Annotated in this window: 50 protein-coding genes and 2 pseudogenes (2 of these 52 only partly in view); 26 read left to right on the forward strand and 26 right to left on the reverse strand. The window is 71.0% G+C overall.

Features of this window, described 5'->3' with window-relative positions; all coding sequences use genetic code 11:
- The 3 genes from H9L41_RS06155 to H9L41_RS06165 form a co-directional block, all read right to left on the reverse strand.
- Positions 1-302, reverse strand: the 5' portion of a protein-coding gene (locus tag H9L41_RS06155) for an RES family NAD+ phosphorylase (protein ID WP_308419605.1). The gene continues 58 nt to the left of window position 1, outside the view; the window shows 302 of its 360 coding nt (coding positions 1-302); its start codon is at positions 300-302; its stop codon lies beyond the left edge, outside the window.
- Between the two features lie 109 nt (positions 303-411).
- Positions 412-954, reverse strand: a complete 543-nt coding sequence (locus H9L41_RS06160) for an Xre family toxin-antitoxin system antitoxin (RefSeq protein ID WP_084300573.1) — start codon at positions 952-954, stop codon at positions 412-414.
- Positions 955-1,231: 277 nt separating this feature from the next.
- On the reverse strand, positions 1,232-1,711 hold the full coding sequence (locus H9L41_RS06165; protein ID WP_028447832.1) for a VOC family protein: 480 nt from the start codon (positions 1,709-1,711) through the stop codon (positions 1,232-1,234).
- 305 nt (positions 1,712-2,016) lie between these two features.
- On the opposite strand from H9L41_RS06165, the gene H9L41_RS06170 reads away from it, so the two are divergent.
- From H9L41_RS06170 to H9L41_RS06195, 6 genes are all read left to right on the forward strand, one after another.
- Positions 2,017-2,532 carry a GbsR/MarR family transcriptional regulator gene (locus tag H9L41_RS06170; protein ID WP_187523725.1) on the forward strand — a complete coding sequence of 172 codons (516 nt, stop codon included), beginning with the start codon at positions 2,017-2,019 and terminating at the stop codon, positions 2,530-2,532.
- Between the two features lie 10 nt (positions 2,533-2,542).
- Positions 2,543-3,001: a cytochrome oxidase putative small subunit CydP gene (gene cydP, locus H9L41_RS06175; RefSeq protein ID WP_034608071.1), complete on the forward strand. Its 459-nt coding sequence runs from the start codon at positions 2,543-2,545 to the stop codon at positions 2,999-3,001.
- The gene (locus H9L41_RS06180) at positions 2,998-4,566 is read left to right on the forward strand and encodes a cytochrome ubiquinol oxidase subunit I (RefSeq protein WP_028447830.1); all 1,569 of its coding nucleotides are present in this window, start codon (positions 2,998-3,000) and stop codon (positions 4,564-4,566) included. The genes cydP and H9L41_RS06180 overlap by 4 nt, the downstream gene beginning before the upstream one ends.
- 227 nt (positions 4,567-4,793) lie before the next feature.
- A complete protein-coding gene (cydB, locus tag H9L41_RS06185) occupies positions 4,794-5,930 on the forward strand; it encodes a cytochrome d ubiquinol oxidase subunit II (RefSeq protein WP_028447829.1) in 1,137 nt (378 codons plus the stop codon).
- A gap of 83 nt (positions 5,931-6,013) precedes the next feature.
- On the forward strand, positions 6,014-6,163 hold the full coding sequence (gene cydX / locus H9L41_RS06190) for a cytochrome bd-I oxidase subunit CydX (RefSeq protein ID WP_028447828.1): 150 nt from the start codon (positions 6,014-6,016) through the stop codon (positions 6,161-6,163).
- Positions 6,164-6,245: 82 nt separating this feature from the next.
- Entirely contained in the window at positions 6,246-6,785 is a 540-nt protein-coding gene (locus tag H9L41_RS06195) for a hypothetical protein (protein ID WP_028447827.1), read from the forward strand.
- A gap of 9 nt (positions 6,786-6,794) precedes the next feature.
- On the opposite strand, the gene H9L41_RS06200 is transcribed toward H9L41_RS06195, so the two are convergent.
- From H9L41_RS06200 to blaOXA, 4 genes are all read right to left on the reverse strand, one after another.
- Positions 6,795-7,505, reverse strand: coding sequence for a DUF6901 family protein (locus H9L41_RS06200; RefSeq protein WP_051319372.1), 711 nt, complete (start codon positions 7,503-7,505; stop codon positions 6,795-6,797).
- Between the two features lie 504 nt (positions 7,506-8,009).
- Positions 8,010-9,626, reverse strand: a complete 1,617-nt coding sequence (locus tag H9L41_RS06205; protein ID WP_051319371.1) for a methyl-accepting chemotaxis protein — start codon at positions 9,624-9,626, stop codon at positions 8,010-8,012.
- 368 nt (positions 9,627-9,994) lie between these two features.
- On the reverse strand, positions 9,995-11,890 hold the full coding sequence (gene htpG, locus H9L41_RS06210) for a molecular chaperone HtpG (protein WP_034608070.1): 1,896 nt from the start codon (positions 11,888-11,890) through the stop codon (positions 9,995-9,997).
- Between the two features lie 325 nt (positions 11,891-12,215).
- On the reverse strand, positions 12,216-12,989 hold the full coding sequence (gene blaOXA, locus H9L41_RS06215) for a class D beta-lactamase (RefSeq protein WP_028447825.1): 774 nt from the start codon (positions 12,987-12,989) through the stop codon (positions 12,216-12,218).
- 345 nt (positions 12,990-13,334) lie between these two features.
- Here blaOXA and H9L41_RS06220 point away from each other — a divergent pair, with 345 nt between their 5' ends.
- The 4 genes from H9L41_RS06220 to H9L41_RS06235 all read left to right on the forward strand — a co-directional run bounded on the left by H9L41_RS06220 (position 13,335) and on the right by H9L41_RS06235 (position 20,621).
- Entirely contained in the window at positions 13,335-14,915 is a 1,581-nt protein-coding gene (locus tag H9L41_RS06220; RefSeq protein ID WP_051319370.1) for a hypothetical protein, read from the forward strand.
- Positions 14,916-15,313: 398 nt separating this feature from the next.
- Entirely contained in the window at positions 15,314-16,084 is a 771-nt protein-coding gene (locus H9L41_RS06225; protein ID WP_028446136.1) for a ParA family protein, read from the forward strand.
- A 52-nt stretch (positions 16,085-16,136) separates the two neighbouring features.
- Positions 16,137-19,370, forward strand: a complete 3,234-nt coding sequence (locus tag H9L41_RS06230) for a PAS domain S-box protein (RefSeq protein WP_169730177.1) — start codon at positions 16,137-16,139, stop codon at positions 19,368-19,370.
- Between the two features lie 342 nt (positions 19,371-19,712).
- On the forward strand, positions 19,713-20,621 hold the full coding sequence (locus H9L41_RS06235; RefSeq protein ID WP_028446135.1) for an ATP-binding response regulator: 909 nt from the start codon (positions 19,713-19,715) through the stop codon (positions 20,619-20,621).
- 206 nt (positions 20,622-20,827) lie between these two features.
- Here the strand turns inward: H9L41_RS06235 and H9L41_RS06240 are convergent, their stop codons facing one another.
- On the reverse strand, positions 20,828-23,260 hold the full coding sequence (locus tag H9L41_RS06240; protein ID WP_051318981.1) for a DNA internalization-related competence protein ComEC/Rec2: 2,433 nt from the start codon (positions 23,258-23,260) through the stop codon (positions 20,828-20,830).
- Positions 23,261-23,520: 260 nt separating this feature from the next.
- Between H9L41_RS06240 and H9L41_RS06245 the strand changes: the two genes are divergently transcribed.
- The 4 genes from H9L41_RS06245 to dtd all read left to right on the forward strand — a co-directional run bounded on the left by H9L41_RS06245 (position 23,521) and on the right by dtd (position 27,047).
- Positions 23,521-24,108, forward strand: a complete 588-nt coding sequence (locus H9L41_RS06245) for a class I SAM-dependent methyltransferase (protein WP_265583952.1) — start codon at positions 23,521-23,523, stop codon at positions 24,106-24,108.
- A 278-nt stretch (positions 24,109-24,386) separates the two neighbouring features.
- Positions 24,387-25,787 carry an L-serine ammonia-lyase gene (locus H9L41_RS06250; protein WP_028446133.1) on the forward strand — a complete coding sequence of 467 codons (1,401 nt, stop codon included), beginning with the start codon at positions 24,387-24,389 and terminating at the stop codon, positions 25,785-25,787.
- 356 nt (positions 25,788-26,143) lie between these two features.
- Positions 26,144-26,503, forward strand: coding sequence for a DUF4870 family protein (locus H9L41_RS06255; RefSeq protein WP_028446132.1), 360 nt, complete (start codon positions 26,144-26,146; stop codon positions 26,501-26,503).
- Between the two features lie 91 nt (positions 26,504-26,594).
- The gene (dtd, locus tag H9L41_RS06260) at positions 26,595-27,047 is read left to right on the forward strand and encodes a D-aminoacyl-tRNA deacylase (protein WP_028446131.1); all 453 of its coding nucleotides are present in this window, start codon (positions 26,595-26,597) and stop codon (positions 27,045-27,047) included.
- Positions 27,048-27,177: 130 nt separating this feature from the next.
- Here dtd and H9L41_RS25560 read toward each other — a convergent pair whose 3' ends face one another.
- From H9L41_RS25560 to H9L41_RS06280, 6 genes and pseudogenes are all read right to left on the reverse strand, one after another.
- Positions 27,178-28,044 carry a hypothetical protein gene (locus tag H9L41_RS25560; RefSeq protein WP_308419680.1) on the reverse strand — a complete coding sequence of 289 codons (867 nt, stop codon included), beginning with the start codon at positions 28,042-28,044 and terminating at the stop codon, positions 27,178-27,180.
- A 12-nt stretch (positions 28,045-28,056) separates the two neighbouring features.
- A pseudogene (locus tag H9L41_RS25565) lies at positions 28,057-28,407 on the reverse strand (hypothetical protein); the annotation flags it as partial.
- Positions 28,314-28,589: pseudogene (locus H9L41_RS26075) on the reverse strand (hypothetical protein); the annotation flags it as partial. The pseudogenes H9L41_RS26075 and H9L41_RS25565, both read right to left, overlap by 94 nt.
- A gap of 15 nt (positions 28,590-28,604) precedes the next feature.
- Positions 28,605-29,444, reverse strand: coding sequence for an FTR1 family iron permease (locus tag H9L41_RS06270; RefSeq protein WP_028446129.1), 840 nt, complete (start codon positions 29,442-29,444; stop codon positions 28,605-28,607).
- A gap of 13 nt (positions 29,445-29,457) precedes the next feature.
- The gene (locus H9L41_RS06275; RefSeq protein ID WP_084300202.1) at positions 29,458-29,787 is read right to left on the reverse strand and encodes a cupredoxin domain-containing protein; all 330 of its coding nucleotides are present in this window, start codon (positions 29,785-29,787) and stop codon (positions 29,458-29,460) included.
- 253 nt (positions 29,788-30,040) lie between these two features.
- Positions 30,041-30,571: an iron transporter gene (locus H9L41_RS06280; protein ID WP_028446127.1), complete on the reverse strand. Its 531-nt coding sequence runs from the start codon at positions 30,569-30,571 to the stop codon at positions 30,041-30,043.
- A 750-nt stretch (positions 30,572-31,321) separates the two neighbouring features.
- Between H9L41_RS06280 and H9L41_RS06285 the strand changes: the two genes are divergently transcribed.
- A complete protein-coding gene (locus H9L41_RS06285; RefSeq protein ID WP_187523726.1) occupies positions 31,322-31,561 on the forward strand; it encodes a hypothetical protein in 240 nt (79 codons plus the stop codon).
- 213 nt (positions 31,562-31,774) lie between these two features.
- The gene (locus H9L41_RS06290) at positions 31,775-33,202 is read left to right on the forward strand and encodes an MATE family efflux transporter (protein ID WP_051318980.1); all 1,428 of its coding nucleotides are present in this window, start codon (positions 31,775-31,777) and stop codon (positions 33,200-33,202) included.
- On the opposite strand, the gene H9L41_RS06295 is transcribed toward H9L41_RS06290, so the two are convergent.
- Complete coding sequence (locus tag H9L41_RS06295; protein ID WP_245589203.1) at positions 33,172-34,338, reverse strand: CmpA/NrtA family ABC transporter substrate-binding protein; 1,167 nt, start codon at positions 34,336-34,338, stop codon at positions 33,172-33,174. The two genes, H9L41_RS06290 and H9L41_RS06295, sit on opposite strands and share 31 nt — an antisense overlap.
- A gap of 724 nt (positions 34,339-35,062) precedes the next feature.
- Here H9L41_RS06295 and ilvM point away from each other — a divergent pair.
- Positions 35,063-35,314, forward strand: a complete 252-nt coding sequence (gene ilvM / locus H9L41_RS06300) for an acetolactate synthase 2 small subunit (protein WP_028446124.1) — start codon at positions 35,063-35,065, stop codon at positions 35,312-35,314.
- A 140-nt stretch (positions 35,315-35,454) separates the two neighbouring features.
- Here ilvM and H9L41_RS06305 read toward each other — a convergent pair whose 3' ends face one another.
- The 4 genes from H9L41_RS06305 to H9L41_RS06320 all read right to left on the reverse strand — a co-directional run bounded on the left by H9L41_RS06305 (position 35,455) and on the right by H9L41_RS06320 (position 38,587).
- Positions 35,455-35,625 carry a hypothetical protein gene (locus H9L41_RS06305; RefSeq protein ID WP_157461961.1) on the reverse strand — a complete coding sequence of 57 codons (171 nt, stop codon included), beginning with the start codon at positions 35,623-35,625 and terminating at the stop codon, positions 35,455-35,457.
- 115 nt (positions 35,626-35,740) lie between these two features.
- Positions 35,741-36,325 (reverse strand): ANTAR domain-containing response regulator, encoded by a 585-nt coding sequence (locus H9L41_RS06310; RefSeq protein ID WP_034606835.1) that lies wholly within the window; start codon positions 36,323-36,325, stop codon positions 35,741-35,743.
- On the reverse strand, positions 36,295-37,887 hold the full coding sequence (locus tag H9L41_RS06315) for a sensor histidine kinase (RefSeq protein WP_187523727.1): 1,593 nt from the start codon (positions 37,885-37,887) through the stop codon (positions 36,295-36,297). Before H9L41_RS06315 ends, H9L41_RS06310 begins: the two co-directional genes overlap by 31 nt.
- 25 nt (positions 37,888-37,912) lie before the next feature.
- Entirely contained in the window at positions 37,913-38,587 is a 675-nt protein-coding gene (locus H9L41_RS06320; RefSeq protein WP_028446122.1) for a response regulator, read from the reverse strand.
- Positions 38,588-38,777: 190 nt separating this feature from the next.
- On the opposite strand from H9L41_RS06320, the gene H9L41_RS06325 reads away from it, so the two are divergent.
- The 8 genes from H9L41_RS06325 to arcC all read left to right on the forward strand — a co-directional run bounded on the left by H9L41_RS06325 (position 38,778) and on the right by arcC (position 49,364).
- Complete coding sequence (locus H9L41_RS06325) at positions 38,778-39,959, forward strand: porin (RefSeq protein ID WP_187523728.1); 1,182 nt, start codon at positions 38,778-38,780, stop codon at positions 39,957-39,959.
- A 258-nt stretch (positions 39,960-40,217) separates the two neighbouring features.
- On the forward strand, positions 40,218-41,312 hold the full coding sequence (locus H9L41_RS06330) for an ABC transporter substrate-binding protein (RefSeq protein ID WP_034606859.1): 1,095 nt from the start codon (positions 40,218-40,220) through the stop codon (positions 41,310-41,312).
- 457 nt (positions 41,313-41,769) lie between these two features.
- Positions 41,770-43,512 (forward strand): ABC transporter permease, encoded by a 1,743-nt coding sequence (locus H9L41_RS06335; RefSeq protein WP_028446119.1) that lies wholly within the window; start codon positions 41,770-41,772, stop codon positions 43,510-43,512.
- Complete coding sequence (locus H9L41_RS06340) at positions 43,505-44,572, forward strand: ABC transporter ATP-binding protein (RefSeq protein ID WP_028446118.1); 1,068 nt, start codon at positions 43,505-43,507, stop codon at positions 44,570-44,572. The genes H9L41_RS06335 and H9L41_RS06340 overlap by 8 nt, the downstream gene beginning before the upstream one ends.
- Positions 44,573-44,715: 143 nt before the next feature.
- A complete protein-coding gene (arcD, locus tag H9L41_RS06345) occupies positions 44,716-46,137 on the forward strand; it encodes an arginine-ornithine antiporter (protein ID WP_051318978.1) in 1,422 nt (473 codons plus the stop codon).
- A gap of 12 nt (positions 46,138-46,149) precedes the next feature.
- Positions 46,150-47,367: an arginine deiminase gene (locus tag H9L41_RS06350; RefSeq protein WP_028446116.1), complete on the forward strand. Its 1,218-nt coding sequence runs from the start codon at positions 46,150-46,152 to the stop codon at positions 47,365-47,367.
- 28 nt (positions 47,368-47,395) lie between these two features.
- Positions 47,396-48,394 carry an ornithine carbamoyltransferase gene (gene argF, locus H9L41_RS06355; RefSeq protein ID WP_028446115.1) on the forward strand — a complete coding sequence of 333 codons (999 nt, stop codon included), beginning with the start codon at positions 47,396-47,398 and terminating at the stop codon, positions 48,392-48,394.
- 7 nt (positions 48,395-48,401) lie between these two features.
- Entirely contained in the window at positions 48,402-49,364 is a 963-nt protein-coding gene (gene arcC, locus H9L41_RS06360) for a carbamate kinase (RefSeq protein ID WP_051318977.1), read from the forward strand.
- A gap of 54 nt (positions 49,365-49,418) precedes the next feature.
- Here the strand turns inward: arcC and H9L41_RS06365 are convergent, their stop codons facing one another.
- The 6 genes from H9L41_RS06365 to H9L41_RS06380 form a co-directional block, all read right to left on the reverse strand.
- Positions 49,419-50,708: an NAD(P)/FAD-dependent oxidoreductase gene (locus H9L41_RS06365; protein ID WP_028446114.1), complete on the reverse strand. Its 1,290-nt coding sequence runs from the start codon at positions 50,706-50,708 to the stop codon at positions 49,419-49,421.
- A gap of 64 nt (positions 50,709-50,772) precedes the next feature.
- On the reverse strand, positions 50,773-50,982 hold the full coding sequence (locus H9L41_RS06370) for a YgaP family membrane protein (RefSeq protein WP_028446113.1): 210 nt from the start codon (positions 50,980-50,982) through the stop codon (positions 50,773-50,775).
- Positions 50,979-52,553 (reverse strand): efflux RND transporter permease subunit, encoded by a 1,575-nt coding sequence (locus H9L41_RS25570; protein ID WP_308419607.1) that lies wholly within the window; start codon positions 52,551-52,553, stop codon positions 50,979-50,981. Before H9L41_RS25570 ends, H9L41_RS06370 begins: the two co-directional genes overlap by 4 nt.
- Before the next feature lie 211 nt (positions 52,554-52,764).
- Entirely contained in the window at positions 52,765-53,994 is a 1,230-nt protein-coding gene (locus tag H9L41_RS25575) for an efflux RND transporter permease subunit (protein WP_308419608.1), read from the reverse strand.
- A complete protein-coding gene (locus H9L41_RS25580) occupies positions 53,991-54,206 on the reverse strand; it encodes a hypothetical protein (protein WP_308419609.1) in 216 nt (71 codons plus the stop codon). The genes H9L41_RS25575 and H9L41_RS25580 overlap by 4 nt, the downstream gene beginning before the upstream one ends.
- A 228-nt stretch (positions 54,207-54,434) precedes the next feature.
- Entirely contained in the window at positions 54,435-55,478 is a 1,044-nt protein-coding gene (locus H9L41_RS06380; protein WP_028446112.1) for an efflux RND transporter periplasmic adaptor subunit, read from the reverse strand.
- 123 nt (positions 55,479-55,601) lie between these two features.
- Between H9L41_RS06380 and H9L41_RS06385 the strand changes: the two genes are divergently transcribed.
- Positions 55,602-55,955: an ArsR/SmtB family transcription factor gene (locus tag H9L41_RS06385; protein WP_308417313.1), complete on the forward strand. Its 354-nt coding sequence runs from the start codon at positions 55,602-55,604 to the stop codon at positions 55,953-55,955.
- 34 nt (positions 55,956-55,989) lie between these two features.
- Here the strand turns inward: H9L41_RS06385 and H9L41_RS06390 are convergent, their stop codons facing one another.
- On the reverse strand, positions 55,990-56,065 hold the end of the coding sequence (locus H9L41_RS06390) for a Clp protease ClpP (RefSeq protein WP_211236872.1). 557 nt of this gene lie beyond the right edge of the window; only the last 76 of its 633 coding nucleotides appear in the window; its start codon lies off the right edge, out of view; its stop codon occupies positions 55,990-55,992.

Genomic DNA, 56,065 nt, shown 5'->3' on the forward strand with positions numbered 1-56,065 from the left:
ACCCCCGGATGCCGCGGATTCACCAGCACATTGCATTCCTCCGGTACCACGATGGACGGCACCAACATTACTGCCGACCGCATGCCGCGGACCCAGGCCTCGCCATGGTCCAGGCTGGTCTTCCCCGCCGGCAACGCATCCCACCCCACCAGCGCCGCTGCATCGACCCGTTCGGCCGCGTCCCACAGCGCATCCGGAATCTCGATCCGTACCAGGTAGCGGTTCAGCGGCAGTCCGCCGCCGCGCAGGTGCACCAGCGTCTCCAGGCAGGCCAGTGCGATGCTGTCGGCGCAGTAGAGCATCGGCGTGCCGGCGCGGTTCCAGCGGCCGCCGCTCAGTTCCGCCCCTTGCCGCTCAGGTCGTCCGCGGCGAAGGACGGCGCCTCGGTGGCGATGCGCCAGGCGCTCAGGCTCACAGGTAGCTGCCGCCCTGCATGGCCGCCAGCACGCGGGCGACCAGGCCGAAGCCTTCGGCGGTGTCCATGTAGTCGGCCGGGCGCTGGTTGCCGAGCGCCGGGTTCGGTTCCTCGAGCCAGTGCGCCAGCCAGCGGGCGGCGTCGAAGCCGGCGGCGTCGCCGGACTGGGCGACCATCGCCTCGACCTGGCCGATCAGCATCGACATGCCGATGGCGCGCTCGCTTTCCTCGAGCGACAGCGTTTCGTCGCGCGATGCCTTGCGGTTCACCGTGGCCACCGGCAGGCGGATCACCTTCAGCATCGCGTCCTGCGGCGCGCCCATGCGGCGCACCATCTCCTTCACGTCGCGTGCCGGCACGCCGCGGCGAATCAGCGCGATGCGCTCGGTGACGGGCAACTGGTAGATGCCGGCGAAGTCGACCAGCGTGACCTTGCCGTCGCCGGCGGGCTCGACCTGGGCGGCGCTGCGCGACTTGGCGCGCGGGTTGATCACGTAGGCGGGCGCAGCGGGCTCTTGCGTCTTGCCGCTTGTCTTCATGGCTTGCTCCTTTGAGCTGGAATTGTAGCTCAAGTGAGTTGAGCCGGCTGGCCCTGGGGCAGGACGCGAGCACCAGGGCTCGGGCCGGATGCTTGGAGCCGCCTGGTCGCCTTTGGCGCACCGGAATGGTGAAGGCTTGTGGCCGCCCGCTACTGCGGCCGGGCGCGACGCTGGATCTAATGCCTCGCGGCTCCCGCCGGTGGCTGCGGCCTGGCCGGTCGGTGCCCGTAGCGGGATCGTCCGGGCCGAGAATGCATCCAGCCCGGCATCGCGCGTCTCAACCTCGCACCGCCGCCTCGATCGCCGCGATATCGATCTTCCCCATCTCCATCATCGCCGCGAACGCCCGCTTGGCCGCCGCGCGATCAGGACTGGCGATCGCCTCCGTCAGCACGCGCGGCGTGATCTGCCACGACAGGCCCCACTTGTCCTTGCACCAGCCGCAGGCGCTTTCCTGGCCGCCGTTGCCGACGATCGCGTGCCACAGCCGGTCGGTCTCGGCCTGGTCGTCGGTCGCGACCTGGAACGAGAACGCCTCGTCGTGCTTGAACGCCGGGCCGCCGTTGAGGCCGAGGCAGGGGATGCCCATCACGGTGAACTCGACGGTCAGGACGTCGCCCTCCTTGCCCGAGGGATAGTCGCCCGGCGCGCGGTGGACCGCGCCGACCGCGCTGTCCGGAAAGGTCCTGGCGTAGAACTCCGCGGCTTCCAGCGCGGCGTTGTCGTACCAGAGGCAGATCGTGTTCTTGCTGGCCATCTTGGTGCTCCTGTGTGTCGAGTCGAAGGGGAGGGCGGACGTGGTTGCGCGTCGCTGCCGGCATGCCGCCGATGCGATCGTCGCGGCGGGAGGTGTATGACCGTCGAAGCGGCCGTGGGTGTCGGGATAGCTCAAATCCCCGCATTCCGCCGCGATCTTTCGGGCCGTGGCCGCGGCTGGAACCGATCCGCCCCGTTCCTGCCTTGACTTGGATCACAGAATTTCTTAAATTTCCAAAAAATTCTGGAAATTAAAGAAATGAACCTCACCCCCTGGCAGAACGCTTCGTCCTCCACTTCGGCGAGATGGGCTCGCGCTGGGGGGTGAACCGCACCGTCGGCCAGATCTACGCGCTGCTCTACATCAGCGGCAAGCCGCTGTGCGCCGACGAGATCGGCGAGACGCTTGGCTTCTCGCGTTCCAACGTCGGCATCGGCATCAAGGAGCTGCAGAGCTGGCGGCTGGTGAAGCTGATGCACGTGCCGGGCGACCGGCGCGATTTCTTCGAGCCGCCCAAGGACGTGTGGGACATCTTCCGCGTGCTGGTCGAGGAGCGGCGCCGGCGCGAGATCGAGCCGACGCTGTCCATGCTGCGCGAGGCGCTGCTGGAAAAGCCCGACAACGAGGCCGACCGCATCGCCCAGGCGCGCATGCGCGAGATGCACCAGCTGATCGACCTGACCACCGGCTGGCTCGACGAGGTGCAACGCCTGTCGCCCGACACGGTCATCAATCTGATGCGGCTCGGCGCCAAGGTGCAGAAGCTGCTGGAGTTCGCCGACAAGCTCAAGCTCGGCGGGCGCGACGAATCGTCACGCTGAGGCCCCGACCATGGACGACGACCCCGGGCGCGGACGCCCGCCTTACCCTACCGCCAATACGCCGCCGGCCCGTCAGGCCACGGCGCCGCGGCCTACCTTCTGGTCGCGCTACCGGATCGAGATCACCGCGGTGGTGATCCTCAAGATCGCGCTGATCTTCCTCGCCAGGCAGCTGTGGTTCAGCGAGCCGGTGGCGCGCCATATGCGGGTCGAGCCGCAGCGGATCGAACGGCAGCTGCTCGGCAGCCCGATGGCCGGCACGGCGCCCACCGCCACCGGGCAGGCGCCCGCCGCCGTACAGAAGGCCGATGCGACCGCTGCCGATGCCGCGCCGGGCCGCCCCGTTGCGCCGCCTGGCGATGCCGGCGCCGCGGCCGTGCCCCGCGCCGAAGCCGCCGATCCCGCCTCGCGCGGCGATGCCGCCGGCCCCGACCGAATCCCTCTTTCCACTCCCCGGAGCCCGTCATGATCTCCCCCGACGACGTGGTCACGCTGTCGCGCCTGCAGTTCGCGCTGACCGCGATGTTCCACTTCCTGTTCGTCCCGCTCACGCTCGGCCTGTCGTGGATTCTGGTGATCTGCGAGGCGGTCTACGTGATGACCGGCCAGCAGGTCTACAAGGACATGACCCGCTTCTGGGGCAAGCTGTTCGGCATCAATTTCGCCATGGGCGTGGCCACCGGGCTGACGCTGGAATTCCAGTTCGGCACCAACTGGGCCTACTACTCGCACTACGTCGGCGACATCTTCGGCGTGCCGCTGGCGATCGAGGGGATGATGGCCTTCTTCCTCGAATCGACCTTCATCGGCCTGTTCTTCTTCGGCTGGGAGCGGCTGAGCCGGGTGAAGCACCTGATGGTGACCGCGCTGCTGGCGCTCGGCACCAACCTGTCGGCGCTGTGGATCCTGATCGCCAACGCCTGGATGCAGAACCCGGTCGGCGCGGTGTTCAACTACCACACCATGCGGATGGAGCTGTCCAGCCTGTCGGCGGTGTTCTTCAACCCGGTGGCGCAGGCCAAGTTCGTCCACACCGTGGCGGCCGGCTACGTCTGCGGCTCGATGTTCGTGCTCGGCATTTCGGCCTACTACCTGCTCAAGGCGCGCGACACCGCCTTCGCGCTGCGCTCGTTCGCGGTGGCGGCGGGCTTCGGCCTCGCCTCGGCGCTGTCGGTGATCGTGCTCGGCGACGAGTCGGGCTACACCACCGGCGAGGTGCAGAAGGTGAAGCTCGCCGCCATCGAGGCCGAGTGGGAGACCCATCCGGCGCCGGCCGGCATCACGGTGTTCGGCCTGCCCAACCAGGAGGCCGAGCGCACCGACTACGCGGTCAAGATCCCCTACCTGCTGGGCCTGATCGCCACCCGCTCGGTCGACGAGAAGGTGACCGGCATCAAGGAGCTCAAGCGCGAGCACGCCCAGCGCATCCGCAACGGCATCGAGGCCTATGCGGCGCTGACCCGGCTCAAGGCCGGCGACGAATCGGAACAGACCAAGCGGCGCTTCGCCCAGTACCAGGGCGACCTCGGCTACGGCCTCTTGCTGAAGAAGTACACGCCCGACGTGGTCGATGCGACCGAGGCGCAGATCGCCCAGGCGGTCGAGGACACCATTCCGCGCGTGGCGCCGCTGTTCTGGGCGTTCCGCGGCATGGTCGGGCTCGGCATGCTGTTCCTGTTCGTGTTCGGCGCTAGTTTCTGGTTCCTGGTGCGCAAGCGGCTGGCGCCGCAGCGCTGGCTGCTCAGGCTGTGCGTGTTCTCGATCCCGCTGCCTTGGGTGGCGATCGAACTCGGCTGGTTCGTCGCCGAGTACGGCCGCCAGCCGTGGAGCATCAGCGGCGTGCTGCCGACCCACCTGTCGGTGTCCAGCGTCGACGCCAGTCAGGTGTGGACCAGCCTGGTCGGCATCGGCGCGATCTACCTCGGCCTGTTCGTGGTCGAGATGTACCTGATGCTCAAGTACATCCGGCTGGGGCCGGCGAGCCTCGGGACCGGGCGCTATCACGGCGAGAACGAGGCGGAGGCGGCGGCATGAACTTGCATGCATCCATCCCGTGGCCGCGGCGGCGCATTCCTGTAGGAGCGGCTTCAGCCGCGAACAGCGCCGGTGAGAGGCACGCCGATTCGCGGCTGAAGCCGCTCCTACGGTGCATCGGCGTAGGTCGGGCTTTACGCCCGACAGCGCCGCCAATCGAGGCCGCAGTCGGGCGTAGAGCCCGACCTACCGCGCACTCCCACTCATTCGTCCACGAGGATTGAGCCATGCTCGACTACGAAACCTTGAAGCTCGTCTGGTGGGGCCTCCTGGTGGTGCTGCTGATCGGCTTCGCCCTGATGGACGGCTTCGACATGGGCGTCGGCATGCTGCTGCCCTTCGTCGGCCGCAGCGACGGGGAACGCCGCGTCGCCATCAACGTGGTCGGCCCGACCTGGGAGGGCAACCAGGTCTGGCTGGTGCTGGCCGGCGGCGCGGTGTTCGCGGCCTGGCCGCTGGTCTACGCGGCCGGCTTCTCGACCTTCTACTTCGCCCTGGTGCTGATGTTGTGCGCGCTGTTCCTGCGCCCGGTCGGCTTCGACTATCGCAGCAAGCTGGCCGATCCGCGCTGGCGCGGCGCCTGGGACTGGGGTCTGTTCGTCGGCGGACTGGTGCCGGCGGTGGTGTTCGGCATCGCCATCGGCAACCTGTTCGTCGGCCTGTCGTTCCGCTTCGACGACAGCATGCGGGTGACTTATGGCGGAGGCCTGCTGCAGCAGCTCAATGCCTTCGGCCTGTTCTGCGGCCTGGTGTCGGCCACCATGCTGGCGCTGCACGGCGCGACCATGCTGGTGCTGCGCACCGAGGGCGCGGTGTTCGAGCGGGCGCGGCGCTTCGGTGGCGTGCTGGGCCTGGCGCTGGCCGCGCTGTTCGCGCTCGGCGGGCTGTGGCTGGCGCGGATGGACGGCTTCGCCGTGCTGGCGCAGGGCGACGCGGGCCTGGCGCTGTCGCCGTTCGACAAGACGGTGGTGCTGGCCCAGGGCGCCTGGCTCGGCAACTACGCGCGCTGGCCGTGGCTGTGGACCATGCCGGCGCTGGGCCTGGCCGGCGCGCTGCTGGCTGCGGTGGCGGCCTGGCGCGGCTGGCGCTGGCCGGCCTTCCTCGCCAGCGGCGCGGCCGTCGTCGGCATCCTGCTGACGGCCGGGCTGTCGCTGTTCCCCTTCGTGCTGCCGTCGCGGCTCGATCCGCGCAGCAGCCTCACGCTGTGGGACGCCAGCTCCAGCCACGCCACGCTGTGGGCCATGCTGCTGGTGACGGTGGCGCTGCTGCCGGTGGTGATCGCCTACACCGGCTGGGTTTACCGCGTGCTGCGCGGGCCGGTGACGGTGGAGCGGATCCGCCGCGAGGACCATACGGCGTATTGATCGGGCCTTGGGCCGGCAACCTTGGCCCGGCCCCGCGGACAGCAGCAACGATCGGCGCGCAGGCGCCGGAGAGGAAAACGGAGATGTGGTACTTCACCTGGATACTGGGCCTGGGCCTCGCGCTGGCCTTCGGCATCATCAACGTGATGTGGCTCGAATCGAACTACGCCTTCGGCCAGCGCGACGAGGAGGAGACGCGGAAGCGCTTCGAGCGCTTCCGCGAGCCGGACTGAGCGCCTGGGCGGGCCGCGGCCGCCCGTCGATGCGCGCGGCGCGCTCCGCTACAATGCAGTGCGATTTCCCAATTCCCACACTATGCCGATCTCCGCTCCGTTCGCCGCCTGCCTGGCCTGGTTCCGTGCCCACGAGTCGTGGGCGCTGGGCCTGGTCGCCGCTGCCGGCTTCGTCATCGCGCTGGCCGCGATGAACCAGCGGCCGGGCCAGGCCCAGGCCCTGATCGACCATGCCATCGGCCTGCCGCATCCGCAGGCGCAGCGCGACGGCACGGTGGCCTGGCCGCTGTTCACCGCGGTGACGCTGCGCCTGCACGACGGCGTGTTCCAGCCGGTGTTCGGCGCCGGGCCGAGCGCGCTCGAGGGCCGCGTCATCAACGTCCAGGGTTATTTCGAACCGCTCGAGGCCGGCAGCCGGCACAGCCATTTCCTGCTGGCCAAGGACTCGCCCACCTGCCCGTACTGCCTGGCCGACGGGCCGGACCAGATGATGGAGGTCTATGCCGCCGAGCCGATCGCGCCGAGCCAGGACGCCATGGTGCTGAGCGGCCGGCTGACGCTGCTGCGCGAGGCCGGTTCGGGGCTGTACTACCGCCTCGACCAGGCGCGGCGGGTGGACTGAACGGCCGCTTCAGGACGAGTCGTCGCCGGGCGGGTCGAGCAGCTCGGGAAAGTCGGCGAACATCGGCCGGATCTCCTCGAGCGCGTCGTCGATCGAGCCCGGCAGCGTCTTGGCCAGCACGTCGAGGATCACCAGCGCATTGACCGCGCCGTCGAGCTCGCAGGCGCTGCGCAGCCGGTTCGCCATGCTGCGGTTGACCATCTGCAATTCGCGGTAGGCCGCCTTCAGCGCGTCGAGGCTCCAGTCCTGCGGCCGGCCGGCCTGCTGGCCGAAGTAGCGCGCCAGGAGGAAGGTGGCCGTGGCGCGGTAGATGGTCTCCTCGATGCTGGCGAAGGGCAGGTGGAAATGCGCCATCGGCCGCAGGAAGCGCGTGCGCGGGCAGTCGCTGGTGGCGGCCAGCAGGCCCATCAGCGAGCTGAACGCGCGCTGCACCGAGGTCTCCTTGCTCACCGTGCGCTGCGCCGTCTCCACTTCGACCTGCAGCGCGGCGAACGAGGGCAGGGCGTGCGACAGCCGCACCAGCTCGACGAACTGCAGCGCCATCGGGCAGTGCGGCGCCTCGCCGGGCGTGAGCGGGCAGTTGGGGCACTGGTGCTGTTCGAGCCGGGTCCAGCCGGGCAGATCGTCCGAAGGCCCGGCCGGCTGGGCGAATGCCGCCTCGACGCGGATCGACTCGGCCCGGCCGTCCGGCAGATGGAAGTGATAGACGATGGCATCCATGGCGGTGGCCGGCTGTCGCGCTGACTTCGTGATAGCCGGCGGGTGGGCCGGCTGCAATACCGGCGGGCACAAGCACGCCGGCGCAGGGATCACGGCGAATGGGTAGACCGGGCTTCATGCCCGGCTGCGCTGCCGATCGAGGTCGCTGTCGGGCATAAAGCCCGACCTACGAGGGTCGCGACCGGCAGTGAGCGGATGGCGATCGGTGGATGGGCGCTGCAACCGACGGCGCAAGCCACGGGCGATTGCTGCGCCGTGGGTAGAAGCACGGTCGAGTCTGCGCCGATGCACGAGCGTCTTGCTGACGAGCCTCAGCGAGGCCCCTCTGGACCACCCGCGAAGTCTTCGACTTTCGCGGCGACCCCGGTGGCGGCGAGGGGGGGGGAGCAGGAATGAATCAAGGACCGCCGCTGCCCGAGCCCGCTCCAAACGCAAACGCCCGGCTGTGCCGGGCGCTGCGCTACCGCTTCGAATCTCTGCGTACGAGTTCCAACCCCATGGCGGTCACAGGCGGAAGCGCGAAATCGCCTGTTCGAGTTCGCCCGACAGCCGCTCCAGTTCGTCCACCGTGCCGCTGCTGCGGCCGATCGCGGCATTGGTCGCCTCGGTCATGTGGGCGATCTGCTCCAGGTGCTGGGCGATCGACTGGCTGGCGCTGGTCTGCTCGCGGTAGACGCCGGCCAGTTCGCCCAGCTCGCTGCTGGTCACCTCGGAGCCGGCCTTGAGTTCGGCCAGTGCCGGCAGCAGCGCGCGCACCGTATCGGCGCCGTTGGCGACCTGGGCGCTGCTCTGCCGCATGTCGCCGGCGGCCTGGCTGGTTTCGCGCTGCACCAGGTCCAGCGCGGCCATGATGTCGGTGGTGGCGGACGAGGTCTTCTCGGCCAGCTTGCGCACCTCGTCGGCCACCACGGCGAAGCCGCGGCCCTGCTCGCCGGCGCGCGCCGCCTCGATCGCGGCGTTGAGCGCCAGCAGGTTGGTCTGGTCGGCGATCTCGCGGATGGTGCCGGCGATGCCGCCGATGCTCTGGGCGTGGTCCTCGAGCCGGTCGATGGTGGCCTGGCTCGCGCGCACCGCCTCGGCGGCGCGGCCGATCTCGGCGCTGGCGGCGTCGGCCTGGCTGGCGCCGGCCTCGGCCAGGTGCCAGCCGCGCTCGGCCTGGCTGCGCACGTCGCCGCTGCGCTGCGAGACGTGGTCGAAACTGACCGTCATCTGCTCGACCGCCGCGGCGATCGAGGAGCTGGCCTCGCTCTGGCGCGACGAGCCGTCGCTGATCTCGGCATAGGCCGCGCGCAGTTCCTGCGCCGCGCCGTCGAGCTGGCGGCTCGATTCGCCGATCGCGGCCATCATGGCGCGCAACTGGGTGCGCATCGCTTCGAGCGCCTTGCCCAGCCGGCCCATCTCGCCCTTGTCGTTCAGGGCCACCGGCTTGTCGAGCTCGCCGTCGGCGATGCGGCCGGCCAGCCGCACCGCGGCGTCGATCGGCGCCAGCACCGAGCGGATGATGGCGACCGACAGCGCTACCGCCACCAGGACGCCGACCAGCACCACCGATCCCAGCACGCCCTGCAGCTTGGTGCCGGCCGCGCTGGCCGATTCGTAGGCCTGCTTCGATGCCTCGCGCTGCAGCGCGATCCACTCGCCGAGCGCCTTGTTGGTGGCCTCGAACGGCGCCTTCACCGATTCGCGGTAGGCCTGGCCGGCGGCCGTCATGTCGCCGGTCATCACGACCGCCTGCAGCGCCTTGCGGTTGTCGTCGTACTGCTTGTAGGCCGCCGCGAAGGCATCGCGCGCACGCGCCTCGGCCGGGTCGAGCGCGGTCTTCTCGGCCAGCGCGGCGCGCACCGGCGCCTCGAGCTTCTCGATCTCGGCGAAGTGCTGCTTGGCGACGTCGGGGAAGGGCGCATCGAGCGCCATCAGGAGGAATGCACGGCCTTGGTGCAGCCGGTCCATGCGATCGGCCAGCTCGACCACCGGCGCGGTGCGCTTGCGGTAGATCGATTCGAGTTCGGCGTTGCCGTTGCGGATGCCGGCCATGCCCAGGAGGCTGGTGCAGATCAGCAGGGCCAGCAGGACGGTACTGAGCAGCGCCAGGCGGCTGCGGATCGAGAGCGAGGCAAGCATGGGCGGGGGGACCTTCCGGAGCGAAGCTGGGATTCAAGCATAGACTGCGCCGGCTTGTCCCGGACGGGGCGACATCGGCTTGCGGCGTTGCGCCATGGTGAGTGGTGTCGTTCACACAGAGGGGGAAGGGAGAGAGTGAAGGGGAAGGGGAAGGGGGAAGGGGGAAGGGTAACCCATCCCCCTCCCAACCTCCCCTTGAAGGGGGAGGAGCGGGGCAGCGATGGTTCCATCGCCTGCGATCGTTCAAGCACGCGCGCCGTACTCCCTCCCTTCAAGGGAGGGCCGGGGTGGGGATGGGGTTACCCTTCCCCTTCACTCTTCCCCCTTCCCATGAAAAAAGCCCGTTCAAGGAACGGGCTTTTTTCACATCAGTTCGACAGCGCCAGCATCAGCCCATTGAGCCGCTTGACGAACCCCGCCGGGTCCTCGAGCGTGCCGCCCTCGGCCAGCAGCGCCTGGTCGAACAGGATGTGGGCCCAGTCGCCGAAGCGCTCGCCGCCGAGCTCGGACCGCAGCTTGGCCACCAGCACATGGTCGGGGTTGATCTCGAGGATCGGCTTGCTGCCGGCCACGTCCTGGCCGGCCGACTTGAGGATGCGCTCGAGGTTGCCGCTCATGGCGTGGGCCTCGGCCACCAGGCAGGCCGGGCTGTCGGTCAGGCGGTGGGTGACGCGCACTTCCTTCACCCGCTCGCCCAGCGCGCCCTGCACCGCGCCGACCAGGTCCTTGAACGCGTCGGCCTTGGCTTCCTGTTCCTTCTTCTCGGCCTCGTCCTCGAGGCTGCCCAGGTCCAGGCCGCCCTTGGCCACCGAGACCAGCGCCTTGCCGTCGAACTCGGTCAGCGAGGAGGCGAACCACTCGTCCACGCGGTCGCTCAGCAGCAGCACCTCGATGCCCTTCTTGCGGAAGATTTCGAGATGCGGGCTGTTCTTGGCCGCGGCGAAGGCGTCGGCGGTCACGTAGTAGATCTTGTCCTGGCCTTCCTTCATGCGGCCGATGTAGTCCTTCAGCGAGACGGTCTGCTCCTCGCTGTCGGTCAGCGTGCTGGCGAAGCGGCACAGGCTGGCCACGCGCTCGCGGTTGGCGTGGTCTTCGCCGACGCCTTCCTTCACCACCCGGCCGAATTCCTTCCAGAACGCGGCGTAGTCCTCGGCGCGGTTCTCGGCGATGTCCTCCAGGAGGCCCAGCACCTTCTTCACGCAACCGGCCTTGATCGCATCGATGTCCTTGCTGTGCTGCAGGATCTCGCGGCTGACGTTGAGCGGCAGGTCGTTGCTGTCGATCACCCCGCGCACGAAGCGCAGGTACTGCGGCAGCAGCTTCTCGGCGTCTTCCAGGATGAAGACGCGGCGCACGAACAGCTTCACGCCGTGGCGGCGCTCGCGGTCGTACAGGTCGAACGGCGCGCGGCGCGGCACGTAGAGCAGCTCGGTGTATTCCTGCCGGCCCTCGACGCGGGCGTGGCTCCAGGCCAGCGGCTCGTCCCAGTCGTGCGAGACATGCTTGTAGAAGGCCTTGTACTCGTCTTCGCTGATGTCGTTCTTGCTGCGCGCCCACAGCGCCGAGGCCTTGTTCACGGTCTCGAGCTCGTCGGAGACGATCACCTCGCCGTTCTCGCCGTAGCTGTTGCTCTTGCGCATGCGGATCGGCAGCGTGATGTGGTCGGAGTACTTGCGGACGATGGACTTGAGCCGCCAGTCGTCGAGGAACTCGTCCTCGCCGTCCTTCAGGTGCAGCACGATCTCGGTGCCGCGGCCGTCCTTGGCGACTTCTTCCAGCGTGAAGTCGCCGGCGCCTTCGCTCTCCCAGCGGGTGCCGCCGGTCTCGCCGGCGCGGCGGGTGGTCAGCGTGACGCGGTCGGCCACGATGAAGGCCGAGTAGAAGCCGACGCCGAACTGGCCGATCAGGTGGGCGTCCTTCTGGGCGTCGCCCGACAGCTTGCCGAAGAATTCCTTGGTGCCCGAGCGGGCGATGGTGCCGATGTTCTGCACCACCTCGTCGCGCGTCATGCCGATGCCGTTGTCGCGGACGGTGATGGTGCGCGCGTCCTTGTCGAAGGCGATGTCGATATGCAGCGAGCCGTCGCCCTCGTACAGCGCATCGTTGTCGAGCGCCTCGAACTTGAGCTTGTCGCAGGCATCGCTGGCATTGCTGACCAGCTCGCGCAGGAAGATCTCCTTGTTCGAGTACAGCGAATGGATCATCAACTGCAGCAGTTGTTTGACTTCGGTCTGGAAGCCGAGTGTTTGCTTGCTCATGGGCATCACCTTGTTCTGAACAGGGTTTTGGATGGATGAGCGAGCAGATGGGGGCGGGATGGTGGGTTTCAAGCGGGGCTTGGAGAGGGAAGGGAGAAGGGAGAAGGGAAACCCCATCCCCTGCCTACGCCGGCCGCCCCAGCCTCCCCTTGAAGGGGGCGGGGCAGGATCGCGATGCCTCCAAAGTCTGTGATCGTCATGATGTCGCTGCACGAACTCCCTCCCCTTCAAGGGGAGGGCTGGGGTGGGGATGGGGTTACCCTTCCCCTTCCCCTTCCCCTTTCTCTCTTCTCATCTTCTCTCTTCTCATCTTCTCTCTTCCCCCTTCCCTCTACAGAATTCCCAACGCCACCAGGCACCGCCTCCCCAGCGCCACCCGCTTGTCGCCGCTGCCCTCGGGCAGGTCGACGTTGAGCGCGAACGCGTACGTCTTGCCGCTGCGCTCGACCCAGCCGACCCACCAGCCGATGTCGGGGTCGGTGTTGGCGGCCCAGCCGGTCTTGGCGAACAGCGCGTACTCGGGCGTGCGCTCGATCTGCATGATCTCGCGCGTCAGCGCCATCGCCCGCGGCGAGAACGGCAGCCGGCGTTCGGCCAGCCGGGCCAGGAAGCGCACCTGCTCGGCCGGCGAGATCGCCAGCGGGCCGTCGAGCCAGAAGCGGTCGACCACCTGGCCGATGTCGCCGTTGCCGTAGCCGACCGCGCCGATATAGCCGCGCATCCGCTCGAGCCCGACCCGGCGCGCCACTTCCTGGTAGATCGGCACGCTGGAGATGCGCATCGCCTCGCGCAGATTGGTGTCGTGCTCCCACTCGGCCCGCCACTGCGGCTTGCCGCCGTAGGGCAGCACCTCGTCGGCGTCGCGCACCGCGCCGCTGTCGAAGCCGGCCAGGCTGTTGAACACCTTGAAGGTCGAGGCCGGCGTGAAGCGCGTCTCGGCGCGCTTGCGGTCGTACACGGTCATCCGGTCGGCGCCGGCGTCGTACAGCACGAAGGTGCCGGCCAGGCCGGCTGCCTGGAACTGGCGGCCCAGCTCGGGCTTCTCGATCCACTCGGTGGCGTGGGCGGCGGCGGCCAGCAGCAGGCTGGCCAGCAGGGGGACGATGCGTCGCATCGGGTTCTCCTCGGGTTTGCGGGTGATGAAAATGCCGTGGCGGTCGAGTGCGGTCATGTCGTGCGGGTCTGCCCCGCTTGAACGGGCATTCCGGCAGCGAGGCTTGCCATGGGCCTTGCCGGAATGAATTCCGGCCGACCTGGGGAATTCCGGCCTGCATGGAATGGCAGCCGACCCGCCGGCATCGGCGTTCAGGCACCGCCATGCTAGGCCGCCCGCAACCGCCCGCCGAGCGCGCCGGCCGCCACGGCGGCCACCGCTGTAACGGCTGTAACCGGCCGCGCCCGCGGCGATGAATCGCGGCACAATGCGGCGCCCCGATCCCGCCTCCACGCCATGTCCGAACCGCTCCGCATCGAACTCGCCGCGCCGCAGACCGTCGCCGGCCGCCGCGCGTCCTACCAGTCGCTGTGGCTGCTGGTGCGGCTGTGCCATGCGCGGCGTAGCGGCGGCGACGGCCTGGTGCGGCTGGCCGAGCTGCGCCAGCAGTTCCCCGACGCGCGCAGCCTGCGCATGCTGGTCAGCCGTGCCTACCGCGATTTCGCCGGCTGGGGCGTGCGTGCCGGCTGGGGGGCCGATCCGACCCGCGATCCGCGCTTCCTCAACCCGGACGGCCGCAGCCAGGGCCCGTTCTGGCTGCCGGCCGACGAAACCGCGCGGGTGGCGATCGAAGTCGAAGGCCGGCCGGCGAGCGCGACCGAGCTGGCCGACTTCCTCGGCTTCGGCCGCCCCCTGCCGACGGCCGGCGGATCGCCGCCCGATGGATCGCCGCCCGACGGATCGCCGCTCGGCCCGATCGATTTCTGGGCGACGCTGGCCTCGGCCCAGCAGGACCTGCGCCAGGGCCGCCTGCTGGCGCTGCTCGACGCCGGCGGCGGCGCCCTGCAGCGCGGCGCGCTGGCCGGCTTCAAGGCGGCCGCCGAACTGGCCGACGACGGCCTGCAGCAGGCGCTGGCGGCGCTCGGCGAGGCCAGCGTCTGGCGCCGGCTCGACGACCTCGGCGCGGCGCGGCAGACGCTGGCGCAGCTGCGCCGCGCGCTCAAGGACGGCGGCGCCGGCGAGAGCGGCTACCTCGACGCGATGGAGCAGATCCTGTCGGCCTGGGTGGCCTGGGGCCAGCGCGAGGCCGGCCAGGCCGAGGCGATCCTGGCCGGCATGCGCTCGGCCGAGCCGCGCGCCTCGGTGGTGCGCCACCATCCGCGCATCCGCTTCGAGTGGTACAACCTGTCGGCGCTGATCGCCCGCGCCCGCGCGCTCGGCGGCCACGGCCCCGACGTCGCGTTGCGGCGCTGCCACGCCGTCGGCGCGCTCGAGCACTTCGCCCGGGCGCTGGAGGCGGCGTTCGAGTTCGGCTCCTTCGACGCCGCCCAGCAGGTGGCGGCCAATACCGGCATGGCGATCTGGCTGTTCGCCGGCGAGGGCCTGTGCGGCGAGCCGGCCGAGGCCGGGCCGGAGGCGCTGCGCTGGCTGCTGCTGTCGGAACGGTTGTGCCGCTGCGCCGGCGGCGGCGGGCAGTCGGCCTGGAACGCGATCTACCTGATGCGCATCGCGCGCGGCGACTGCCCGCGCCAGGTGCAGCCCACGCTGGCCGAATTCCGCGCCTACCGGCCGATCCAGCCGGCCGAGCTGAAGGCGCGCGCGGGCGACTGGCCGGGGCTGGACGGCGCGATGCTGCTGCCGCCGAGCTGGCTGGCGCTGGCCGACTCGCTGCTGGCGGCCCAGCGCGAGGGCCGCGCGCGCTACAGCCTGCTGCAGCGCTGCGGGCTGTGGCTGGAGCATGCGTGGTATGCGCTGCACGACGGCCAGCGCGCGGCCGCGGCCGAATCGCTGGCGCGGCTGGAGGCGGAGGCGGCGGGACTGCCGGCGAGCGACCGGGCGTTCTTTGCGGAGGCGCGGGGGATGTTGCCCGAGGTGTGAGGGGCTAGGTGTGAGGTGTGAGGTGTGAGGTGTGAGGTGTGAGGTGTGAGGTGTGAGGGGTGAGGGGTGAGGGGTGAGGGGTGAGGGGTGAGGGGTGAGGGGTGAGGGGTGAGGGGTGAGGGGTAACCCCATCCCCCTCCCAGCCTCCCCTTGAAGGGGGAGGAGCAGGGCAGCGACGGCTCCACCGCCTGCGATCGTTCAGGCTTGTACGGCCCACTCCCTCCCCTTCAAGGGGAGGGGCGGGGTGGGGATGGGGTTACCCCTCACACCTGACACCTCACCCCTCACTCAAAAAAGCCACATCCCCGCCCATCCCCCCGCCACACCGCCACCGCGCCCCCTGCTGCGTCGCAGCACGCTGCTAGAATCGCCCCGACCAATATTCCGGGGGCATGGCCATGAAGCGCGTCATCTTCAATCAGAAGGGCGGGGTCGGTAAGTCGACCATCGCCGTCAATCTCGCGGCCATCGCCGCCTACGAGGGCAAGAAGACGCTGCTGATCGACATCGATCCGCAATGCAATTCCAGCCGCTACCTGCTGGGCGATGCCGCCAAGACCGCCAGCCCGACGCTGGCCGAATACTTCGAGCAGACCCTCAACTTCAGCCTGTTCGCCAAGCCGGCCGCTTCCTTCGTCCACGCCTCGCCGTTCGAGAACCTGGCGGTGATCCCGTCCCACCCCGCGATCGGCGAGCTGCAGTCCAAGCTCGAGTCGCGCCACAAGATCTACAAGCTGCGCGATACCCTCAACGAGCTGGCGCGCGACTACGACGAGATCATCCTCGACACGCCGCCGGCCTATAACTTCTTCACGCAGTCCGCGCTGATCGCGGCGGACCGCTGCCTGATCCCGTTCGACTGCGACGATTTCTCGCGCCAGGCGCTGTACACGCTGATGGAGAACGTCGGCGAGATCCGCGCCGACCACAATCCGGCGCTCGAGATCGAGGGCATCGTGGTGAACCAGTACCAGTCGCGCGCCAGCCTGCCGGTGCGGCTGGTGGCCGAATTGAAGGACGAGGGTCTGCCGGTGCTGGACAGCAAGCTGTCCAGCTCGGTCAAGATCCGCGAATCGCACGACCGCGGCCTGCCGATGATCCATCTCGACGCCCGCCACAAGCTCAGCCAGGAATTCCTGGCGCTGTACCGGGAATTGCACGGCGATTGAGCGGCAGAGGGGAAGGGCGCCAGGCCGGAAAGGGGACGAGATGAATCGGCGCGTGCCTTGGGCGCTCGCAATCGTGCTGGTCGGCCTCGCGCTCACCGCCGCGCTCGACCAGTGGCGCGCCTGGCGCATCGAGTCGGCCGCGCTCGAGCATTACCGCCAGCTGGCCGAGGCGCGCGTCGGCGCCGGCGCGGCCGATCTCAACCGCGCGCTGCAGGCGCTCGAGGCGTTGCAGGCGCTGTTCGACAGCAACGACGAGCCGGCCGCGGCCGATTTCGCCCGCCTGTCCGAGTCCTTCGGCCAGGTGCCGGGCGTCTCCTCGCTGCTGGCCGCCCGGCCGGTCGGCGCGCTGCAGCGGCCCGAATTCGAGGCGCACTGGCGCACGCGCTATCCGGGCTTCGTGATCCGTTTCCGCAATCCCACCGGCCAGCAGATGCGCTCGCCGAGCCGGATGGCCTACCTGCCGGTGATCTACGGCGAAGCGCGCAGTCCTTCGCGCTTCGCGATCGGGCTCGACCTCGGCGCCGACAAGCTCCTGCGCGGCCTGCTCGAGACGCGGCGGCCGGGCGTGATGCTGTCCGCCCCCTACCGCGACGACGGCGGCCAGGTCAGCGTGCTGGCGCTCGGCTGGCAGCGCGGCGGCGAGCACCTGTTCGGCCTGGTGCTGTCGCCGACCGAGCTGTTGCACAGCCTGCCCGGTGGCGGGCCGCTGCGCGACTACTGGTTCGACGTCACCGACGCCGGCCGCGCCGAACCGCTCTACCCGAGCGATTTCGACAATGCCGAGCTGCCGCTGCGCCGGCTGGCCAGCCGCGAGGTCGGCGTGGCCGGCCGGGTCTGGCGGCTCGAGGCGCGGCTGCCCGAGGCCGGCATCGCCGACGCCTCGATGCTGGGGCGGCTGGAGACCTGGCTGGTCGGCATCCTGGCCACGCTGGCGCTGGCCGGCTGGTCGCTGCGGCCGAGCAGCCGGGCCGAGGCGCTGGTCGGCTACCTGCAGGCCGAGTCGGGCCGGCTCAACGCCGAGCTCGAGGCGGTGCGCGTCGACCTGGCCGCCGCGCGGCGCGACGGCCTGAGGCTGCAGACCATCCTCGATACCGCCAACGAGGCGGTGGTGCTGATCGACGGCCAGGGCTGCATCGAGCTGTTCAACGCCGCGGCCGAGAAGCTGTTCGGCTACCGCGCCGACGAGGTGCTGGGCCAGGACGTCGCCACCCTGATGCCCGAGTCCTACCGCGGCCGCCACGACGAGGCGCTGGCGCACTACCAGCGCACCGGCCTGTCGCGCGTGATGGGCACCAGCCGCGAGCTGCTGGCGCAGAAGAAGGGCGGCGCGCTGCTGCCGGTCGAGATCTCGCTCAACGAATTCCGCCAGGGCGAGGGCCGCTACTTCGTCGGCGTGATCCGCGACGTGAGCGACCGCAAGCGCGCCGAGCGCATGCTGTTCGAGAGCGAATACAAGCACCGCGCCATCCTCGACGCCGCCCACATCGGCATCTACGTGCTGCAGGAAGGCCGGCTGCGCTACGTCAACCCGGCCTTCGCCAACTACTTCGGCCGGGTGCCGGCCGACCTGATCGACAACGCCAGCCTGCAGGATCTCCTGGCGCCCGACTGGAGCGAGGCGCTGGCGGTGGCGCTCGACCCGGCCCGCTCGGGCGGCCGGCCGGCCGAGATGCTGATGCAGCGGCCCGACGGCAGCCGCTTCTACGCGCTGATCACCGCCAAGCCGATCATCTTCGACAACCAGCCGGGCCTGGCCGGCTCGCTGCTCGACATCGCGGCGCGCAAGGCGGCCGAGGAGGCGATGCTGCGCGCCGAGATCCGCAACGTGGCCATCCTCGAGGCGATCCCCGACCTGATGCTGCAGCTCGACGCCGCCGGCACCGTGATCGACTGCCGCGGCCAGGCCGGCGGCACCGAGTTCGGCCTGTCGCGCGACGCGATCGGCCAGCACTACTGGCAGGGCCTGCCGCCGATGCTGAGCGAGCCGCTGGGCCAGGCGCTGGCCGACGTCGGCGCGACCCGGCTGCGCAGCTTCGAGTACAGCCTGCGCGTCGGCGGCGGCCAGCGCCATTTCGAGGGACGGCTGACCCCGGCCAGCGAGGGCGAATGGCTGGTGATGGTGCGCGACATCACCGAGCGCAAGCTGATCGAGGCCGAGCTGATCCGCCACCGCGACCACCTGGCCGACATGGTGCGCGAGCGCACCGCCGAGCTCGACACGCTGTTCGCGGCGAGCCCCTTGCCGACCGCCTTCGTCTCGCACCGCCGCATCGTCGAGGTCAACAACGCCTTCGAGACGCTGTTCGGCCATCCCAAGACGCTGCTGATCGGCCAGTCGATCCGCATCCTGCTCGACAGCGACGAGGCCTTCGACAAGCTCGAGCAGGACGCCTACCGGCCGCTTCTGGGCGGCGGCGTGGTGCGCATCGAGGTGCGCTACCGCACCGCCGACGGCCGCAGCGTGCTGTGCGAGGCCTTCGGCAAGGCGATCGACCCGGAGAGCCCGATGGCCGGCACCATCTGGGTCTACCAGGACATCGGCGAGCGGCGCGCCGCCGAGGAGGCGCAGCGCCATGCGATCGAGCTGGCGGAGGAGGCCAACCGCGCCAAGTCCGAATTCCTCGCCAACATGTCGCACGAGCTGCGCACCCCGATGCACGCGGTGCTGAGCTTCGCCGAGCTGGGCGAACGGCGCACCGCCGAGGGCAGCTTCGACAAGTCGGGCCACTATTTCAACCGCATCCACCAGAGCGGCCAGCGCCTCTTGCAGATCCTCAACGACCTGCTCGACCTGTCCAAGCTCGAGGCCGGCAAGATGCGCTACGAGATGCAGCCCCTGGACCTGCGGCTGGTGGTGCACGACGTGGCCGAGGAATTCGTGCCGCTGGCGCGCGCGCGCGCGATCCGCATCGAGACCAGCCTGCCGTCGTCGCTGCCCTCGGTGCGCGGCGACCCGCTGCGGCTGGGGCAAGTGCTGCGCAACCTGGTGTCGAACGCGCTCAAGTTCAGCCCCGACGGCGGCTTCATCCACCTCGAGGTGGAACATGCCGGCGATCTGGTGCGCCTCCGGGTGCAGGACGAGGGCGTCGGCATTCCCGACGAAGAGCTGGCGGTGATCTTCGACAAGTTCGTGCAGAGCTCCAAGACCAAGACCGGCGCCGGCGGCACCGGCCTTGGCTTGGCCATCTCGCGCGAGATCGTCGAGGCGCACGGCGGCACCATCACCGCCGGCAACCGGCAGGACAGCGGCGCCTGCTTCGAGGTCTGCCTGCACGCGATGGCCTGACACGTCCGGATGGCCGGCGGCGGCGGCGCATCGTATACACTGGTATCGGCCATCCGGATGTCATGATTGGTGCGGATCAGACAATCGCCGGGTGTCCGGTCCGATCTCGATTTATGCTTATGGAATTGAACGGGTGGCGCCGAATTGGATGGAGAAGGCGGCACCGATCGACCGTAGCGACTGGCTGGGAAAGGCTGCGAGTGGGGCGCGGCCACGGCGTCGATGCCAAGGCATCGGCTGCTTATCCACAGCCGGCAGGTTACATGGCGATGAATCGATACATCGGTATCGCCTAATATGCTTATAGCGCTGCCATGCCGGCCGCGCTTCCAGGAGTCACAGATGGCCTCGGCCCCGCATCCCCAATCCACGCTGCTGCTCGTCGACGACGAACCGTTCAACCTCGAGATCCTCGCCGAACACCTGACCGAGGCCGGCTACGCGGTCGAGACCGCACTCGACGGGGAGCAGGCCTGGGCTGCGCTCAACCGCGGCGGCGAGCGCTACGACGCCGTGCTGCTGGACCGGATGATGCCGGGCCTGAACGGCATGGAAGTGCTGCGCCGCATGCAGGCCAGCCCGCAATTGTCCGAGCTGCCGGTGGTGATGCAGACCGCGGTCGGCTCGGCCGATTCGGTGCGCGAGGGCATGGAGGCCGGCGCCTATTACTACCTGACCAAGCCGTTCGAGCGCGACATGCTGCTGGCCATCGTGGCGGCCGCGGTGGCGCAGCACCGCGCCAGGCTGTCGGTGCGCATGGTGGCGGCCCACCCGCTCGATGCGCTGGCGGCGCTGACCGAGGCGCGCTTCAGCTTCGGCACGCTCGACGAGGCCCACCGCGTGGCCGGCCTGATCGCCCGCCTGGCGCCGCGGCCCGAGCGCGTCGCGCTGGGCCTGACCGAGCTGATGGTGAACGCGATCGAGCACGGCAACCTGGGCCTCGGCTACGGCGACAAGAAGGCGCTGATGCATTCGGGCCGCTGGCGCGAGGAGATCGACGCGCGCCAGCAGCAGGCGGAATTCCGCGAGCTGCGCGTCGAGGTGGCGGTGCAGCGCCAGGGCGATCTGCTCAGCGTGACGGTGCGCGACCAGGGCGCCGGTTTCGACTGGCAGGAATTCCTCGACTTCGACCCGGCCCGCGCCTTCGATCCGAACGGCCGCGGCATCTCGATGGCGCGGGCGATGAGTTTCGAGAGCCTCGATTACCGCGGCTGCGGCAACGAGGTCGAGGCGACGTTCAGGCTGGTCTAAGCGTACCCCTCCGTCGAAGCCCCCTTGCAGGAGCGGCTTCAGCCGCGAATGGCCGGTCGTTCACCGATCGCCATTCGCGGCTGAAGCCGTTCCTGCGCTGCCATGTCTATGGCCCGCATCCCCCGCTGCCTGCGCATTCCTCCCGTAGGTCGGACTTCAGTCCGACAGCGATCGCGAGGGAGGGCGCCGTCGGACTGGAGCCCGACCTACCGCGCGCCTGCCGGCATCGAGGGCGCCGCCGGGCGTTCGCCGTGCCCGCCTGATCCGATTTCGCCGAATCGGCCGCCGGCCAGGCCGGCCTCTCCCTCAGCCAGCGTCGACCAATAGCGCGGATGCCGTACCCGCCAGCGCTCGGCCCGCCAGCCGTCGCGGCCGAAGCGCACCGTCACCGCGCCGTCGCGGTCGCTACGCCAGACCGTGGCGCCGGCCGCCTCGTAGCGCGCCACCACCTCGGCACGCGGATGGCGGAAGGCATTGCGGTAGCCGCTGGTCGCCACCGCCAGCCGAGGCGCTGCCGCCGCGACGAATTCCGGCGACGAGGAGCCGGCCGAGCCGTGGTGCGGCATCGCCAGCACGTCGGTGCGCAGCGCGGCGGCCGGCAGGCCCGCCTCCTCGGCGCGGCCGATGTCGGCCGGCAGCAGCAGGCTGCCGCCGGGGCCGCTGATCTTGAGCACGCAGCTCCGGGCGTTGTCGCTCGCCTGTGGGTCGGTCGCGGCGTCGGGAAACAGGATTTCGAAGTCGACGCCGTCCCAGCGCCAACGCTGGCCGGCGCGGCAGGGCAGGGGCGGCGGATGGGGCGGCAGCCCGGCGGCCGGCGCTCCGGCGGCCGGCGCCCCGGTGGCCGGCACTCCGGCGCCGGGATCGGCCGGCGGCGCCACCCCGAGCAGCGCCGCCACCGGCACGCTGGCGAGCACCGCCGGCGCGCCGCCGATATGGTCGCGGTCGTCGTGGCTCAATACCAGCAGGTCGAGCCGCCGCACGCCGAGCGCGCGCAGGCCGCCCGGCAGCACGCGGCCGCCGCCGCCCTCGGCCCCGGTGTCGAACAGCAGGTCGTGCCGGGCGGTGCGCACCAGCACCGCCAGGCCCTGGCCGACGTCGAACAGCGTCGCCTCGAATTCGCCCTGGCCGCGGCCGGGCCGCACCGGCAGCAGCAGCGGCAGCAACAGCACGCAGCTCGCCAGCCGGCCCGGCACCCCGCGCGGCAACAGCAGCAGGGCTACCGCGGCGCAGGCCGGCAATAGCGCCCAGGCCGGCGGCAGCGCCTGGCTCCAGACCAGCTCGCCGCGCGCCAGCGGTTCGATCAGCCGCAGCGTGAACGCGAGTACCGCGTGCGCCAGCCGCAGCAGCAGGCCGCTCGGCTCGAGCGCGCCGGCCAGCGCGAGCGGCGTGACCACCGCGCTGACCAGCGGGATCGCCAGCGCATTGGCCAGCGGCGAGCTCAGCGGCAATTGCTGGAACAGGATGGCCAGCAGCGGCAGCGAGCCGAGCGTGGCCGACCACTGCACCGCGCCCCACTGCGCCAGCCGCGCGCGCCAGCCGATCGCCGCGCCGTGGCGGCCGGCCAGCGCCCACAGCATGGCGCCGACGGTCAGGTAGGACAGCCAGAAACCGGCCGACAGCACCGCCCACGGATCGAGCGCCACGGTGATGCCGAGCGCCGCCAGCCAGATGGTCGACACCGCCGTCGCGCGGCCGCCGAGCAGCGCCAGCGCGGCGACCGCCAGCATGAAGAAGGTGCGCTGGGTCGGCACCGAGAAGCCGGCCAGCAGGCTGTAGCCGAGCGCGGCCGCCACGCCGGCCAGCAGCGCGGCCTGGCGCGCCGGCAGCCGCAGCGCCAGCCGGGCCGAGCGGCGCCAGGCCCAGCCCGCCAGCGCGCCGGCCAGGCCGGCCACCAGGGTGACGTGCAGGCCGGAGATCGACACCAGGTGGGTGATGCCGCTGTTGCGGAACAGCGTCCACTGCGCCGGCGGAATGCCCGACTGCTCGCCGACCACCAATGCGACGATCACTTCGGCGTAGGGGCGCGGCCCGAGCGCCGCGCGGATATGGCCGGCCAGCGCCTGGCGCGCGGCATGCAGCGCGGTGGCCGGGGTGGCGACGAAGGGGCGGAGCAGCTGGCGGCCCGGCCGCGCCACGCTGCCGCTGGCGCCGATGCTCTCGCCGAGCAGCCAGGCCTCGTAGTCGGTGCCGCCCGGGTTGGCGCTGCCGTGCGGCCGCTTGAGCCGCACCGTCAGCCGCCAGCGCTGGCCCGGCTGCCAGTCGGCGGCCGGCCGCGCGTAGTCGTTGAGCAGCAGCAGCGGCGGCACGCCGGCCGGCGCGCGTTCGACGGCGAAGCGGAAGCGCGGGCCGTAGCGGCTCGGTTGCGGCAGGCCGGCGACCAGGCCTTCGATCTCGAGCGGGCGGGTTTCCAGCCCGGCGGGCAGCCATTGCGCCAGCCGGGTTTCGGCGCGCCAGCCGGCATAGGCGACGCCGAGCGCCGCGGCGACGATCAGCCAGGCCGGCCGCCGCCAGCGCGGCAGCCAGGCGGCGCAGGCCAGGGCCGGCAAGGCCGGCAGCAGCGCGCCGTGCAGCGGCGGCAGGCTGGCCTGCCATTGCAGCCAGACGACCGCAGCGACGAATGCGATAATCGCCAGCCGCACGTTTCTCCCCCTGTTTTTTCGGCCAATGTAGCCGATGCGCCGGCGGCCGAGCCGCCGACCGTCGTACCGCCCCCATCCCCGATCCCGCCCATGCTGCCGCCCCTCGTCTGCCTCGCCCCCGAACGCCTCGACCACGCCCGCGCGATCGCCGGACGGCATGGCCTGGCGCTGGCCGATGCGCTGCCCGAGACCGGCCACGCGCTGGTGCTCGACGCGGCCGGCCTGGCGCTGCACAGCCTGGGCAAGGGCGCGCCGGGCCGGTGCGGGTCGACTTCGCCGGCGGCGCGGCCGAGTGGCGCCGCAAGCACGGCGGCGGCCGCGGCCAAGGCGTGGCGCGCGCCTGCGGGCTCAAGGGCGGCGCCACGCCGCGGGTGCTGGACGCCACTGCCGGCCTGGGCCGCGACGCCTTCGTGCTGGCCGCGCTCGGCTGCGAGGTCGACCTGATCGAGCGCTCGCCCTTGGCCGCCGCCCTGCTCGAGGACGGCCTGGCGCGCGCCGCGCTCGACGCCGAGGTGGCCGCCATCGCCGCGCGCATGCGGCTCTATCGCGGCGGTGCGGCCGAGCTGCTGGCGAACTGGCCCGGCGCGCGGCCCGAGGTGATCTACCTTGACCCGATGTTTCCCGACACTCGGCGCAAGTCGGCGCTGTCCAAGAAGGAGATGCAGGCCTTCCAGGCGGTGGTCGGCGCCGATCTCGACGCCGACGCGCTGCTGGCGCCGGCCCGCGCGCTGGCGCTCGAGCGGGTGGCCGTCAAGCGGCCGCGCCACGCGCCCTTGCTGGCCGGGCTGACGCCGGCCTACAGCCTCGAAGGCGACAGCGTGCGTTTCGACGTCTACCTGCCGGGTTAGCGGCAATGGCGTGGGCATCGCCGGGCGGTCGACAATCGATCGTGCCATGGTGTCGTTAACAGGGGCGGCGATCGTCCGCCCGCTGCGGCGGCCCGGTGCAATCGACGCCCGCGGGCGGGCCGCGGCGTTTCCCGCCGTGCATCCGTAGTCCGGCGCGATTAGACTACGCGCCACCCGAGCAGCCGGCCTCCCGCAGATGGGGCCGGCCCCCAATACGGCCGCCACGAGCGGCCGACGATCGAGCCGCCCACGACCGTGGCGGCATGGAGAAGACCAGCATGGCCATCAGCGTTTTCGATCTGTTCAAGATCGGCATCGGACCTTCGAGCTCCCACACCGTCGGCCCGATGCGGGCGGCGCGCCAGTTCGTCCACCGCATCGAGCGCGACGGGCTGCTGGCCCAGGTCGCCAGCGTGCGGGCCGAGATGTACGGCTCGCTCGGCGCCACCGGCAAGGGCCACGGCACCGACAAGGCGGTGCTGCTGGGCCTGCTGGGCGAGGAACCGCAGCTGGTCGACACCGACGCGGTGCCGGCGATGATCGCGGCGGTGCGCCACAGCGGCCGGCTCAAGCTCCTGGGCAGCCACGAGATCCCCTTCGTCGAGGCCGAGCACCTGGTGCTGCACAAGCGCAAGTCGCTGCCCTACCACCCCAACGGCATGATCTTCACCGCCTTCGACGCAGCCGGCGCCGAGCTGTCCAAGCGCGCCTACTACTCGGTCGGCGGCGGCTTCGTGGTCGACGAGCACGCGGTCGAGGGCGGCTTCACCCCGCCGACCGCGGCGGTGCTGACCCACCCGTTCAGCAGCGGCGCCGAGCTGCTGGCGCTGGCCGAGCGCCACGGCAAGTCGATCAGCCAGCTGATGCTGGAGAACGAGCTGGCCTGGCGCAGCGAGGCCGAGGTGCGCGCCAAGCTGCTGGAGATCTGGGACGTGATGCATGCCTGCGTCGAGCGCGGCTGCCGCACCGAGGGCATCCTGCCCGGCGGCATGAAGGTGAAGCGCCGCGCCCACGACATGCACCGCCAGCTGGCCGGCAAGCCCGAGGCGGCGCTGCGCGATCCGCTGACCGTGCTCGACTGGGTCAATCTGTACGCGCTGGCGGTCAACGAGGAGAACGCCGGCGGCGGCCGGGTGGTGACGGCGCCGACCAACGGCGCGGCCGGCATCATCCCGGCGGTGCTGCACTACTACGTCAACTTCGTGCCGGGCGCCAATGCCGACGGCATCGTCCGCTTCCTGCTCACTGCCGGCGCGATCGGCATCCTGTTCAAGACCAATGCCTCGATCTCGGGCGCCGAGGTCGGCTGCCAGGGCGAGGTCGGCTCGGCCTGCTCGATGGCGGCCGGCGCGCTGGCCGAGGTGCTCGGCGGCACGCCGGGCCAGGTCGAGAACGCCGCCGAGATCGGCATGGAACACAATCTGGGCCTGACCTGCGACCCGGTCGGCGGGCTGGTGCAGGTGCCGTGCATCGAGCGCAACGCGATGGCCTCGATCAAGGCGATCAACGCCGCCCGCATGGCGCTGCGCGGCGACGGCACCCACTTCGTCTCGCTCGACCGCGTCATCAAGACCATGCGCGACACCGGCCGCGACATGCACGCCAAGTACAAGGAAACGGCGCGCGGCGGGCTGGCGATCAATGTGGTCGAGGTGCCGGTCAACGTCGTGGAATGCTGACGGCTGCGTGAGCTTGCAGGTAGGAGCGGCTTCAGCCGCGAAGACGCCGGCGGCATGCGCCCGCTGCCTGCAAAGGATGCACCGCGGAGGACGCCGAGGACGCGGAGGAAAGCCGCAAGACTGGAGCTGCCTCCGCGTCCTCCGCGTCCTCGGCGGTGAGATTGCTTGCCGCCGGATGCCCGCAGCAGGTGCCAGCCGTTCGCGGCTGAAGCCGCGCCTGCCGGTCAGCGCCCCGTGCGCTCCATCGCGCCTTGCCGCAGATCATTCCGCCGCCGCTGCACTGTGTCGCAGCCGGGGAGAACCGGGTCGGCCGCCGTGCGAAGCTGGTCTCATCGCAACGCACGGGGAGAACCGAAATGTCGCAAATCCTGCTGGCCGACGAGGCCGAACAATCGCTCAAGAACACCGCCATGCTGGCCTACGTGCTGATCGGCGTGTCGCTGTTCACCGCGCTGCCGACCGGCCTGGTCGGCGTCATCATCGCCCACGTCAAGCGCGAGGACGCGCGCGGCAGCTGGCTGCAGACCCACTACGACTTCCTGATCTCGACCTTCTGGCTGTCGGTGCTCGGCATGCTGCTCGGCGGTGCGCTGTGCCTCACCATCATCGGCATCCCGCTGGCGATCCTGCTGTGGGCCGGCGTGTGGCTGTGGACGCTGTACCGCACCATCAAGGGCGCGCTGTGGCTCAACGACGAGCGTCCGATCGAGTCCTGAGGCCGGTCCGGTTCCAACCGCGGTCCGGCCGGGCGTACCATGCGCGGCGCGCGGCCGGACGCCCGGCCCGGAACCGGAAAGGATCGAAGCCTTGAGAATCGTGTTGCAACGCGTCGCCGAGGCCGCCGTGGCGGTCGGCGGCGAAACCGTCGGCCGCATCGGGCCGGGCCTGCTGCTGCTGGTCGGCGCCGAGGCCGACGACGGCGAGGCCGACATCGGCTGGCTGGTGCAGAAGATCGCCAAGCTGCGGGTCTTCGGCGACCAGGACGGGGTGATGAACCGCTCGGTGCTCGACGTCGGCGGCGAGGTGCTGGCGGTCAGCCAGTTCACCCTGTTCGCCAGCGTGAAGAAGGGCAACCGGCCGTCGTGGAGCCGGGCGGCGCCGGGACCGGTGTCGCAACCGCTGTTCGAGCGCTTCGTCGCCGCCATGGCGGCCGAGCTCGGCAAGCCGGTGCCGACCGGGGTGTTCGGCGCCGACATGCAGGTCAGCCTGGTCAACGACGGGCCGGTGACGCTGTTCCTCGACTCGCGCGTGCCGGAATAGCGGCGGCCGGCACCGCCGGCTGCGGTTGCAGGTCGGACTCCAGTCCGACGGCGATCCTGGCTCGAGGCAGGGGCGGACCGAAGTCCGACCCGCGCCGATCGAGTTCGGCAGGCGCGGCTTCAGCCGCGCATCACCACAGCCAGAACCACAGCGACCAGCCGTAGTCGACCAGCAGGCAGGCGGCCAGTACCGCGCACCAGGCGGCGACCCGCCGCGGCGGCGTGGCCGCGTGCCGGCCGCAGATGCGCCAGGCGAGGTACAGCGACCAGCCGGTCGCCGCCGCCAGCAGCGTCGCCCGCGTCGGCGACACCCATTGCAACGGCAGCCGCTCGCCCTTGAGCAGGGTGACGGTGGTGGCCGACAGGCCGAGGAACACGCCGGCGCCGGCCAGCGGCACCAGGCCGAGGCTCAGGTGGTGGAAGGCGGGGATGGCCTTGCCGGGGCGTCCGCCGCCCAGCAGGCGGCTCGCCAGCGCCAGCAGGCCGGCCACCGCGCCGCCGACCAGCAGCATGCTGGCCCCCATCCAGCCCAGCAGCAGCGCGCCGTCGAGCCACGAAAAGCTGTCGTTGACGGCCGGGTAGTGGGTCAGCAGCCACCACGGCGCATCGCTGTCGAGCGGCCAGAGGATGTCGCGCTCGACCAGCCATTCGGCGATCGCCTGCCTGGCCGCCACCAGCCAGGGGCTGGCCGACCACTCGAAGGCGCCCATCGCCAGGCCGATCATGCCGAAGATCACCAGCGCGCTCTGCCAGCGTTCGCCGTCCTGCGCGCCGCGTTCGAGGATCTCGGCATTGGGCGAGCGCGCCTCCAGCCGGATCGCGCCGCGGTGGCCGCTGCAGCGGCCGCAGCCGTGGCAGGCGCTGGCGCTGTCGAGCTGGCGCAGCGGCAGCAGCGGCGCGCAGTCGACCGAGGCCGCACGCGTGCCGATGCTGGCGCGCCAGGCCGCCTCGTCGGCGCGGTAGTGCAGCGGCGCGAGCTTGGCCAGCAGGCCGAACACCCCGTTGACCGGGCACAGGTGGCGGCACCAGACGCGCTTGCCGCGGGTATAGACCAGGCCGACCCGACCGCCGCCACGGTCGAGCCGCCGAGCACCAGCAGCACCGCCTGCGGATACTGGTAGACGCTGACCAGCTGGCCGTAGACGGTGGTCAGCGCGAAGGCGACGAAGGGCCAGCCGCCCCAGCGCAGCCAGCGCGGGATCGGCCGGCCGAGCGACCAGCGGCTGGCGAACTCGGTCAGCGCGCCCTCGGGGCAGAGCAGGCCGCACCAGACCCGGCCCAGGCCGACCATGCTGAGCAGCACGAAGGGCCACCACAGCCCCCAGAAAGCGAACTGGGCGGCCAGCGTCAGGTCGTTCCACAGGTGGGCGGTCTCGTCCGGCAGCGGCCGCAGCGCCGGGCCGATCAGCAGCACCGCGTAGGCGAGCACCACCAGCCATTGCAGGCCGAGGATGGCGCGGCGGTGGTCGCGCAGCCGGTCGCCGAGCCGGGCCAGCCGTCCGGCCGGGCGATGCGGATGGAAATGGATGACGTGCTGCTGCATCGGGCGGCCCGCCGCTCAGACCAGGGCCACGGCGGCGGCCGCCGGCCGCTCGGCGCGGCGCAGCGCCCACGGCAGCAGCGCCCAGTAGCCGGCCAGCGCCAGCACCATGGTCAGCGCCGGCCGCGCGCGGTAGCCGGTCAGCGCCGCCACCAGGCCGCCGACCGGGCCGCCGTCGTCGAGCAGCGCGCGGCTGTCCCAGGCCGGGTCGAGCAGGCCCGGCAGCCAGCCGAACGAGATCATCCGCTCCACGCTGCCGATCAGCAGCGCGCCGGCCAGCAGCAACAGCATGAATTCGGAAAAGCGGAAGAAGGCGCGCCAGGAGAACAGCCGGCCGCCCAGCTGCAGCAGCCAGAAGGTGGCCAGCGCCAGCGCGAAGCCGGCCAGCGCCGAGACGGCGAAGCGGGCGAGGTCGACGCCCTGCTGGGCCGAGCCCAGGCCCCACAGGAAGATCACCGTCTCGCTGCCCTCGCGCGCCACGGCCAGCGCCACCAGCGCCAGCATGCCCCACCAGTTGGACTGGCGCGCGCGCTCGGCCATGCCGCTCTCCAGCTCGCGCTTGAGCGTGCGGCCGTGACGGCGCATCCAGAACACCATCTGCACGATCAGCGCCGCGGCGGCGGCCATCATGGCGAGCTGGAAACAATCCTGCTGCTCGCCCTCGAACCATTCGGCGAAGCCGAGGATGGCGCCGCCGAGCGCGACGGCCGCCAGCAGGCCGGCGCCGACGCCGGCCCACAGGTAGCGGCGGCCCTGCGCCGCCTCGGGGTGGTTGCGCAGCCAGGCATGCAGGATGCCGACGATCAGCAAGGCCTCGACGCTCTCGCGCCAGACGATGAACAGGACTTCTCCGAGCATGGCTTCCTCGCGGTTACGGGGTCACGACCAACACGCCCTGGCCGGTGGCCTGGTGGTAGTCGTCGAAGAAGGTGTAGCGGCCGGCCGACGGCGAGCGGATCACCACCACCGAGTGCGCGCCCGGCGCCAGCACCTTCTCCTTGCGCAGCGAATTGCTTTCGAACTCGATCGGCGTGGTGCCGGCGTTGCTGATCTCGATGCGGATCAGCTTGCCGGCCGGCGCCGTGAGCGTGGACGGGTAGAAGCGGCCGTCGCGGGCGACCAGCTGCAGCGTCACTTCGTCGCCGGCCAGCGCCGGCAGGATCGCCGCGGCGAGCAGGGCCGGCAGCATGCGTGAGGTCATCTGAAGGTTCTCCGTATTCAGACCTGGGGAGGTGCGCTCGAGCGAAGCCAGGCTTCCCTCTGGACGACTACCCCGCTCAGTCCCTGGCTGCGCCGGGGCCCGCCATGGGGACCCCGGTAGCGGCGAGGGCAGGGGGAGTAGGCATGGATCAAGGGAGCGCCGACGGTCGGGTATTCCCGAGCGCAAACGCCCGGCTGTGCCGGGTGGCCGCAGCGGCGTTCGATCCGCAGGCCGCGGTTGCCGAGGCAGGCGCTCAATAGCCGCCCTTTTTGCCGGTACCGGCATAGGTGAAGTCGTAGTTCACCTCGATCGGCTTGAACCACGGACCGACGCCGGTCTCCTTGTCGACGTGGCGGCCGAAGTGGGCGTGCTCGTTGGCGCTCGGCGGCAGCACGGTCAGCTTGAGGTGGTACTTGCCCGGACCCTGCAGCTTCACGTTGTCGCCGTAGTGCGGGCCGTCGTCGGCCACCATCGGCATCAGGTCGCCGGCCTGCTTGGCGCCGCCGTTCTTCTGCAGCTCGTACTTCACCACCAGGTAGGGCATCCAGTCGCCCTCGGCGAAGCCGGTCGGGTTGTCCTTCACGGCGTGGATGTCGGCTTCGAGGTGGATGTCGGTCTTGTCGGCGTCGCGCATCATGCCGGCCGGTTCCATCTTGATCGGCTGCAGGTAGACCGCGGCGATTTCCATGCCGCCGGCGAGAACGGGCTTGCCGACCGGGGTCTCGGCGGCGAACGAGGGGACGGCCAGGCCGGCCAGCAGCAGGGAGAGGGCGATGCGCTTCATGCGGGGATTCCTCGGAACGGCGAAGGGGAAGAAGCGAGGGCGCCGGGACCGGCGCGCGCTCACGGACCTGTTAACGCGGTAGTGGGAATCGGGTTGACAATGATTCTCATCATTTTTCGCACTGACGCCGCGCTTGACCGCGCCGGGCCGTCGCGGCTACATTGCCGCCTAGCGCCGATTTGACCGATCCAGCTTGCGGGCGCTTAACAAATGCGGCTAAAGCGTGGTCCCTGTCGGTAGGCGCGAAGCGCCGAGACAGCCAACCCGCAGAGCCGCCCGGCTCGCGGGTTTTTTGTTTTCCACCCTTCTGGCCGGCCCGACTGGGCGAGCGCCGGCGAGGCGCCCTCCAGACCGCCCCACGAAGTCTTCGACTTCGCCAGGGCCGCCGGTGGCGGCGAGGGCAGGGGGCGTGGGATCAAATGGCGGGCAAGGGTTGTCCCCCGCTGCTGTTGAGCGCCCGGCTTTGCCGGGCGAGGAATTGAAGTACGAGCAGCTGAGCTGTTCCTGTTTGAACGCGCCGATTTAATCGACAACTTGCGGGGCGCGTGGCGATCGATATCGAAGTCGATGCGCCGAACCCAGAACCGCTAAAGCGCCGCCCGCCATCGGGCTTCGCTGTCGCCACCTGTTCCTGGAGAAGCCCATGTTCGACTGCATCGACACCCCCTACCCGAATTCGACACCCCCGCTGCCGACCAAGCCGGCCGCCGCGCCACGCCGGTCGCTCAACCGGTCGTACCGTCCGACGCCTTGGCGCGCCGCCATGCCGGCCGCAACTGGGCGCGCTTCGCCGCCCGGCCCGGCCGCCAGGCCGCGCTGGCGCGGCTGCGCGAGGTCGCGCTCTACCTCGATGCCCAGGTCGAGCGCCTGGCCGACGGCGGCGTGCTGGTGCTCGACCTGAGCCTCAACGAGACGCTGGCGCTGGTCGAACGCTTCGGCGCCGAGCTGGCGGTCGAGGCCGGCATCGCCGGCCATGGCTCGCATCCCTGAGCGCGATCCGTTGTCGGACGTCTAGGCCGGAATCCATTCCCGACAGCGCCGTCTATCCAGCTCGCTGTCGGAAATGAATTCCGAACTACGTTCCAAGCCGCGTTCGATCGAGACGGGCAGGCCGGCTTTATATCGCACCGAAACGGGGCAGGCGCGGCGAGCCAGGCGCTAGAATGGCCGGCCGGGTTCGCCCGCTTCCCGTCGTGTCGATCCATGCCGCTCCGCTTCTTCCGCTCCCCCGCCGTCCGCACCGAAACCGCCGCGCTGTGGCGACTGGCCTGGCCGATGCTGATCGGCCAGCTCGCCGCGGTCGGCATGGCCGTGGCCGACGTGGCCATGGCCGGCCACGCCAGCGCCAACGACCTGGCCGCGGTGTCGCTCGGCGCCTCGGTCTGGTCGATCGTCATCGTCACGCTGATGGGGGTGATGATGTCGGTCAACCCGACCGTGGCCCACCACGTCGGCGCCGAGGAATACCACCGCATCCCGCACCTGGTGCGGCAGGCGCTGTGGAAGGCGCTCGGCATCGGCCTCCTGGCCTTCGTGGCGGCCAACGCCTGCGCGCTGGTGTTCGACGGCATGAAGCTCGAGCCCGAGGTGCGCGAGATGGCCAAGCGCTTCCTGCACGTGGTCAGCTTCGCGCTGCCGGCCTTCTCCTGCTACCGCGTGCTGTACGGCTACAGCGCCAGCCTCAATCAGGTCAAGCCGATGATGGTGATCGCGCTGGCCGCGCTGGCGCTCAACATCGTGCTCAACTGGGTGCTGATCTACGGCCACTTCGGCCTGCCGCGCATGGGCGGCCTGGGCTGCGCGGTGGCCACGCTGGTCTGCGTCTGGTTCAACCTGCTGGCGCTGCTGGCCTGGATGCGCCGCGCGCCGGCCTATCGCCGCACCTGGCCGCTTGACCGCTGGGAAGGCCCGCACTGGCGCGAGATCCGCACGCTGCTGAAGATCGGCCTGCCGATCGGGGTGACCTACTTCGCTGAATCGAGCGCCTTCGGCTTGATCGCGCTCCTGGTGGCCGAATTCGGCGCGGCCCAGGTGGCGGCGCACCAGATCGCGCTCAACTTCTCCTCGCTGGTGTTCATGCTGCCGCTGAGCCTCGGCGTGGCGCTGATCACCCGCATCGGCCACGCGCTGGGCGAGGGCGATCCGGCGGCGGCGCGTTTCCGCGCCTGGGTCGGCGTCGGCCTGTCGTTCGGCTTCGCCATCCTGTCGGCCAGCTTCATCGCGCTGTTCAACCGCCAGATCGCCGCGGCCTATACCAGCGACGCCGCGGTGGCCGCGCTGGCGGCCCACCTGCTGGTGTTCGCCGCGGTGTTCCAGCTGTCGGACGCCACCCAGGTCTCGACCAGCTGCGCGATCCGCGGCTACAAGGTGACGCGGCCGCCGATGGTGATCCACATGACCGCGTTCTGGGGCTTCTCGCTGCCGCTCGGCTGCGTGCTGGGCCTGGCGCCGTCCTGGCTGCCGTGGCGGCCGGCCGCGCCGATGGCGGCCGAGGGCTTCTGGATCGCGCTGGTGGTCGGCCTCACCGTGGCGGCCGGCGGGCTGACCTGGTTCCTCGACCACCTGTCGCGCAAGCGGCTGGCCGGCCCGGCGCCGCTCGATCAGGCGCGGATGGCGAACCGCGCGGCGTAGCCGGCCGGGTCGCTGCCGTCCCAGACGCTGCCGTCGAACAGCGTGCCGCTGCGCATCGGCTCGGCCGGCAGCGCGATGCCGAGCGCCTGCGCCGCCTCGGCGTACAGGTCGATCCGGTTCACGGCGCGCGCCACCGCCAGGTAGTCGGGATCCGTCTTGAGCAGGCCCCAGCGCCGATGCTGGGTGAGAAACCACATGCCGTCCGACAGGTAGGGATAGTTGACCCGGCCGTCGTCGAAGAACTTCATGTAGTCCGGGTCCTGCCAGCTGCGGCCCAGGCCGTCGTCGTAGCGGCCGGCCAGCCGCTGTTCGATCGAATCCACCGCACAGTTCACGTAGGCCCGGTCGGCCAGCGTCTCGGCCACCCGGCGCCGGTTGGCCTGGGCGTCGATCCAGCGCGAGGCGTCGAGCAGCGCCATCACCAGCGCGCGCGCGGTGTTGGGGTGACGGCGGGCGAAGGCCGCGGTGGTACCGAGCACCTTCTCCGGATGGCCGGGCCAGATCGCCTGGCTGGTCGCCGCGGTGAAGCCGGCGCGCTCGGCGATCGCGCGCTGGTGCCACGGCTCGCCGGCGCAGAAGCCGTCCATGTTGCCGACGCGCATGTGCGCCACCATCTGCGGCGGCGGCACCACGATGGTGTTCACGTCGCGCAGCGGATCGATGCCGTGGGCCGCCAGCCAGTAGTACAGCCACATGGCGTGGGTGCCGGTCGGGAAGGTCTGGGCGAAGGTCAGCGTGCGCGGCGCGGCGCGGGCCTTGCGGGCGAGCCGCTCGCCGTCGGTCGCGCCGTCGGCCGCCAGCCGGCTCGACAGGGTGATGGCCTGGCCGTTCTGGTTCAGCGTCATCAGCACGTTCATGTCGCACTGCGGCCCGCCGATGCCCATCTGCACGCCGTAGACCAGGCCGTACAGCGCATGGGCGGCGTCGAGCTCGCCGCCGGCCAGCTTGTCGCGGATCGCGGCCCAGCTCGCCTCGCGCCGCGGCACGATGCGGATGCCGTACTTGCGGTCGAAGCCGAGCACGGCGGCCATCACCACCGAGGCGCAGTCGGTCAGCGGGATGAAGCCGACCTGGACCTCTTCCTTTTCCGGCCGGTCGCTGCCGGCTGGATGCATCACTTCGGCGGGCTGTTCCATGCGGTTTCCTGTGCTGTGTGCCGCCCGAAAAAAAAAACGGCGCACTCCGACCGGTCGAGCCAGCCAAAGGACGCCGTTGTCCCTGGGCGCAGACGGCGAACCGCCCGTGCCACCGGAGCTATCCGCCGGCGGTCGAAACCGCCGGCTTGGGCTCCCAATCAGACTCCCCAACGAATCTGTAGCGTGATCCGGCTCGCCATTGAGCCGCGCTTCGAGGGTCGATATAGCAGGAGCCGTGCCAGCCCGTGGCGGCACTTCCGCGGCCGGCCTCGCCGAGGCGAGCAAGCGATTGGTTCGAAACGGTTTTTGCGATCATGGCGAGGTCCGCGGCGATCGGCCGGCGCCGCCATTCCCGCCGGCCGGCCCGCCCTCTGCGGCGCGGATGCGGCGCCGCAGCACGAAGCGGCCGTTGCGCTGCACCGCGGCTGGGCGGCGAGCGGGCCGGCCGCCTCAAAACGGCGCGCTTGCCAAGCCGCGCGCGCGGCGGTTAGAGTGCGGACAGCTTCCAACCGTATGACGCATCGCAACACGCCATGATCCGCCGTCCCGCCATCACCATGATTAAACGCACCGCGACCAAATCGTCGCGGGGCGCGCTGTGGTGTGCGCGGAAGGGAAGCTAGAACGCAAGCCCCATCCGCCGAATACCCAGAAGCCCCCGAGTCCAGCAGACCGGGGGCTTCGTCTTTTCAGGCCCGCCAAGGCCGCATAACGGAGAAACACGATGCCCAAGCAACTGACCCTGAGCGTGGACAACAACAGCGATGCGCTCGAGCGCGTGCTGCGCGTGGTGCGCCACCGCGGCTTCGCGGTGCGCCGCATGGAGGCGACGCTGCCCGAGACCGGCGAGCGGATGGAGGTGCTGCTCGAGATCGACAGCCCGCGGCCGTCCTGGCACCTGGTGTCGCAGCTGGCCAAGCTCGGCGAGGTGCGCACGCTGGCGTTGCGCGGCGAGGCGGTCAGCGTGTCGCTGTAAGGCCGGCCGTGAACGTTGTTGCAGGTGTTGTCGTAGGAGCGGCTTCAGCCGCGAATGGCAGAGGAGCACCGCCGTTCGCGGCTGAAGCCGCTCCTACAGGGGGCAGGCGAGCGTGAGCTTGCTGGCAGGCAGCAAGATCCTCACAAGACGCCGAACAGCTTCAGGACGATGAGCAGGCTGAGCGGAACGCCCAGCAGCCAGAGGATGAACATTTTCATGATGTCGCTTCCTTGTGGTTCGGCAGGGTGCCGGTTGGGCGGATCGGAGCCGGGCTCCGGGCCTGACAAGGAAGTCCGCAGCTTGCGTGCCATCGTTCTTGATGGCGCAAGCAATTGATATTTATGGATTTCGTATTCGGGCCGATGAGCGTCGGCGCGGTAATGCTTACACCGGGTCGGTAAGCTCTACCGGCCGCGGCCCGGCGGTTCAGCCGAGCAGCTCGCTCGCCTCGACCAGCTGGCGCGCCACCTCGGCCAGTTTCACGCCGCGCGCCATCGCGGTGCGGCGCAGCAGCTGGTAGGCCTCGTCCTCGCCCAGGCCGCGCCGCTTCATCACCAGGCCCTTGGCACGGTCGATCAGCTTGCGGTCGGCCAGTTGGCGGCGGGTGTCGGCCAGCTCGTCGCGCAGCCTGCGTTCCTCGTCGAAGCGCGCGATGGCGACGTCGAGCACCGGCTTGAGCCGTGCCGGCGTCAGGCCGTCGACCACGTAGGCGGTCACGCCGGCGCGTACCGCGGCACGGATGTGCGCCTCGTCGCCGTCGCCGGTGAACATCACGATCGGCCGCGGTGCATCCTGGTGCATCACCGCGATGTGCTCGAGCACGTCGCGGCTCGGCGAGTCGGTGTCGACGATCACCGCGTCGGGCTGCAGCCGGGCCACCACCTCGGCCAGCTCGAAGGCCGACGCCACCTCGGCCAGCACTTCGAAGCCGGCCGCCAGCAATGCGTCGCGCAGCGCCCCGACGGTGCGCTCCGTATCGTTCACCAGTACCAGTCGCAGCGGCTTGCCCATGGGCCTCTTTCCTCGTTCGGACTGGCGCATAAGCAAGCCGTGTGCCGGATGCGGCGGCGGCCCCGGCCGGCTTCAGAGCAAGGGGCCGGCAGCGGCGTCGGCGCGAGCGGCAGCGTCACCCGCACCAGCAGGCCGCGGCCGGGCGGCGAGCCGGCCGCCGCGCCGTCTTCCGGGCCTGCGCCGTCCGACGGCGCGCCGCCCGGCGCCTCCAGCAGTTCGATCCGGCCGCCGTGGCGGTCGACGATCTCGCGCACGATGGCCAGGCCCAGGCCGCAGCCGTCGGCCTCGGTGCCGAGGATGCGGTAGAAGCGGTCGAACACCTTGTCGCGCTCGGCGGCCGGAATGCCGGGGCCGTCGTCCTCCACCTCGAGCACGAAACCGTCGGCCGCGGCGTGCGCGCGCACCGTTACGGTGCCGCCTTCCTGGGTGTAGCGCAGCGCGTTGTCGAGCAGGTTGACCACCATCTCGTGCAGCAGCGTGGCGTTGCCGACCAGGCTGGCGTCGTCCTGGTCGCCCTCGAAGCCCAGATCGATGCGGCGCCGGCGCGCCAGCGGCGCCAGCTCCAGCGTGGCGGCGCGGGCGATCTCGGCCGGCGCCAGCGGGCGCTGCCGGCGGCCGGTCGCCTCGGGCTGGGCGCGCGACAGCGCCAGCAGCTGGTTGGCCAGCCGCACGGTCTGGCGGGTGCGGCGCAGCAGCAGTTCGACCTCGGCCCGCATGGCGGCCGGGTCGTCCTGCCGCAGCGCGTGCTCGGCCTGGGTGTGCAGCACCGCCAGCGGCGTGCGCAACTGGTGCGAGGCGTCGGCGATGAAGCGCCGCTGCAGCTCGAACTGGTCGCGCAGCCGCGCCATGTGGTGGTTCAGCGCGGCGATGAAGGGGCGCAGCTCGGACTGCACGTCGCGGGTGTCGAACGGTTCGAGCGCGTCGGTGCGGCGCGCCTCGACCTGCTCGCCCAGCCGCATCAGCGGCCGCAGGCCGCGCGCCATGCCGACCACCGCCAGCGTCACCGCGGCCAGTACCAGCAGGCCCTGGTTGCGCAGCGATTCGGCCAGGATCTCGCGCGTCATCTCCTCGCGCGCGCGCAGCGTCTCGCCGACCTGGATCAGCACCGGGCCGACGCCGGCCGTGGCGTACAGCGGCTTGGAATAGGCGATCACGCGGATCGGCTCGCCCTTGTAGAAGGCCTCGTAGAAACGCGAATCGTGGGCGCCGAGCTTGTCCAGCGCGGCGTGCGGCGAGGCCGGCAGGTCCTGGTAGCCGGTGATCAGCCGGCCGTCGGCATGACTGATGCGGTAGTAGACGTGGTCGGGGAACTGCGACTGGAACATCTCCAGCGCCGAGTAGGGGATGTCGACCTTGACCGCGCCGTCCTCGACCGTGGTGTGGTCGGCGATGCCGAGCGCCGAGCCGAGCAGGATGCGGTCGTAGGCTTCGTCGGCGGCGGTGCGGGCGCCGCGCTGCGCCTGCCACAGGTTGACCGCGGCCAGCGCCAGCAGCGGCAGCAGCATCCACAGCAGCAGGCGCAGCCGCAGGCTGCCGCCGCGCGGCAGCAACGAACGCGGCATCGGCCGCTGCGGCGACGGCCGCCGCTCACGCCGCATCGCCGGCCTCGAGCAGGTAGCCCAGCCCGCGCAGCGTGACGATGGCGACCTCGCTGCCGGCCAGCTTCTTGCGCAGCCGGTGCACGTAGATCTCGATCGCTTCCGGGTTCATCTCCTCGTCCAGCGCGATGATCTTTTCGCTCAGCGCCTCCTTGCCCAGCGTGCGGCCCTGGTTGAACAGCAGCACCTCGAGCAGCGCGTGCTCGCGCGGGGTGAGCGCCAGCGGCTGGCCGGCCAGGGTGAACTGGCGGCTGCCGCTGTCGTAGCCGAGCGCGCCGCAGGCCAGGTGGTTGGCGGCATGGCCGGCGGCGCGGCGGATCAGCGCGCGGATCCGCGCTTCCAGCTCGCTCAGCTCGAACGGCTTGGTCAGGTAGTCGTCGGCGCCGAGGTCGAGCCCGCGCACCCGGTCGCCGACGCCGTTGTGGGCGGTCAGGATCAGCACCGGCGTCTTGTTGCCGCGGCCGCGCAGGCGCTTGAGCACGTCGAGGCCGGGCAGGCGCGGCAGCGACAGGTCGAGGATCACCAGCGCGTAGTCCTGCGTCAGCAGGAGGTGGTCGGCGTCGGCGCCGTCGTGCACGCAGTCGACGCTGAACTGGGCGCCGCGCAGTGCGCGGGCCAGCGAGTCGGCCAGCGGGCGGTTGTCTTCGACGAGCAGGATGCGCATGGGACGGGCCGGGAAGGGGAGAGCGGCCAGCTTAGGCCCGCGCGGTGGCGCGCCGCAACGGCCGTGGCGGCGTTGCCACAGCGCGGGCGGCGGCCTGCGCCGCTGAAAGGCGGCTGAAAGCCGGCGCGGTCTTGAATGCGCGACCGGCCGCCGTCGCGGCGAGCGGTACAACCAATAACGGAGAGACAACATGAAGCAGCTGATGCTGGTGGCCGCCGTCGCGGCCGCCCTGCCGGGACTCGCCCTGGCCGACGGGACGAGCGTCGAGATCTACGGCGCGATCGGGGTGATGACCGAACGCGTCGAAGCGCGCGGCGCGACCGATGCGAGCAAGGACCAGTCGGCGCGCCTGCGCGTGTCGGACATGAGCTCGCGCATCGGTTTCCGCGGCCGCGAGGATCTCGGCGACGGCCTGTGGGCGATCTGGCAGATCGAGCAGGCGACTCGCGTCGACGACGCCGCCTCGGCCGCCTGGGCCAGCCGCAACAGCTTCGTCGGCCTCAAGGGCGGCTTCGGCACCGTGCGGCTCGGCCGCTACGACATGCCCTACAAGGAGATCGGCGGCGATCTCGACGTGATGACCACGGCGCAGTTCAGCCCGATCAACGGCACCTACAGCCGCTTCGAGCAGCGCGCCGGCAACCTGGTGCAGTACGAGAGCCCGGCCTTCGGCGGCGTGAAGCTGCGGCTCGCTTACCAGCCGGACGAGAACAAGGGCACGCTGAACCAGCAGACGCTCGACGGCGCGGTCGAATACGCCGCCGGCGGGCTCAACCTGGCCGCCGCGGTGGAGCGGCGCGACGACGTGCGCGCGGTGATCGACAGCGGCGCCGCGGCCGGCGACCGCAGCACCGGCTACAAGCTGACCGCCCAGTACGCGACCGGCGCCTGGTACGTCGGCGGCGGCCTCGAGCGCATCGAATCGAAGCCCAACGCCGGCGCGAAGCTGCGCCAGGACGGCTGGATGCTGGCGGCCACCTACCTGGTCGCGCCGGCAACGCGGCTGATGGCCAGCTACAGCAGCGTCGGCGAGCTCGACGGCAAGGCCGCCGCGGCCGACTACAAGGCGAACCAGGCCTCGCTCGGCGCGACCTACGACTTCAGCAAGCGCACGCGCGGCTACCTGTTCTATACCCGCATCGACAATTCGGCGGCGCAGAAGCTGAACTTCTCGTTCGGCTCGCTGGCCGGCGTGGCGGCGGGGCGGATCCGACTTCGTTCGGGGTTGGCCTGCGGCACAAGTTCTGAGCGCCAGGCGACGGCTTGCAGACGCTGCCCGACGGCATCTTCGGGCGCAGCTTCGTCAGACCGTTCAGCTCTGCACTGGGTAAGGACACTGCCAACCCTCTCCCTCCGGGAGAGGGCAGGGTGAGGGAGCGGCGGTTCAGTAATTGCTGACAGTCGTAGCGTGCTTGGCGAGCCGACAGTGCTGGGCTGAACCGTCGCTCCCTCACCCCAACCCCTCTCCCGGTGGGAGAGGGCTTTAAAGCCGCCAGCATCTCTGCTTACAGCGCCCTGCTCCCGCAAGTGGACAAACCCGAAGCTCCCTGAAAGCCAACCGCAAGTTTCGATCCGCACAATGCACCGCAAGACGCGCCAAAGCGTCCGGACCCACAACGGAGAAGACATCATGAATCGCTTCAAGACCACCCTCGCGGCGGCCGCGCTGGCCGCAGCCGCCGTCCTGGCCGGCGCCGCGGTGCCGCCCGGCTATCCCGGCAGCTACCAGTCGACCATCGACGCGGCCGCCAAGGAAGGCAAGCTGACCATCTACGCGACCACCGACATCAAGCTGGTGCAGCCGCTGATCAACGATTTCCAGTCGCTCTACCCGGCGGTCAAGGTCGACTACAACGACGTCAACTCGACCGAGCTTTACAACCGCTTCGTCAGCGAAGTGGCGGCCGGCAGCGGCTCGGCCGACGTGCTGTGGTCGTCGGCGATGGACATGCAGGTGAAGCTGGTCAACGACGGCTACGCGCTGAGCTACAAGACGCCCGAGGCGGCCGCGCTGCCCGACTGGGCGCACTGGCGCGACGAGATCTTCGGCACCACCTTCGAGCCGGTCACCATCGTCTACAACAAGCGCCTGGTCGAGGCGGCCGAGGTGCCCAAGACCCATGCCGACCTGGTCAAGCTGCTGCAGAGCAAGCCCGACAAGTTCCGCGACAAGCTGACGACCTACGACGTCGAGAAGTCCGGCGCCGGCTTCCTGTTCGCCACCCAGGACAGCAAGATCAACCCGGCCTTCTGGATGCTGGCGCGCGCGCTCGGCGGCACCGGGGTGAAGCTGCAGAGCTCGACCGGCACCATGATCGAGCGCATCTCCTCGGGCGAGAACCTGATCGGCTACAACATCCTCGGTTCCTACGCGCTGGCGCGGGCCAAGAAAGACCCGAACATCGGCGTGGTGCTGCCGACCGACTACACGCTGGTGATCTCGCGGCTGATGATGATCAGCAAGACCGCCAAGAGCCCCAACGCGGCGCGGCTGTGGGTCGACTACCTGCTGTCCAGGCGCGGCCAGACGCTGCTGGCCGACAAGGCCGAGCTCTTTACCGTGCGGCGCGACCTCAGCGCCGACGCGGCCGGCATGGACGTCTACGCCAACGTGCGGCAGGTGCTCAAGCCGGTGCCGGTCGGGCCGGGCCTGCTGGTCTTCCTCGACCAGGCCAAGCGGCTGGACTTCATGAAGCAGTGGAAGGCCGAGGCGGGCCGCAAGTAAGCCGAGCCGCGCAGGCCGGACGGCGCGGCGTCGGTCGACGGTTTCGTAGGTCGGGCTTTATGCCCGACAGCGATCTCGGCCGGCGCCGTTGTCGGGCGTAAAGCCCGACCTGCGGGAGACGTTCCGTATCCAGGCGGCAGCGGCCGGTTTCGGGCTTGCAGGCCGGGCTTTACGCCCGGCGGCGGTCTCGGCCGGCAGCACTGCCGGGCGTAAAGCCCGACCTGCGGGAGACGTTCCATATCCAGGCGGCAACGGCCGGCCCCGCGTGCGCAGGTCGGGCCTTATGCCCGACGGCGATCTCGGCCGACGGCGCTGTCGGGCGTAAAGCCCGACCTACCCGTCTGGCCTCCGCACTTCGCTTCGCCGTACCCATCCATCCCATCCGCCGCCTGGCCGCCAGGCCGGGCAGGGACGGCGCACGCCCGCCGTTCCGCATTCCAACCCAAGGAGCGCACCCATGAATTCGCTCACCCTGCCCGATGCCGCGCCGCCAACCGCCGTGCCCGGCGGCCTGGCCCGGCTGCGCGGCCTGCCGCTCGGCCGCCTTGCGGTGGTGCTGGCGGCGGCCGTCGCCGTGCTGCTGCCGATCGGACTGATCGTCTGGCAGAGCCTGTTGTCGGCGCCGTTCTTCATGCCGAACAAGACGGTCGGCCTCGACGCCTACCGCTTCATCTTCGACGACCCGGACTTCTGGTCGGCCAGCCGCAACTCGGTCGCCATCGCCATCGGCATGGTGGGGATCGCGCTGCCGCTCGGCGCCGCGCTGTCCTTCCTGATGGCGCGCACCGACCTGCCGGGCCGGCGCTGGCTCGAACCGCTGATCCTGGTGCCGGTGTTCGTCTCGCCGCTGGTGCTGGCCTTCGGCTACGTGGTGGCGCTGGGCCCGGTCGGCTTCTACTCGCTGTGGTTCAAGCAGGCGCTGGGCCTGGCCGCCGTGCCGTGGAACATCTACTCGCTGACCAGCATCGCGGTGGTGGCCGGCCTGACCCACGTGCCGCACGTCTACCTCTACGCCTCGTCGGCGCTGCGCAACCTCGGCGCCGACGTCGAGGAGGCCGCCCGCGTCGGCGGCGCCAGCCCGTTGCGGGTGGCGCTCGACGTCAGCCTGCCGATGACGCTGCCCTCGCTGTTGTTCGCCGCGGTGCTGGTGTTCTTCCTCGGCTTCGAGATCTTCGGCCTGCCGCTGGTGCTCGGCGATCCCGAGGGCCACCTGGTGCTGGCCACCTATCTATATAAGCTGACCAACAAGCTCGGCCTGCCGTCCTACCACCTGATGGCGGCGGTGGCGGTCTGCCTGATCGCCATCACCTTCCCGCTGGTGCTGCTGCAGCGCTGGCTGCTGAAGAGCTCGGCCCGCTACGTGGCGCTCAAGGGCAAGGCGACGCGGCCGCGGGTGCTGCCGCTGGGCGGCTGGAAATGGCTGGCGCTGGCCATCGTGGCGGCCTGGCTGCTGTTCACCCTGGTGGTGCCGCTGTCGGGCATCGCGCTGCGCTCGGTGGTCAACTACTGGGGCGAGGGCGTGTCGCTGGCCGAGGCCTTCACGCTCAACCACTTCGTCGAGGTGTTCGAGCAGCCCAACCTGGTGCGCGCCATCGTCAACAGCGTGGCCATCGGCGTGATCGGCGGCGCGGTGGCGGTGATCTGCTACACCGCGCTGGGTCTCGCGTCGCACCGCAAGCAGGACGGCCTGACCCGCTTCGTCGATTACCTGGTGCTGGTGCCGCGCGCGGTGCCCGGCGTGCTGGCCGGCCTGGCCTTCCTGTGGGTGTTCCTGTTCGTGCCGGGGCTCAAGGAATTGCGCAACGGCATGCTCAGCGTCTGGATCGCCTACACCGTGGTGTGGCTGGCCTACGGCATGCGGCTGATTTCCTCGGCGCTGATCCAGGTCGCGCCCGAGCTGGAGGAGGCGGCCCGCACCGTCGGCGCCAGCCGCAGCCGCACCCACCGCCAGATCACCGTGCCGCTGATCCGCTACGGCCTGCTGGCCAGCTGGCTCTTGGTGTTCATGATCTTCGAGCGCGAATACTCGACCGGCGTCTACCTGCTGGCGCCGGGCTCGGAAGTGATCGGCTCGATGCTGGTCTCGCTGTGGGCGGCCGGGGCGATCGACCTGGTCGCCGCCCTCTCCCTCATCAATATCGGCCTGGTCGGCATCGGCCTGGCCGTGGCGCTGCGCTTCGGAGTGAAACTTCATGACTAAGCTGACCGTGCAGGATCTGCACCTGCAATATGGCGACAACCCCATCCTCAAGGGCGTGTCCTTCGACCTGCAGCCGGGCGAGGTGGTGGCGCTGCTCGGCGCCTCCGGCAGCGGCAAGACCACGCTGCTGCGCACGGTGGCCGGGCTGGAGACGCCGCACCGCGGCCGCATCGCCATCGGCGGCCAGGCATTGTTCGACGGCGCGCGCGGGCTCGACCTGCCGGTCGAGAAGCGCGGCCTGGGCCTGGTGTTCCAGTCCTATGCGCTGTGGCCGCACAAGACGGTGTTCGACAACGTCGCCTATGGCCTGGCGCTGCGCGGCGTGGCCAAGCCCGAGCAGCGCGAGCGGGTGACGGCCGCGCTGAAGAGCCTGGACCTCGGCCACCTGGCCGAGCGCTACCCGAACCAGCTGTCGGGCGGCCAGCAGCAGCGCGTCGCCATCGCCCGCGCGCTGGTCTACAACCCGCCGGTCATCCTGCTCGACGAGCCGCTGTCCAATCTCGACGCCAAGCTGCGCGAAGAGGCGCGCGCCTGGCTGCGCGAGCTGATCGTCACGCTGGGGCTGTCGGCGCTGTGCGTGACTCACGACCAGACCGAGGCGATGGCGATGGCCGACCGCATCCTGCTGCTGCGCGACGGCCGCATCGAGCAGGAAGGCCGGCCGGAGGAGATGTACGGCGCGCCGAAGACGCTCTACGCGGCCGACTTCATGGGCAACAACAACCGGCTGGAGGGCAGGGTGGTCGAGCTGCGCGACGGCCGCGCGCTGCTCGAGGGCGAGGGCTGGCGCTGCTGGGGCGCGGCGCGCGGCGAGCTGGCGCCGGGCGACGCGGCGGTCGGCCTGATCCGCCTCGAACGGGTGAAGCTGGCCGAGGCGGCCGGCGACAACCGCATCGCGGCGCCCTTGGTGACCTCGATGTTCCTGGGCGACCGCTGGGAGCACCTGTTCCACCCGGGCCAGGGCCGGCTGCGCGCCTACGGCGGCAGCGCCATCGCGGCGGGGAGCACGGCCTGGCTGGAGCTGCCGGCGGACGACCTGTGGCTGTTCCGCAGGGCCTGAGCCGGCGCCGCGCCTGACCCCGGCGGCCGGGCGAGGCGCCGCCGCGGGCGCGAACGATCCTTGCGCTAGCGCAAAGCCGCCTCGGTGCGCTTACGTAGCATGCAGCCATCGATGAGCCGTTCATCTCACGCTGCGAGAACGCCATGCGCCCCGACTCCGCCCCCAAACCGCTCGGCCTCGGCCTCCTGGTCGCCCTGGTCGTCGGCTCCATCATCGGCAGCGGCATCTTCGGATTGCCGCAGAACATGGCGGCCGGCGCCGGGCCAGGCGCGATCCTGATCGGCTGGGCCGTCAGCGGCGTCGGCATGCTGGCGCTGGCGCGCGTCTACCAGCTGCTCGCGCTGCGCAAGCCCGGGCTGGACAACGGCGTGTACGCCTACGCCCAGGCGCTGTCGGGCGAATACGTCGGCTTCAACTCGGCCTGGGGCTACTGGGTCAGCGCCTGGGTCGGCAACGTCGGCTACCTGGTCGCGGCATTCGGCGCGCTCGGCTATTTCTTTCCAGTGTTCGGCGACGGCAACGGCCCGGCCGCCATCGTCGGCGCCTCGCTGGTGCTGTGGACCGTCCACGCGCTGGTGCTGCGCGGCCTGCGCGGCGCCGCCGTGCTCAACGGCGTGGTGACGCTGGCCAAGACGCTGCCCCTGCTGCTGTTCATCGTGCTGGTGTCGCTGGCCTTCCAGGCCAGGCTGTTCGAGCTGGACTTCTGGGGCAGCGCCCAGCTCGGCCCGGTGTTCGACCAGGTGCGCAGCACCATGCTGGTGACGGTCTGGGTCTTCATCGGCGTCGAGGGCGCCAGCGTCTACTCGGCGCGGGCCAGCCGGCGCGAGGACGTGGGCCGCGCCACGCTGCTCGGCTTCATGATCTGCCTGGCGCTGCTGATGGCGGTTTCGCTGCTGTCGCTGGGCATCCTCGCCCAGCCCGAGCTGGCCGGCCTGAAGAATCCCTCGATGGCCGGCGTGCTGGAGAAGGCCGTCGGCACCTGGGGGGCGGTGGTGGTGTACCTGGGCCTGCTGCTGTCGGTGGGCGGCGGCTTCCTGGCCTGGACGCTGCTGGCGGCCGAATCGCTGTTCACCCCGGCCCAGGGCGGCGCGATGCCGGGCTGGCTGGCCGGGCAGAACCGCCACGGCGTGCCGGCCAACGCGCTGTGGCTGACCAACGCCATGGTGCAGCTGTTCCTGATCGTCACCCTGGTGTCCAAGGCCTCCTACCTCGCGCTGATCTCGCTCTCCACGGCGATGATCCTGCTGCCCTACCTGTTCAGCGCGGCCTACGGCCTGGTGCTGGCCTGGCGCGGCGAAGGCGCGCCGGCCGCCGTGCGCGGCGGCGACCTGCCGGTGACGGCGCTGGCGACCGTCTACTGCCTGTGGCTGCTCTACGCCGCCGGCCTCAAGTACCTGCTGCTGGCCGCCTTGCTCTACGCTCCCGGCGCCGTCGTCTACCTGCTGGCCAAGAAGCAGCGCGGCGAGCCGCCGTTCGTCCGCTTCGAGTGGGCGGCGCTGGCGCTGATCCTGGTGCTGGCCGTCGCGGCCGCCTGCCTGCTGTCCACCGGCCGGCTCGGCCTGTAGAGGAGCGTCGCCATGTTCCAGGGCGTGCATTCGGAAGTCGGGCGGCTGCGCCGCGTGCTGGTCTGCCGGCCCGGCCTGGCGCAGCGGCGGCTCACCCCGGCCAATTGCCGCGAGCTGCTGTTCGACGACGTCATGTGGGTATCGCAGGCCCGCAACCACCACGACGCCTTCACCAGCGCCATGATCGAGCGCGACGTCGAGGTGCTGGAGCTGCACGACCTGCTGGCCGAGACGGTCGCCGACGCCGCGGCGCGCGGCTGGCTGCTGGAGCGCAAGCTCGCCGAGGGCTTCGTCGACCGCGAGCTCGCCGCGCAGCTGCGTCCCTGGCTGGAGGCGCTGCCGCCGGCCCGGCTGGCGGCCCACCTGATCGGCGGGGTGAGCCGGGCCGAGGTGCCGTTCGAGCCCGACGGCCTCCTGGCGCGCTGCACCGGGCCGGCCGACCTGCTGCTGCCGCCGCTGCCCAACAGCCTGTTCACGCGCGACAGCAGCGCCTGGCTGTTCGACGGCGTGGCCTTGGGGCAGATGTACTGGCCGGCCAGGCAGCAGGAGACCCTGCTGGTCCAGGCGATCTACCGCTTCCACCCGCTGTTCGCCGGCCGGACCGTCGTCTGGGGCGGCGAGCCGGAAGCGGATCGCGGCCTGGCGACGCTGGAAGGCGGCGACCTCATGCCGATCGGCCGGGGCACCGTGCTGGTCGGCATGGGCGAGCGCACCTCGCCGCAGGCGGTCAGCCAGCTGGCGCGCGCGCTGTTCGCCAGCGGCCGGGCGAGCCGGGTGCTGGCCGCGCAGATCCCCAAGTCGCGCGGGGCGATGCACCTGGACACCCTGTTCACCTTCTGCGACGTGGACCTGGTCACGGTCTTCCCCGAGATGGTCGACGCGATCCGGGTGCACAGCCTGAGGCCCGGCGAGAAGGAGGGCACGCTCGACGTGCGCGGCGAGCGGCGCACCTTGCCCGAAGTGGTCGCGGAAGCGCTGGGCCTGGCCCGGCTGCGCACGGTCGCGACCGGCGGCGACGCCTTCGAGGCCGAGCGCGAGCAGTGGGACGACGGCAACAACGTGCTGGCGCTGGCGCCCGGCGTGGTCGTGGCCTACGACCGCAACACCTACACCAACACGCTGCTGCGCAAGGCCGGCGTGGAAGTGATCACCATCCCGGGCGGCGAACTCGGCCGCGGCCGCGGCGGCAGCCACTGCATGAGCTGCCCGCTCGAACGCGACCCGGTCTAGCGCGGCCCGGCCCTCGGAGGAACGCCCCATGAGCTTCAACCTGCGCAACCGCAGCCTGCTCGACCTGCAGGACTTCTCGCCGCGCGAGGTCCGCTTCCTGCTGGACCTGGCGGCCGAGCTCAAGCGCGCCAAGTACGCCGGCACCGAGCAGCCGCGGCTGAAGGGCAGGAACATCGCGCTGATCTTCGAGAAGACCTCGACCCGGACGCGCTGCGCCTTCGAGGTGGCGGTGCACGACCAGGGCGGCCACGTCACCTGCATCGACGCCGCCGGCTCGCAGCTCGGCCGCAAGGAATCGCTCAAGGACACGGCGCGCGTGCTGGGCCGGCTGTACGACGGCATCGAATACCGCGGCTTCGGCCAGCAGGCGGTGGAGGAGCTGGCGCGCCACGCGCACGTGCCGGTCTGGAACGGCCTGACCGACGAGTCGCATCCGACCCAGGTGCTGGCCGATCTGCTGACCATGGAGGAATTCGGCGAGCGCCCGCTGCACGAGCTGTCGTTCTGCTACCTGGGCGACGCCCGTTTCAACATGGGGTGCTCGCTGCTGGTCGGCGGCACGCTGATGGGCATGGACGTGCGCATCGCCGCGCCGCACCCGCTGCAGCCGCCGGCCGGGCTGGTGGCCCGCATGCGCGAGCTGGCCCGCAGCACCGGCGCGCGCATCGCCATCGAGACCGATCCGCTGCTGGCGGTGGCCGGCGCCGACTTCGTCCACACCGACGTCTGGGTGTCGATGGGCGAGCCCGAGGACGCCTGGCGCGGCCGGATCGAGCAACTGCTGCCCTACCAGGTGACGGCCGGCCTGATGCGCGCCACCGGCAAGCCGCGCGCGCGCTTCATGCATTGCCTGCCGGCCTTCCACGACCTGGAGACCGAGATCGGCCGCCAGGTGCACGAGCGCTACGGCCTGAAGGAGATCGAAGTGACCGACGAAGTGTTCGAATCCGAAGCCTCCATCGTCTTCGCCCAGGCGGAGAACCGCATGCACACCATCAAGGCGGTGCTGGTCGCCACGCTCGGGTGAGGCCGCCATGAAAGTCGTGGTGGCCCTCGGCGGCAATGCGCTGTTGCGGCGCGGGCAGGTGCTCAGCGCGCAGAACCAGGTGGAGAACATCCGCCGCGTCGCCGCCCAGCTGGCCCGCGTCGCGGCGCAGCACACGCTGGTGCTGACCCACGGCAACGGCCCGCAGGTGGGCCTGCTGGCGCTGCAGAGCGCCGCGGCGGCGCCGCTGCCGGCCTACCCGATGGATGTGCTGGGCGCCGAGAGCGAGGGCATGATCGGCTATCTGCTGGAGCAGGAGCTGACCAACGCCCTGCCGGCCGGCCGGGCCGTCGCCACCCTGCTGACGCGGGTCGAGGTCGACCCGGACGACCCGGCCTTCGCCGAACCGACCAAGCCGATCGGGCCGGTGTATGCGCGCGAGGAGGCCGAGCGCGTCTCGGCCGGCTGCGGCTGGCGCTTCGCCCCCGACGGCGCCGGCCTGCGGCGCGTCGTCGCCTCGCCGCGGCCGCGCCGCATCCTGGGCCTCGATCCGATCCGCTGGCTGCTGGAGCGCGGCGCCATCGTCATCGCGGCCGGCGGCGGCGGCATCCCGGTGGCGCGCGGCGCGGACGGCGCCGGCCTGCACGGCGTCGAGGCCGTCATCGACAAGGATCTGTGCAGCGCGCTGCTGGCGCAGGCGCTCGGGGCCGACTGCCTGGTCATCGCGACCGACGTCGACGCGGTCTATCTCGACTGGAAGCGGCCGGGCCAGCGGCCGCTGGCGGCGGCCACCCCGCGCCGGCTGGCGGCCTGCGCGTTCGCGGCGGGCTCGATGGGGCCGAAGGTGCAGGCGGCGGTGCAGTTCGTCGAGGCCGGCGGGCGGCGCGCCGCGATCGGTTCGCTGGACCAGGTGGAGGCGTTGCTGGCGGGGACCGCCGGCACCCAGATCACCGCGGACCAACCCGCCGGCGACACGGCGGACGCGGAGGGCGCGGAGGGCGGGCAGGGCTGAAGCAGGCCCGGCGCCCGCCCCGAGCCATCCGGCTTCCGCCCGCCGGCGCCGGCATCAGCGCTCGGCCGGCGGCTGGGCATCCAGCCGCTCGATGCCGAGCAGCTTGAGGATGTACTTCTCGTAGATCGGCTCGGCGGTGCCGGCCTTCATCTTGTGCAGGAAGTACTTCTCGAAGGCCACCTTGGCCAGGTGGACCCATTTGCCCTTCCTGAACCAGTTCACGTTGCGCGGCGGGATCTGCGGCAGCGCGACGAAGGCCGCGCCGGTGTCGCCCATGTCGGCCAGGCAGATCGCGTTCCAGCTGCCCTTGGCGGTGGCCGGCCGCTGCGCGAGTTCGGCGGCGATGTTGTGGACGATGGCCGTCACCATGGTCTCGATCATGTAGCCGGTCTTGGGCGCCCCGGTCGGGACCGGCGTCGCCTCGACCGGGGGAATGGCGACGCAGACCCCGGCCGAGAAGATGTTCGGATACCGGGTGCTGCGCTGGTGCGCGTCGATCAGCACGAACCCGCGCGGATTGCACAGGCCGTCGACCGCGGCGACGGCCTCCACGCCGCGGAAGGCCGGCAGCATCATGCAGAAGTCGAAGTGCAGCGCGTGCTCGCGCCTGGGGTTGCCGGCGTCGTCGAGCTCGGTCGCGAACAGCGTGCCGTCCTCGACGCGGGTGGTCCTGGCGTTGGTCACCCACTTGATGTCGCCGTTGCGCAGCTCGCTCTCCAGCATGGACTTGGAGTCGCCGACGCCGCCGAGCCCGAGGTGGCCGATATAGGGCTCGCTGGTGACGAAGGTGATGGGCACCTTGTGGCGCAGCTTGCGGCGGCGCAGGTCGGTGTTCAGGACGAAGGCGAATTCGTAGGCCGGGCCGAAGCAGGACGCGCCGGGCATCGCGCCGACCACGATCGGGCCGGGCGCCTGCAGGAAGCGCTCGTAGGCGGCCCGGGTCTGCTCGGCATGGTCGATGGTGCAGATCGACTGGGTGAAACCGGCCGGCCCGGCGCCGGGCACCTCGTCGAAGGCGAGCCTGGGGCCGGTGGCGATGACGAGGTAGTCGTAAGCGAGCCGCTCGCCGTCCGCCAGCACGAGGGCGTTCTGTTCGGCCTCGATCTTCTGCACCGGGCTGGCGATGAAGTCGATGCCCTTCTTCTCCAGGTAGGGCCGGATCGGGAAGGTGATGGCCTCGCGCTCCCGCCAGCCGACGGCCGCCCAGGGGTTGGACGGCACGAACTGGAAGTAGTCGACCGCGTTAACCACGGTGATGCGGTGCGAGCGGCCCAGCGCCGCCCTCAGCTCGTAGGCGGCGGGCATGCCGCCGGTCCCGGCTCCGACGATGACGATGTGTGCCATGCCTGTCTCCTCTTGTCTGCCGGCGCGCGCGGCGCCGGTCGCGCCGTCTCCGGCGCGGTTGCGTTCAATGGCCGGCGCGGACGCCGAGCCGGCGCAGGACGATCTCCATCGGGCACCAGCCGGTGACGCCGCTCTGCAGCAGGTTGGCGCCGACGAAGGCGGTGAACGCGAGCCACCATTGCGATACGAAGAGCGGGCTGCCGGGCACGCCGAGCGCGAGGCTCAGCAGGACGAAGCTGCCTGCGACGATGCGGACGATCTGCCAACTGGTCATGACGTGTGCTCCTCTGGTGAAACGGAAGCCGCGGCTTCGAAACGATGGCGATAGGCCGCGTAGTACAGCAGCGGGATCACCACCAGGGTCAGTAGGGTCGAGACGAAGATGCCGAAGATCAGCGACACGGCGAGGCCGTTGAAGATCGGGTCGTCGAGGATGAAGAAGGCGCCGAGCATGGCGGCCAGGCCGGTCAGCACGATGGGCTGGGCGCGCGCGATGGCCGAGTCGACGATGGCCTGTCCGAACGGGACGCCCTGCCGCAGCTGCAGGTCGATGAAGTCGACCAGCAGGATCGAGTTGCGCACGATGATGCCGGCCAGCGCGATCATCCCGATCATGCTGGTGGCCGTGTACTGCGCGCCCAGCAGGGCGTGGCCTGGCATGACGCCGACGAGGGTGAGCGGGATCGGCGCCATGATGATCAGCGGCGTGAGGTAGGAGCCGAACTGGGCCACCACCAGCAGGTAGATCAGGACCAGGCCCACCGCGTAGGCGGCGCCCATGTCGCGGAAGGTCTCGTAGGTGATCTGCCATTCGCCGTCCCATTTGACGGCGAAGCGGCGGTAGGCCTCGTCGGGCTGGCGGACGAAGTATTCCTGCAGGCCCGCGCCGCCCGGCGCCGGGACGGCACGCACCGCGGAGCGCATGCCGAACATGCCGTACAGCGGGCTGTCGACCCGGCCGGCCATGTCGCCGACCACGTAGTTCACCGGCAGGCCGTCCTTGTGGTGGATCGGCTGCTCGCGCAGCGAATCCGATACGCGCACCAGCTCCCGGATCGGGATCACCCGCCCGCCGGCGCTGCGCACGCCGAGCTGCAGCAGGGCGTCCAGGTCGCCGGTGTCGGCCTCGGCCAGGCGGACGACGGCGGCGGCCGGGTATTTGCTACCGTCGTGCAGGTAGGCGGCGGCGTCGCCCGCCAGGCCGGCGCGCAGCGTCTGCACGACGGCGGCCTGCGGTACCCCGGCCAGCGCGGCCTTGCGGCGGTCCACCAGCAGCAGCGTGCGCGGCGCGTCGGCGATGCTGCTGTCGTCGACGTCCACCACGCCTTCCGTCCGCTCGAACACCGCGCGGATCGCCTGGGCCACCTGCCGGCGACCTTCGTCGGTCGGCCCGTAGACCTCGGCCACGATGGGCGAGAGCACCGGCGGGCCGGGCGGCACTTCCACCACCTTCACGTTCGCGCCGAAGCGGCGGCCGATCGCCTGCAGGGCCGGGCGGACCCGCGTGGCGATCGCATGGCTTTGCGCCTTGCGGCGGTGCTTGTCGACCAGGTTGACCTGGATGTCGCCGACTTCCCCGCCGGTGCGCAGGCCGTACTGGCGGACCAGGCCGTTGAAATTGATGGGCGAGGCCGTGCCGGCGTAGTGCTGGTAGTCGACCACCTCGGGCACCGTGCGCAGATGGGCGCCCAGCGCCCCCAGCACGGCGTCGGTCCGCTCCACCGGGGTGCCGGCCGGCATGTCGACCAGCACCTGGAATTCGGACTTATCGTCGAAGGGCAGCATCTTGAGCTGCACCCGGCCCAGCACCGGCAGCAGCAGCGAGAGCGCGATCGCCGCCGCCACCCCAGCGCCAGGAACAGGCGGTTGCGCCCGCCGCGGGCCGGATCGAGGAAGGGACGGAACAGGCTGCGGAAGCGCGGCGCCAGCCGCATCGCCAGCGTGTCGCCGCCGTGGCGGCCCTCCTTTAGCCAGCGCCGCGCCAGCCAGGGCGTGACGACGAAGGCGATCGCCAGCGACAGCAGCATGCCCATGCTGGCGTTGATCGGGATGGGGCTCATGTAGGGCCCATCAGGCCGCTGACGAAGGCCATCGGCAGCAGCGCGGCGATCACCGTCAGGGTGGCCAGGATGGTCGGGCCGCCCACCTCGTCGACCGCGGCCGGCACGATCTCGCGCAGCGGCTTGCCGGGCTCGAGCTGCTGGTGGCGGTGGATGTTCTCGACCACCACGATGGCGTCGTCGACCAGGATGCCGATCGAGAAGATCAGGGCGAACAGCGAGACCCGGTTGAGCGTGAAGCCCCAGGCCCAGGACGCGAACAGGGTGGCCGTCAGCGTCAGGATCACGGCGATGCCGACGATCGCCGCCTCGCGGCGGCCGAGCGCCAGGAAGACCAGCGCCACCACCGAGGCCGTCGCGAACAGCAGCTTCTGGATGAGCTTCGTGGCCTTGTCGTCGGCGGTCTCGCCGTAGTTGCGCGTCACCGTCAGGTTCACCGCCTCGGGGATCACCGTATTGCGCAGCGCATCCACCCGGCGGATCACGGCCCGGGCCACCTCGACGGCGTTGCGGCCCGGCTGCTTGGTGACGGCGAGGGTGACGGCTGGGTATTCGGCGCCGTCCTTGCCGGCCCGGCCGAACCAGGCCGAGCGGGTGGTGGGCGGCGGGCCGTCGCGCACCTCGGCGACGTCCTGCAGGAAGACCGGGCGGCCGCGCTCGACCCCGACCACCAGCTCGCCCACGGCCTCGGCGTCGGCCAGGAAGGGTCCCGCCTCGACCGCGACGGCGCGGTCGCCGGCGACCAGGTCGCCCAGCGGCATGCCCTGGTTGGCCGATTGCAGCGCGCCGTGCAGGTCGGCGAGGGTCAGGCCGCTGGCGGCGAGCCGGCCGGCGTCGACCTCGACGTTGACGGCGCGGCCGGGGCCGCCCAGCGTGACGACGTCCGCCGTGCCCGGCACGCGCTTGATGTCCGCCTCGAGGCTGTGCGCCACCCGCTCGAGCTCGGCGGCGCCCAGCCCGGGCCGGGGGCTCCACAGCGTGAGGCCGAGGATGGGCACGTCGTCGATGCCCTTGGGCTTGACGACGGGTTCCAGCGCGCCGAGGCCGGCCGGCAGCCAGTCGCGGTTGCTGTGCACGGTGTCGTACAGCCGGACCAGCGCTTCCGTGCGGCCGATGCCGACCTCGAACTGGACCGTCAGGACCGCGAGGCCGGGCCGCGACAGCGACATCACGTGCTCGACGCCCGGCATCCGGCCGAGCACCTGTTCGGCCGGGCCGGCGATCATCGTTTCGACGTCCCTGGTCGACGCGCCGGGAAGGGCACCAGCACGTTCGCCATGGTGACATCGATCTGGGGCTCTTCTTCCCGCGGCGTGACCAGTACCGCGAACAGCCCGAGCAGCAGGGCGACCAGGGCCAGCAGCGGGGTGATCTGCGCTTCGAGGAAGAAGGCGGCGATGCGGCCGGCGGGGCCCAGCCGGGCAGGGGCGCTGTGCATGCCGTCCTCCTAGTCCGAATGGAGCCGCCGGCACGCGCCGGCGCGCTCGCCCCGCGGCGGCGGAGAGGATGGGTCGAATCGGCAAGGCATCATTTGGGTGACCACCATCGGTTGGCGCCCGGTCGGGCGCGGCTGTTGTCCCGTTCGGGCTTGGCCGCCGCGGCCTCCCTTGCGGGATGGCCGGGCGGCGGGCGGACCGGCGGAACCGCGGTCCGCCCGGTGCTTTTCCTAGCGCGCCGCGGCGGCGAGCGGATCGGCGGCGACGCGTTCGGTCGACGACAGGCCCGCCAGGATCTCGGTCTCCGCGCCGACGACGCGGCCGGTCTTCACCTGCCTCAGGCCCGGCCGGCCCTGGCCGTCGACCACGTAGACCAGCCGCATCTCGGCGCGCCGGAAGACCGCCGAACTCGGCAGGTAGAGCCGGGCCGGCCCGTCCGTCCGCATCGGCAGCCAGACCCGGGCGAAAGCGCCGGGCGTCAGGTGCCCGGCCGGGCCGGGCAGGTCGGCGCGGATCTGTACGGTATGCGTCGAGGCGTCGGCCGTCGGCAGGATGGTCAGGCGGCTGGCGGTCTGCCAGGCCTCGCCCGCGGGCATGCCGGGGAATTCGAGCCGTACCGGCTGCCGCTCGGCCACGGCCGCGATCCGCGCCTGCGGCACGCTGGCGGTGACGCGCAGCGCCGCCGGATCGTAGAGGCTGACCAGCGGCCGGCCTGGCATGGCCATGTCGCCGAGGTTGGCGGGCACGTCGGCGACCCGTCCGTCGTACGGGGCCACGATGCTGAAGAAGCCCGACTGGGTGCGCGCCGCGCCGGCGCTGGCCCGCTGCGCGTCGGCCTGCGCCCGGGCCGCCTTGAAGCCGGCCTCGGCCTGGTCCAGGGCGGCCTGGCTGATGTAGTGCCTGTCGAACAGCTGGCGTTGGCGCGCGTATTCCTTGCCGGCGACCTTGAGCAGCGCCCAGGCCGCTTCGGCCTGCGCGCCGCTCGCCGCCGCGCCTTGCTCGGCGGCCCGCGCGTCCACCCTGGCCAGCAGCTGGCCGGCCTTCACCCGGTCGCCCGGCTTCACCGGCAGCGCGATCAGCTGGCCGGCCACCTGGACGGCCAGCTCGCTGCGCCGGATCGCCTCGACCACGCCTTCCGCCAGGTAGACCTGCTGCGCGCCGGCCGAGCGGACCGGGACGGTTTCGAGCGGCGGCAGGCCGGCGGCCCGTCCCGCGAGGGCGATCAGGGCGGCCGCCAGGCCGGCGAATGCTGCGGAGAAATCGGTCGAACGCATCGTTCCTGGCTCCATGGGGCGCGTCCCGGACAATGATTTTCACGCGCTTTGATTTATTGTTTGCTCAATTACGCAAATAGTCAAATATGCAAATCGTAGGAAAATCCAGCGAAGGGGCGCATCATGAAGCTGTCTTCCACACTCGGCTGTACGGCGATGCAAGGTCTATCCGATCAGGCGCTGGAGCAGGTCGCCCAGTATTTCAACGCGCTGTCCGAGCCCAACCGGCTCCGGATCCTCAACCTGCTGCGCGACGGCGAGCGCAACGTGGGCGAACTCGCCCAGCTGTGCGGCTCGACCGCCGCCAACGTCTCCCGCCACCTGGCCATGCTGGCCAAGCACGGGCTGGTCGCCCGCGAGGCCCGCGGGACCAGCGTCTACTACCGCATCGCCGATCCCGGCATCTACCAGCTGTGCGACCTGGTCTGCGGCAGCATCGCGCGCCGCTTCGAGGAACAGGCCGCCCACTTCGAGTGAACGGCCGGCCGGCGCCGCCCGGCGATCGCGCCGGCTACGCTTCCGCATCCTTGGCGAGCGCCGCCCGCGCCGGCTTGCGCGCATGCGCGGCGCGGCCCAGGCGCCGCCGG

Origin of the sequence: Chitinimonas koreensis, from assembly GCF_014353015.1 — a bacterium.
In the GTDB taxonomy this organism is placed as follows: Bacteria; Pseudomonadota; Gammaproteobacteria; order Burkholderiales; family Chitinimonadaceae; genus Chitinimonas; species Chitinimonas koreensis.

Coding starts and splice junctions, on each gene's coding strand:
- H9L41_RS06340 (WP_028446118.1), top strand. CDS start 43,505: ATGACTAAGCTGACCGTGCAGGATCTGCACCTGCAATATGGCGACAAC.
- H9L41_RS06275 (WP_084300202.1), bottom strand. CDS start 29,787: ATGACCTCACGCATGCTGCCGGCCCTGCTCGCCGCGGCGATCCTGCCG.
- H9L41_RS06295 (WP_245589203.1), bottom strand. CDS start 34,338: ATGGAACAGCCCGCCGAAGTGATGCATCCAGCCGGCAGCGACCGGCCG.
- arcD (WP_051318978.1), top strand. CDS start 44,716: ATGCGCCCCGACTCCGCCCCCAAACCGCTCGGCCTCGGCCTCCTGGTC.
- H9L41_RS06290 (WP_051318980.1), top strand. CDS start 31,775: ATGCCGCTCCGCTTCTTCCGCTCCCCCGCCGTCCGCACCGAAACCGCC.
- htpG (WP_034608070.1), bottom strand. CDS start 11,890: ATGCCCATGAGCAAGCAAACACTCGGCTTCCAGACCGAAGTCAAACAA.
- H9L41_RS06250 (WP_028446133.1), top strand. CDS start 24,387: ATGGCCATCAGCGTTTTCGATCTGTTCAAGATCGGCATCGGACCTTCG.
- H9L41_RS06320 (WP_028446122.1), bottom strand. CDS start 38,587: ATGCGCATCCTGCTCGTCGAAGACAACCGCCCGCTGGCCGACTCGCTG.
- argF (WP_028446115.1), top strand. CDS start 47,396: ATGAGCTTCAACCTGCGCAACCGCAGCCTGCTCGACCTGCAGGACTTC.
- H9L41_RS06195 (WP_028447827.1), top strand. CDS start 6,246: ATGCCGATCTCCGCTCCGTTCGCCGCCTGCCTGGCCTGGTTCCGTGCC.
- H9L41_RS25580 (WP_308419609.1), bottom strand. CDS start 54,206: ATGCACAGCGCCCCTGCCCGGCTGGGCCCCGCCGGCCGCATCGCCGCC.
- H9L41_RS25575 (WP_308419608.1), bottom strand. CDS start 53,994: ATGATCGCCGGCCCGGCCGAACAGGTGCTCGGCCGGATGCCGGGCGTC.
- H9L41_RS06200 (WP_051319372.1), bottom strand. CDS start 7,505: ATGGATGCCATCGTCTATCACTTCCATCTGCCGGACGGCCGGGCCGAG.
- H9L41_RS06255 (WP_028446132.1), top strand. CDS start 26,144: ATGTCGCAAATCCTGCTGGCCGACGAGGCCGAACAATCGCTCAAGAAC.
- H9L41_RS06330 (WP_034606859.1), top strand. CDS start 40,218: ATGAATCGCTTCAAGACCACCCTCGCGGCGGCCGCGCTGGCCGCAGCC.
- H9L41_RS06310 (WP_034606835.1), bottom strand. CDS start 36,325: ATGGGCAAGCCGCTGCGACTGGTACTGGTGAACGATACGGAGCGCACC.
- H9L41_RS06225 (WP_028446136.1), top strand. CDS start 15,314: ATGAAGCGCGTCATCTTCAATCAGAAGGGCGGGGTCGGTAAGTCGACC.
- H9L41_RS06385 (WP_308417313.1), top strand. CDS start 55,602: ATGAAGCTGTCTTCCACACTCGGCTGTACGGCGATGCAAGGTCTATCC.
- H9L41_RS06335 (WP_028446119.1), top strand. CDS start 41,770: ATGAATTCGCTCACCCTGCCCGATGCCGCGCCGCCAACCGCCGTGCCC.
- H9L41_RS06235 (WP_028446135.1), top strand. CDS start 19,713: ATGGCCTCGGCCCCGCATCCCCAATCCACGCTGCTGCTCGTCGACGAC.
- H9L41_RS06370 (WP_028446113.1), bottom strand. CDS start 50,982: ATGACCAGTTGGCAGATCGTCCGCATCGTCGCAGGCAGCTTCGTCCTG.
- H9L41_RS06380 (WP_028446112.1), bottom strand. CDS start 55,478: ATGCGTTCGACCGATTTCTCCGCAGCATTCGCCGGCCTGGCGGCCGCC.
- H9L41_RS06220 (WP_051319370.1), top strand. CDS start 13,335: ATGTCCGAACCGCTCCGCATCGAACTCGCCGCGCCGCAGACCGTCGCC.
- H9L41_RS06205 (WP_051319371.1), bottom strand. CDS start 9,626: ATGCTTGCCTCGCTCTCGATCCGCAGCCGCCTGGCGCTGCTCAGTACC.
- H9L41_RS06270 (WP_028446129.1), bottom strand. CDS start 29,444: ATGCTCGGAGAAGTCCTGTTCATCGTCTGGCGCGAGAGCGTCGAGGCC.
- H9L41_RS06165 (WP_028447832.1), bottom strand. CDS start 1,711: ATGGCCAGCAAGAACACGATCTGCCTCTGGTACGACAACGCCGCGCTG.
- H9L41_RS06280 (WP_028446127.1), bottom strand. CDS start 30,571: ATGAAGCGCATCGCCCTCTCCCTGCTGCTGGCCGGCCTGGCCGTCCCC.
- arcC (WP_051318977.1), top strand. CDS start 48,402: ATGAAAGTCGTGGTGGCCCTCGGCGGCAATGCGCTGTTGCGGCGCGGG.
- cydP (WP_034608071.1), top strand. CDS start 2,543: ATGGACGACGACCCCGGGCGCGGACGCCCGCCTTACCCTACCGCCAAT.
- H9L41_RS06170 (WP_187523725.1), top strand. CDS start 2,017: ATGGGCTCGCGCTGGGGGGTGAACCGCACCGTCGGCCAGATCTACGCG.
- H9L41_RS06315 (WP_187523727.1), bottom strand. CDS start 37,887: ATGCCGCGTTCGTTGCTGCCGCGCGGCGGCAGCCTGCGGCTGCGCCTG.
- H9L41_RS06350 (WP_028446116.1), top strand. CDS start 46,150: ATGTTCCAGGGCGTGCATTCGGAAGTCGGGCGGCTGCGCCGCGTGCTG.
- H9L41_RS06365 (WP_028446114.1), bottom strand. CDS start 50,708: ATGGCACACATCGTCATCGTCGGAGCCGGGACCGGCGGCATGCCCGCC.
- cydB (WP_028447829.1), top strand. CDS start 4,794: ATGCTCGACTACGAAACCTTGAAGCTCGTCTGGTGGGGCCTCCTGGTG.
- H9L41_RS06325 (WP_187523728.1), top strand. CDS start 38,778: ATGAAGCAGCTGATGCTGGTGGCCGCCGTCGCGGCCGCCCTGCCGGGA.
- cydX (WP_028447828.1), top strand. CDS start 6,014: ATGTGGTACTTCACCTGGATACTGGGCCTGGGCCTCGCGCTGGCCTTC.
- H9L41_RS06180 (WP_028447830.1), top strand. CDS start 2,998: ATGATCTCCCCCGACGACGTGGTCACGCTGTCGCGCCTGCAGTTCGCG.
- H9L41_RS06305 (WP_157461961.1), bottom strand. CDS start 35,625: ATGGCACGCAAGCTGCGGACTTCCTTGTCAGGCCCGGAGCCCGGCTCC.
- ilvM (WP_028446124.1), top strand. CDS start 35,063: ATGCCCAAGCAACTGACCCTGAGCGTGGACAACAACAGCGATGCGCTC.
- H9L41_RS06160 (WP_084300573.1), bottom strand. CDS start 954: ATGAAGACAAGCGGCAAGACGCAAGAGCCCGCTGCGCCCGCCTACGTG.